Annotated in this window: 61 protein-coding genes and 1 pseudogene (1 of these 62 only partly in view); 27 read left to right on the top strand and 35 right to left on the bottom strand. The window is 60.7% G+C overall.

Going from position 1 to position 54249, the window contains the following annotated elements; all coding sequences use genetic code 11:
- Both AC07XZ_RS16215 and AC07XZ_RS16210 read right to left on the bottom strand, forming a co-directional pair.
- A protein-coding gene (locus AC07XZ_RS16215; RefSeq protein ID WP_085747457.1) for an MFS transporter crosses the window boundary here: on the bottom strand, window positions 1-541 show its start. The gene continues 1136 nt to the left of window position 1, outside the view; the window shows 541 of its 1677 coding nt (coding positions 1-541); the start codon lies at window positions 539-541; its stop codon lies off the left edge, out of view.
- A 231-nt stretch (window positions 542-772) separates the two neighbouring features.
- Window positions 773-1156 carry a DUF6124 family protein gene (locus AC07XZ_RS16210; protein WP_085747578.1) on the bottom strand — a complete coding sequence of 128 codons (384 nt, stop codon included), beginning with the start codon at window positions 1154-1156 and terminating at the stop codon, window positions 773-775.
- A gap of 464 nt (window positions 1157-1620) precedes the next feature.
- Here AC07XZ_RS16210 and AC07XZ_RS16205 point away from each other — a divergent pair, with 464 nt between their 5' ends.
- The 4 genes from AC07XZ_RS16205 (at window position 1621) to AC07XZ_RS16190 (ending at window position 5376) form a co-directional block, all read left to right on the top strand.
- Window positions 1621-2052: an HhH-GDP family DNA glycosylase gene (locus AC07XZ_RS16205; RefSeq protein ID WP_102686731.1), complete on the top strand. Its 432-nt coding sequence runs from the start codon at window positions 1621-1623 to the stop codon at window positions 2050-2052.
- Entirely contained in the window at window positions 2049-2780 is a 732-nt protein-coding gene (locus AC07XZ_RS16200; RefSeq protein WP_085747455.1) for a DUF72 domain-containing protein, read from the top strand. The genes AC07XZ_RS16205 and AC07XZ_RS16200 overlap by 4 nt, the downstream gene beginning before the upstream one ends.
- Window positions 2781-2881: 101 nt before the next feature.
- Window positions 2882-3262, top strand: a complete 381-nt coding sequence (locus AC07XZ_RS16195; protein ID WP_065261325.1) for a RidA family protein — start codon at window positions 2882-2884, stop codon at window positions 3260-3262.
- Window positions 3263-3387: 125 nt separating this feature from the next.
- The gene (locus tag AC07XZ_RS16190) at window positions 3388-5376 is read left to right on the top strand and encodes a peptidase U32 family protein (RefSeq protein WP_102686732.1); all 1989 of its coding nucleotides are present in this window, start codon (window positions 3388-3390) and stop codon (window positions 5374-5376) included.
- 60 nt (window positions 5377-5436) lie between these two features.
- Here the strand turns inward: AC07XZ_RS16190 and AC07XZ_RS16185 are convergent, their stop codons facing one another.
- Window positions 5437-6747 carry an MFS transporter gene (locus AC07XZ_RS16185; protein ID WP_085747453.1) on the bottom strand — a complete coding sequence of 437 codons (1311 nt, stop codon included), beginning with the start codon at window positions 6745-6747 and terminating at the stop codon, window positions 5437-5439.
- A gap of 496 nt (window positions 6748-7243) precedes the next feature.
- On the opposite strand from AC07XZ_RS16185, the gene AC07XZ_RS16180 reads away from it, so the two are divergent.
- Window positions 7244-8269, top strand: coding sequence for a GlxA family transcriptional regulator (locus AC07XZ_RS16180; protein ID WP_085747452.1), 1026 nt, complete (start codon window positions 7244-7246; stop codon window positions 8267-8269).
- Window positions 8270-8290: 21 nt separating this feature from the next.
- Here the strand turns inward: AC07XZ_RS16180 and AC07XZ_RS16175 are convergent, their stop codons facing one another.
- Window positions 8291-9355 (bottom strand): alpha/beta fold hydrolase, encoded by a 1065-nt coding sequence (locus AC07XZ_RS16175; protein WP_085747451.1) that lies wholly within the window; start codon window positions 9353-9355, stop codon window positions 8291-8293.
- Window positions 9356-9566: 211 nt separating this feature from the next.
- The gene (locus AC07XZ_RS16170) at window positions 9567-9761 is read right to left on the bottom strand and encodes a PLDc N-terminal domain-containing protein (protein WP_041475233.1); all 195 of its coding nucleotides are present in this window, start codon (window positions 9759-9761) and stop codon (window positions 9567-9569) included.
- 166 nt (window positions 9762-9927) lie between these two features.
- Here AC07XZ_RS16170 and AC07XZ_RS16165 point away from each other — a divergent pair, with 166 nt between their 5' ends.
- The 4 genes from AC07XZ_RS16165 (at window position 9928) to AC07XZ_RS16150 (ending at window position 12430) form a co-directional block, all read left to right on the top strand.
- Window positions 9928-10764, top strand: a complete 837-nt coding sequence (locus tag AC07XZ_RS16165; protein ID WP_085747450.1) for an AraC family transcriptional regulator — start codon at window positions 9928-9930, stop codon at window positions 10762-10764.
- Between the two features lie 51 nt (window positions 10765-10815).
- Window positions 10816-11412: a LysE family translocator gene (locus AC07XZ_RS16160; protein WP_085747449.1), complete on the top strand. Its 597-nt coding sequence runs from the start codon at window positions 10816-10818 to the stop codon at window positions 11410-11412.
- 105 nt (window positions 11413-11517) lie between these two features.
- The gene (locus AC07XZ_RS16155; RefSeq protein WP_102686733.1) at window positions 11518-12213 is read left to right on the top strand and encodes a tRNA (adenine(22)-N(1))-methyltransferase; all 696 of its coding nucleotides are present in this window, start codon (window positions 11518-11520) and stop codon (window positions 12211-12213) included.
- 52 nt (window positions 12214-12265) lie between these two features.
- On the top strand, window positions 12266-12430 hold the full coding sequence (locus AC07XZ_RS16150) for a DUF2986 domain-containing protein (protein ID WP_102686734.1): 165 nt from the start codon (window positions 12266-12268) through the stop codon (window positions 12428-12430).
- A gap of 41 nt (window positions 12431-12471) precedes the next feature.
- Here AC07XZ_RS16150 and AC07XZ_RS16145 read toward each other — a convergent pair whose 3' ends face one another.
- Window positions 12472-14856 carry a DUF3772 domain-containing protein gene (locus AC07XZ_RS16145; protein WP_102686735.1) on the bottom strand — a complete coding sequence of 795 codons (2385 nt, stop codon included), beginning with the start codon at window positions 14854-14856 and terminating at the stop codon, window positions 12472-12474.
- Between the two features lie 158 nt (window positions 14857-15014).
- Here AC07XZ_RS16145 and AC07XZ_RS16140 point away from each other — a divergent pair, with 158 nt between their 5' ends.
- From AC07XZ_RS16140 to AC07XZ_RS16125, 4 genes are all read left to right on the top strand, one after another.
- A complete protein-coding gene (locus AC07XZ_RS16140; RefSeq protein WP_102686736.1) occupies window positions 15015-15356 on the top strand; it encodes a hypothetical protein in 342 nt (113 codons plus the stop codon).
- A 99-nt stretch (window positions 15357-15455) separates the two neighbouring features.
- Window positions 15456-16712 (top strand): TolC family protein, encoded by a 1257-nt coding sequence (locus AC07XZ_RS16135; RefSeq protein WP_102686737.1) that lies wholly within the window; start codon window positions 15456-15458, stop codon window positions 16710-16712.
- Window positions 16709-17962: an efflux RND transporter periplasmic adaptor subunit gene (locus AC07XZ_RS16130; RefSeq protein WP_102686738.1), complete on the top strand. Its 1254-nt coding sequence runs from the start codon at window positions 16709-16711 to the stop codon at window positions 17960-17962. Before AC07XZ_RS16135 ends, AC07XZ_RS16130 begins: the two co-directional genes overlap by 4 nt.
- The gene (locus AC07XZ_RS16125; protein WP_102686739.1) at window positions 17959-21129 is read left to right on the top strand and encodes an efflux RND transporter permease subunit; all 3171 of its coding nucleotides are present in this window, start codon (window positions 17959-17961) and stop codon (window positions 21127-21129) included. The genes AC07XZ_RS16130 and AC07XZ_RS16125 overlap by 4 nt, the downstream gene beginning before the upstream one ends.
- Before the next feature lie 63 nt (window positions 21130-21192).
- Here AC07XZ_RS16125 and arsH read toward each other — a convergent pair whose 3' ends face one another.
- The 6 genes from arsH to AC07XZ_RS16095 form a co-directional block, all read right to left on the bottom strand.
- Window positions 21193-21882 (bottom strand): arsenical resistance protein ArsH, encoded by a 690-nt coding sequence (arsH, locus tag AC07XZ_RS16120; RefSeq protein WP_085604534.1) that lies wholly within the window; start codon window positions 21880-21882, stop codon window positions 21193-21195.
- An 11-nt stretch (window positions 21883-21893) separates the two neighbouring features.
- The gene (locus AC07XZ_RS16115) at window positions 21894-22364 is read right to left on the bottom strand and encodes an arsenate reductase ArsC (protein ID WP_085747442.1); all 471 of its coding nucleotides are present in this window, start codon (window positions 22362-22364) and stop codon (window positions 21894-21896) included.
- Between the two features lie 25 nt (window positions 22365-22389).
- The gene (locus AC07XZ_RS16110) at window positions 22390-23673 is read right to left on the bottom strand and encodes an arsenic transporter (protein ID WP_102686740.1); all 1284 of its coding nucleotides are present in this window, start codon (window positions 23671-23673) and stop codon (window positions 22390-22392) included.
- A 22-nt stretch (window positions 23674-23695) separates the two neighbouring features.
- The gene (locus AC07XZ_RS16105) at window positions 23696-24043 is read right to left on the bottom strand and encodes a metalloregulator ArsR/SmtB family transcription factor (protein ID WP_085747440.1); all 348 of its coding nucleotides are present in this window, start codon (window positions 24041-24043) and stop codon (window positions 23696-23698) included.
- Window positions 24044-24160: 117 nt separating this feature from the next.
- Window positions 24161-24781, bottom strand: a complete 621-nt coding sequence (locus AC07XZ_RS16100) for a LysE family translocator (RefSeq protein WP_102686741.1) — start codon at window positions 24779-24781, stop codon at window positions 24161-24163.
- Between the two features lie 42 nt (window positions 24782-24823).
- Window positions 24824-25291, bottom strand: a complete 468-nt coding sequence (locus AC07XZ_RS16095) for a metallophosphoesterase family protein (RefSeq protein ID WP_102686742.1) — start codon at window positions 25289-25291, stop codon at window positions 24824-24826.
- Between the two features lie 170 nt (window positions 25292-25461).
- On the opposite strand from AC07XZ_RS16095, the gene AC07XZ_RS16090 reads away from it, so the two are divergent.
- A complete protein-coding gene (locus AC07XZ_RS16090) occupies window positions 25462-25701 on the top strand; it encodes a hypothetical protein (RefSeq protein WP_085747577.1) in 240 nt (79 codons plus the stop codon).
- 286 nt (window positions 25702-25987) lie between these two features.
- A complete protein-coding gene (locus tag AC07XZ_RS16085) occupies window positions 25988-26464 on the top strand; it encodes a PA2171 family ribosome-binding persister protein (RefSeq protein ID WP_102686743.1) in 477 nt (158 codons plus the stop codon).
- 57 nt (window positions 26465-26521) lie between these two features.
- Here the strand turns inward: AC07XZ_RS16085 and AC07XZ_RS16080 are convergent, their stop codons facing one another.
- Window positions 26522-27331: a DUF1206 domain-containing protein gene (locus AC07XZ_RS16080; protein WP_085747437.1), complete on the bottom strand. Its 810-nt coding sequence runs from the start codon at window positions 27329-27331 to the stop codon at window positions 26522-26524.
- A gap of 206 nt (window positions 27332-27537) precedes the next feature.
- Between AC07XZ_RS16080 and AC07XZ_RS16075 the strand changes: the two genes are divergently transcribed.
- The 3 genes from AC07XZ_RS16075 (at window position 27538) to AC07XZ_RS16065 (ending at window position 29106) form a co-directional block, all read left to right on the top strand.
- A complete protein-coding gene (locus tag AC07XZ_RS16075) occupies window positions 27538-27768 on the top strand; it encodes a hypothetical protein (RefSeq protein ID WP_085747576.1) in 231 nt (76 codons plus the stop codon).
- A gap of 106 nt (window positions 27769-27874) precedes the next feature.
- Window positions 27875-28114, top strand: a complete 240-nt coding sequence (locus tag AC07XZ_RS16070; protein ID WP_102686744.1) for a hypothetical protein — start codon at window positions 27875-27877, stop codon at window positions 28112-28114.
- Window positions 28115-28254: 140 nt separating this feature from the next.
- A complete protein-coding gene (locus AC07XZ_RS16065; protein WP_102686745.1) occupies window positions 28255-29106 on the top strand; it encodes a LysR family transcriptional regulator in 852 nt (283 codons plus the stop codon).
- 5 nt (window positions 29107-29111) lie between these two features.
- Here the strand turns inward: AC07XZ_RS16065 and AC07XZ_RS16060 are convergent, their stop codons facing one another.
- Window positions 29112-30434, bottom strand: a complete 1323-nt coding sequence (locus tag AC07XZ_RS16060) for an MFS transporter (RefSeq protein WP_256590527.1) — start codon at window positions 30432-30434, stop codon at window positions 29112-29114.
- A gap of 360 nt (window positions 30435-30794) precedes the next feature.
- Here AC07XZ_RS16060 and AC07XZ_RS16055 point away from each other — a divergent pair, with 360 nt between their 5' ends.
- On the top strand, window positions 30795-31553 hold the full coding sequence (locus AC07XZ_RS16055) for an SDR family NAD(P)-dependent oxidoreductase (RefSeq protein ID WP_102686746.1): 759 nt from the start codon (window positions 30795-30797) through the stop codon (window positions 31551-31553).
- A 329-nt stretch (window positions 31554-31882) separates the two neighbouring features.
- Here the strand turns inward: AC07XZ_RS16055 and AC07XZ_RS16050 are convergent, their stop codons facing one another.
- From AC07XZ_RS16050 to AC07XZ_RS16035, 4 genes are all read right to left on the bottom strand, one after another.
- On the bottom strand, window positions 31883-32800 hold the full coding sequence (locus AC07XZ_RS16050) for an AraC family transcriptional regulator (protein ID WP_102686747.1): 918 nt from the start codon (window positions 32798-32800) through the stop codon (window positions 31883-31885).
- An 81-nt stretch (window positions 32801-32881) separates the two neighbouring features.
- Window positions 32882-33139: an Atu4866 domain-containing protein gene (locus AC07XZ_RS16045; RefSeq protein WP_039773158.1), complete on the bottom strand. Its 258-nt coding sequence runs from the start codon at window positions 33137-33139 to the stop codon at window positions 32882-32884.
- 19 nt (window positions 33140-33158) lie between these two features.
- On the bottom strand, window positions 33159-33533 hold the full coding sequence (locus tag AC07XZ_RS16040; RefSeq protein WP_085611829.1) for a hypothetical protein: 375 nt from the start codon (window positions 33531-33533) through the stop codon (window positions 33159-33161).
- A gap of 177 nt (window positions 33534-33710) precedes the next feature.
- Window positions 33711-34475 carry an SDR family NAD(P)-dependent oxidoreductase gene (locus AC07XZ_RS16035; RefSeq protein ID WP_011333890.1) on the bottom strand — a complete coding sequence of 255 codons (765 nt, stop codon included), beginning with the start codon at window positions 34473-34475 and terminating at the stop codon, window positions 33711-33713.
- Between the two features lie 286 nt (window positions 34476-34761).
- Between AC07XZ_RS16035 and AC07XZ_RS16030 the strand changes: the two genes are divergently transcribed.
- Together AC07XZ_RS16030 and AC07XZ_RS16025 are read left to right on the top strand one after the other, a co-directional pair.
- Entirely contained in the window at window positions 34762-35706 is a 945-nt protein-coding gene (locus AC07XZ_RS16030; protein WP_102686748.1) for a helix-turn-helix domain-containing protein, read from the top strand.
- Between the two features lie 180 nt (window positions 35707-35886).
- The gene (locus tag AC07XZ_RS16025) at window positions 35887-36621 is read left to right on the top strand and encodes an SDR family oxidoreductase (RefSeq protein WP_102686749.1); all 735 of its coding nucleotides are present in this window, start codon (window positions 35887-35889) and stop codon (window positions 36619-36621) included.
- Between the two features lie 69 nt (window positions 36622-36690).
- Here AC07XZ_RS16025 and AC07XZ_RS16020 read toward each other — a convergent pair whose 3' ends face one another.
- From AC07XZ_RS16020 to AC07XZ_RS15995, 6 genes are all read right to left on the bottom strand, one after another.
- A complete protein-coding gene (locus AC07XZ_RS16020) occupies window positions 36691-37608 on the bottom strand; it encodes a bifunctional helix-turn-helix transcriptional regulator/GNAT family N-acetyltransferase (protein WP_102686750.1) in 918 nt (305 codons plus the stop codon).
- Between the two features lie 71 nt (window positions 37609-37679).
- Window positions 37680-38357, bottom strand: coding sequence for a phytanoyl-CoA dioxygenase family protein (locus tag AC07XZ_RS16015; RefSeq protein ID WP_102686751.1), 678 nt, complete (start codon window positions 38355-38357; stop codon window positions 37680-37682).
- Between the two features lie 7 nt (window positions 38358-38364).
- Window positions 38365-38766 (bottom strand): hypothetical protein, encoded by a 402-nt coding sequence (locus tag AC07XZ_RS16010; RefSeq protein WP_085747425.1) that lies wholly within the window; start codon window positions 38764-38766, stop codon window positions 38365-38367.
- Between the two features lie 25 nt (window positions 38767-38791).
- Window positions 38792-39115, bottom strand: a complete 324-nt coding sequence (locus AC07XZ_RS16005; protein WP_102686752.1) for a gamma-glutamylcyclotransferase family protein — start codon at window positions 39113-39115, stop codon at window positions 38792-38794.
- Window positions 39116-39130: 15 nt separating this feature from the next.
- Window positions 39131-39370, bottom strand: coding sequence for a hypothetical protein (locus AC07XZ_RS16000; RefSeq protein ID WP_371921027.1), 240 nt, complete (start codon window positions 39368-39370; stop codon window positions 39131-39133).
- Between the two features lie 18 nt (window positions 39371-39388).
- Complete coding sequence (locus AC07XZ_RS15995) at window positions 39389-39820, bottom strand: bleomycin resistance protein (RefSeq protein WP_102686753.1); 432 nt, start codon at window positions 39818-39820, stop codon at window positions 39389-39391.
- Window positions 39821-40028: 208 nt separating this feature from the next.
- On the opposite strand from AC07XZ_RS15995, the gene AC07XZ_RS15990 reads away from it, so the two are divergent.
- The gene (locus AC07XZ_RS15990; protein WP_011333836.1) at window positions 40029-40475 is read left to right on the top strand and encodes an anti-virulence regulator CigR family protein; all 447 of its coding nucleotides are present in this window, start codon (window positions 40029-40031) and stop codon (window positions 40473-40475) included.
- Window positions 40476-40554: 79 nt separating this feature from the next.
- Here the strand turns inward: AC07XZ_RS15990 and AC07XZ_RS15985 are convergent, their stop codons facing one another.
- The gene (locus tag AC07XZ_RS15985) at window positions 40555-40860 is read right to left on the bottom strand and encodes a hypothetical protein (protein ID WP_102686754.1); all 306 of its coding nucleotides are present in this window, start codon (window positions 40858-40860) and stop codon (window positions 40555-40557) included.
- Window positions 40861-41100: 240 nt separating this feature from the next.
- Here AC07XZ_RS15985 and AC07XZ_RS15980 point away from each other — a divergent pair, with 240 nt between their 5' ends.
- Window positions 41101-41358 carry a DUF2790 domain-containing protein gene (locus AC07XZ_RS15980; RefSeq protein ID WP_102686755.1) on the top strand — a complete coding sequence of 86 codons (258 nt, stop codon included), beginning with the start codon at window positions 41101-41103 and terminating at the stop codon, window positions 41356-41358.
- 45 nt (window positions 41359-41403) lie between these two features.
- Here the strand turns inward: AC07XZ_RS15980 and AC07XZ_RS15975 are convergent, their stop codons facing one another.
- From AC07XZ_RS15975 to AC07XZ_RS15955, 5 genes are all read right to left on the bottom strand, one after another.
- The gene (locus AC07XZ_RS15975; protein WP_085604450.1) at window positions 41404-42339 is read right to left on the bottom strand and encodes a LysR family transcriptional regulator; all 936 of its coding nucleotides are present in this window, start codon (window positions 42337-42339) and stop codon (window positions 41404-41406) included.
- A 72-nt stretch (window positions 42340-42411) separates the two neighbouring features.
- The gene (locus AC07XZ_RS15970) at window positions 42412-43362 is read right to left on the bottom strand and encodes an aldo/keto reductase (RefSeq protein ID WP_102686756.1); all 951 of its coding nucleotides are present in this window, start codon (window positions 43360-43362) and stop codon (window positions 42412-42414) included.
- A gap of 22 nt (window positions 43363-43384) precedes the next feature.
- Window positions 43385-44803, bottom strand: a complete 1419-nt coding sequence (locus AC07XZ_RS15965; protein WP_085747418.1) for an efflux transporter outer membrane subunit — start codon at window positions 44801-44803, stop codon at window positions 43385-43387.
- 18 nt (window positions 44804-44821) lie between these two features.
- Window positions 44822-46288 carry a DHA2 family efflux MFS transporter permease subunit gene (locus AC07XZ_RS15960; protein WP_102686757.1) on the bottom strand — a complete coding sequence of 489 codons (1467 nt, stop codon included), beginning with the start codon at window positions 46286-46288 and terminating at the stop codon, window positions 44822-44824.
- Window positions 46288-47412, bottom strand: a complete 1125-nt coding sequence (locus AC07XZ_RS15955) for an HlyD family secretion protein (RefSeq protein ID WP_102686758.1) — start codon at window positions 47410-47412, stop codon at window positions 46288-46290. The genes AC07XZ_RS15960 and AC07XZ_RS15955 overlap by 1 nt, the downstream gene beginning before the upstream one ends.
- Window positions 47413-47635: 223 nt before the next feature.
- Here AC07XZ_RS15955 and AC07XZ_RS15950 point away from each other — a divergent pair, with 223 nt between their 5' ends.
- Both AC07XZ_RS15950 and mug read left to right on the top strand, forming a co-directional pair.
- A complete protein-coding gene (locus AC07XZ_RS15950) occupies window positions 47636-48259 on the top strand; it encodes a TetR/AcrR family transcriptional regulator (protein WP_085747415.1) in 624 nt (207 codons plus the stop codon).
- Complete coding sequence (gene mug / locus AC07XZ_RS15945; protein WP_102686759.1) at window positions 48256-48768, top strand: G/U mismatch-specific DNA glycosylase; 513 nt, start codon at window positions 48256-48258, stop codon at window positions 48766-48768. The genes AC07XZ_RS15950 and mug overlap by 4 nt, the downstream gene beginning before the upstream one ends.
- On the opposite strand, the gene AC07XZ_RS15940 is transcribed toward mug, so the two are convergent.
- Window positions 48741-49373 (bottom strand): TetR/AcrR family transcriptional regulator, encoded by a 633-nt coding sequence (locus AC07XZ_RS15940; protein WP_085747413.1) that lies wholly within the window; start codon window positions 49371-49373, stop codon window positions 48741-48743. The genes mug and AC07XZ_RS15940 overlap by 28 nt on opposite strands.
- Before the next feature lie 112 nt (window positions 49374-49485).
- On the opposite strand from AC07XZ_RS15940, the gene AC07XZ_RS15935 reads away from it, so the two are divergent.
- Both AC07XZ_RS15935 and AC07XZ_RS15930 read left to right on the top strand, forming a co-directional pair.
- Complete coding sequence (locus AC07XZ_RS15935; protein WP_102686760.1) at window positions 49486-50142, top strand: O-methyltransferase; 657 nt, start codon at window positions 49486-49488, stop codon at window positions 50140-50142.
- A 108-nt stretch (window positions 50143-50250) separates the two neighbouring features.
- Window positions 50251-50706, top strand: a complete 456-nt coding sequence (locus tag AC07XZ_RS15930) for a GNAT family N-acetyltransferase (protein ID WP_102686761.1) — start codon at window positions 50251-50253, stop codon at window positions 50704-50706.
- Window positions 50707-50918: 212 nt separating this feature from the next.
- Here AC07XZ_RS15930 and yfcF read toward each other — a convergent pair.
- The 4 genes and pseudogenes from yfcF to AC07XZ_RS15910 all read right to left on the bottom strand — a co-directional run.
- Window positions 50919-51550: pseudogene (gene yfcF, locus AC07XZ_RS15925) on the bottom strand (glutathione transferase).
- A 133-nt stretch (window positions 51551-51683) separates the two neighbouring features.
- Complete coding sequence (locus AC07XZ_RS15920; protein WP_102686762.1) at window positions 51684-52613, bottom strand: LysR family transcriptional regulator; 930 nt, start codon at window positions 52611-52613, stop codon at window positions 51684-51686.
- A gap of 36 nt (window positions 52614-52649) precedes the next feature.
- The gene (locus AC07XZ_RS15915; protein ID WP_102686763.1) at window positions 52650-53624 is read right to left on the bottom strand and encodes a quinone oxidoreductase family protein; all 975 of its coding nucleotides are present in this window, start codon (window positions 53622-53624) and stop codon (window positions 52650-52652) included.
- A gap of 310 nt (window positions 53625-53934) precedes the next feature.
- Window positions 53935-54249 (bottom strand): DUF6124 family protein (locus tag AC07XZ_RS15910; protein WP_102686764.1); only part of this gene is annotated, 315 nt, incomplete at its 5' end.

Here is a 54249-nt window from a genome sequence, read left to right as displayed (position 1 = left end):
TCACCAGCAACGACATAAACAGGCCCAGGGTCGCGGTGGTCTGAATCCATGACGTGAAATAACCGCGTTTGCCCTTCGGCGCATGCTCGGCCACATACGTCGCCGCGCCGCCGTATTCGCCGCCCAGCGCCAGGCCTTGCAGCAGGCGCAGGGTAATCAGAATGATCGGCGCCGCGACTCCGATGGTCGCGTAACCGGGCAGGAATCCGACAATCGCCGTCGATACACCCATGATCACGATCGTGATCAGAAACGTGTGCTTGCGCCCGATCATGTCACCCAGTCGCCCAAACACAATTGCCCCGAACGGGCGCACCGCAAAACCGGCGGCAAAGGCGAGCAGGGCGAAGATAAACGCCGTGGTCTCGTTCACCCCGGCAAAGAAGTGCTTGGCGATGATCGCCGCCAGGGAGCCGTAGAGGTAGAAGTCGTACCACTCGAACACCGTGCCGAGCGACGACGCAAAGATGACCTTGCGCTCCTCCCGGCTGACGCTGTGGTGCGGGGCACTGCCTGTGGACATGCTGTCGAGTACTGCCATGGGTGTTCTCCGTCGTGCTTGTTTTTGTAGGCCGGAGCACTTCATCAACGTCGCGTACCCAAGGCCTGTGGCGGATGCCGGTTCAGGTATTTCGTGGAGCGTGCACAGAATCACCGCCCCGCGCGGGAGGGCGGGGTTTCATTGAGCATAATTGGGATTGGGGGGATATCCAGTGGCGGGGATTGATCGACTGATGCAGGGGCGGCAGGGAGAGACCTGCCGCCAAGGGTTTTATTCCGTCGGCACAACGTTATCCAGTACCTGATTCACCGCCAGTTCCGCCAGCATCACGATTTGCGCGATGCCCTGCGCGGTTTTGCGGTGGGGGCTTTCGAGGAGGTCGACGAAGTTGTTGAGCATGACGTTGGCTGAGCCCAGGGTTTCGACGGCGTCGGCGAGCAGGGCTTCGTTGTTGCTGTCCGGGTTGGCCTGGTAGAGGCGGTTGGGGTAGTAGGGCGCGGCCATCATGTGGGCTGAGATCGGGCCGAGGTGGTAGTCGAGGGCGCGGTTGGCGGCTTCGTTGAATCTCTTGGAGTCAGGGCATTCGTAGGGGGACGTTGGGTCGGTGATGCTGGACGGTTCGGTGACCGGAGGATTTGGCGTGACTTTGAACATGTTCATTCTTTTCCTGTTTTGAAGCCGCCAGACCCGAGCTACTAAACAGGGGTGGTGGCAGCTGTGCGCAGGTTAGTAGACCGGGGAAAAGAAGAAAGCCGGCGTGCCCGGGGGCACCCTACGCACAGCCACCATCAAATACAGGTATGGGAATACCTGACTGACAGACACTTGTGCACTCTTCAAATACCAACGGGCTACTAAACCCGATCACTGCAAATCAGTGACCCGATCCAAGTTACCGGCCGACCCCAAGGCGCACAAGCCGGCGGATTCTGGCGCAGCGGTAGGCTCTGGCGCAAGGATTTGTAGGCATCCGGACGCATTCCGACATGTCTTTAAACGGCGTGATTCAAACCTGTTTATCGATCATCGCCCGACGAGGAGAAACCTGACGCTTTAAGCTCCAAAACCATTCGTCGCCAGCCCCGCACTCATCACGCCGCCCCTCGCTCAAAAGCTGCATGACCAAAACCATCAACGTCCAAGACTTGCACATCGACCTGCATCCGCTGAACGAATCAGCCTTGTTCAAATGGCTGCTCGCCAGTTTCCTGATGGGCAAACGAATCCAGGCCGAGATTGCCGCCGAAGCCTATCGAGTGATTGTTGAACGACACCAGCGCGATACGCCGCGCAAACTCGGCCATTGCACCCACCGCGAGCTGGTGCGGATGCTCGGCGAGGCGCATTACGTGCGTTACGACGAAACCACCGCCGAGCGCCTGCTCGCGCTGGCTGTCAAACTGAATGAAGAATATGCCGGGCGGGTAATGAACATGGTCGAGGCGAGCGCCGGCCGCCAGGACTTCGAAAAACATTTGCAAGCCTTCGACGGCATCGGCCCGAAAACCGTGGAAATTTTCATGCGTGAAGCAGGCAAGGTGCTGTTTTGAGTGCGTCGGCGATCTTCATCGGTAGCGCCGGTTGGAGCCTGCCCCGCGAATACTGGCCGTCATTCCCGGAGCAGGGCACTCACCTGCAACGCTATGCCGCACACCTCAATGGCGTGGAAATCAACAGCTCCTTCTACCGTCCGCACCAACGCCAAACCTACGCCCGTTGGGCCGAGTCGGTGCCGGACGGATTTCGCTTTTGCGTGAAAGTGCCCAAGTCGATCAGCCATGAGCGGCGTCTGCGGGACTGCGAACATGAGCTCGATGCATTTCTTGAACAGTGCTCGGGGCTGGGCGATCGCCTGGGTTGTCTGCTGCTGCAGTTGCCGCCGTCGCTGGCGTTCGACGAAGCGCTTGCTGAGGCCTTTTTGGTCGAGTTGCGCCAGCGTTATTCCGGGGCTGTGGTGCTTGAACCGCGTCACGAGTCCTGGGCCGCCGCCGAACTGCTGTTGATGGCATATCGCATCGCGCAAGCGGTGGTCGATCCCTCGCGAATCAGCACCGATGCGGGTCCGAGCGGCTGGCCCAACGTGCGTTATTGGCGCCTGCACGGTTCGCCGCGCATTTATTACAGCCCCTATGACTCGGCGTATCTGAAAACGCTCGCCGGTGATTTGCGGGTGGCGGCTGTCGATGGCGTCGAAACGTGGTGCATTTTCGACAACACCGCCAGCGGCGCGGCACTCGGCAATGCGCTGGAACTGCGGCGGATACTGGCGCAGGGCTGACACACCGCGTCGGGACTTCCAACCGGCGACCGGGTCTGTAAACTGGCCGCCCGAAACGGCGCGCGATGGCGCCGTCCTCACTGCCAGCGAAGGACTTTCCCATGGCCAACCAAGACATCACCTACACCCCGGACCCGGATGCAGACTCGATCTCTTCGGACGTGACCGAATTCAACGGCATCCTGATGTCGACCCAGATTCCGACCCGTGCCGATGGCAGCCTGGAACTGGGCGACGTCACCGCGCAAAGCGAATGCACATTGCAGGCGTTGAAAGTCGCGCTGGAAAAGGCCGGCAGCTCGATGGACCGCGTGCTGCACCTGACCATTTACCTGACCGACATGGCTGATCGTGCTGCGTTCAACGAGGTGTACAAGCGCTTCTTCGCCAAGCCTTGGCCTGTTCGCGCGGCGGTTGGCGTGGCGGCGCTGGCGGTTGAAGGGATGAAGGTGGAAGTGACTGCAATGGCCGCGAAGGCCTAAGTTTGCGGTTCGGTAGGGCAGCTCTGCACTGAGCAGGGCTGCCACCCGGCAGCACAGGCGTGCCGCCCACGCGTTTCGCGGCTACAATGCGCGCCTCGACCGTGACAGCCTGACTAAAAAAACATATGTCCTTGCCCAAACATCACCTGGAACTGCTCAGCCCCGCCCGCGACGTGGCCATCGCCCGCGAGGCCATCCTGCATGGCGCCGACGCGGTGTACATCGGCGGCCCGAGCTTCGGTGCGCGCCATAACGCCTGCAACGAGGTGAGCGAAATTGCCGAACTGGTGGAATTTGCCCGTCGCTATCACGCGCGCATCTTCACCACCATCAACACCATCCTGCACGACAACGAACTGGAGCCGGCGCGCAAGCTGATCCATCAGTTGTACGACGCCGGCGTCGATGCGCTGATCGTCCAGGACCTGGGCGTGATGGAACTGGACATTCCACCCATCGAGCTGCACGCCAGCACCCAGACCGACATCCGCACTCTTGAGCGGGCGAAGTTCCTCGATCAGGCCGGTTTTTCGCAACTGGTACTGGCCCGTGAACTGAACCTCAAGGAAATCCGCGCGATCGCCGATGAAACCGATGCCGCCATCGAGTTCTTCATTCACGGCGCGTTGTGCGTGGCGTTCTCCGGTCAGTGCAACATTTCCCACGCGCAGACCGGGCGCAGCGCCAACCGGGGCGACTGCTCCCAGGCCTGCCGTCTGCCGTACACCCTGAAAGACGAAAAGGGTGGCGTGATCGCCTACGAAAAACACCTGCTGTCGATGAAGGACAACAACCAGAGCGCCAACATCCGCGCACTGGTCGAGGCCGGTGTGCGTTCGTTCAAGATCGAAGGTCGCTACAAGGACATGGGCTATGTGAAGAACATCACCGCCTATTACCGCCAGCGCCTCGACGACGTGCTCAACGACCGTCCGGATCTGGCCCGCGCTTCCAGCGGCCGCACCGCGCATTTCTTCATGCCGGACCCGGAAAAGACCTTCCACCGTGGCAGCACCGACTACTTCGTCAGCGAGCGCAAGATCGACATCGGCGCGTTCGATTCGCCGACCTTCACCGGTCTGGCGGTGGGCACGGTCGAGAAAGTCGGCAAGCGTGACATGCAGGTCATCACCCACGAGCCGCTGTCGAACGGCGACGGCCTCAACGTGCTGGTCAAGCGCGAAGTGGTGGGGTTCCGCGCCAACATCGCCGAAGCCAAGGCCGAGTTCGAGGAAGAGGGCGAGAAGCGCTATCGCTACCGCGTCGAGCCGAACGAAATGCCGGAAGGCCTGTACAAGCTGCGCCCGAACCATCCGCTGAACCGCAACCTCGACCACAACTGGCAACAGGCATTGCTCAAGACTTCCGCCGAGCGTCGTATCGGCGTGAGCTGGCTGGCGAAGCTGCGTGAAGAGCGTCTGGAACTGACCGTGACCAGCGAAGAGGGCATCAGTGCCAGCGTCGCGCTGGAAGGCCCGTTCGGCGTCGCCAACAAACCGGAACAGGCGCTGGAAACCTTGCACGACCTGCTCGGCCAACTCGGCACCACCGAGTACCACGCGACCTCGATCAAACTGGATGCGCCGCAAGCGTTCTTCATCCCGAACTCGCAGCTCAAGTCGTTGCGCCGTGAAGTGATCGAAGCGCTGACCGCCGCCCGTGTTGCCGCCCACCCGCGCGGTTCGCGCAAGGCCGAGACCACGCCACCGCCGGTGTACCCGGAAGCGCATCTGTCGTTCCTGGCCAACGTCTACAACCAGAAGGCTCGCGACTTCTACCACCGTCACGGCGTGAAGCTGATCGACGCCGCGTACGAGGCCCACGAAGAGGCGGGCGAAGTGCCGGTGATGATCACCAAGCACTGCCTGCGGTTCTCCTTCAACCTGTGCCCGAAACAGGCCAAAGGCGTGACCGGCGTGAAAACCAAAGTCGCGCCGATGCAGCTGATTCACGGCGATGAAGTGCTGACCCTGAAGTTCGACTGCAAACCGTGCGAAATGCACGTGATCGGCAAGATGAAGGGCCACATCCTGAATCTGCCGCAGCCGGGCAGTGTGGTGGGGCATATCAGCCCTGAAGACCTGATGAAAACGATCCCGCGCGCGCCGCACTGATTAGCAGGCAATAAAAAACCGGTGACGAAAGTCACCGGTTTTTTTATGCCCGCCAGAAACTCAGCTGGCTTCGTAGCGCGATCCTGATTGCGGCGCCGCTTCGCCGCTCAACGCATCGACCATCGGCGGATGGTCCTGTGCTGCCTGACGCAAATCCTCGGTCACCCGCAGCTCGGCGCCGGTGGGCGAGAACGTCGCTGCCGCCGCAAACGGGGCCGGGTTGGCCGGCACCGGACGCTTGCCGCGACGCCAGAAGAAGAACGTCACCATGGCCAGGTTGACCAGCGCGAAGGCCCAGAACAGGCCGGTTTCGCCATGGGCGTTCATCGCCGGGGAGATCAGCAGCGGGCTCATCGCCGAGCCCAGCGAATTGATCAGCAGCATGCCCTGAATCATCGGCACCAACGTTTCGACCGGCGCACGGTCGGCCGCATGGCTGACCGCAACCGGGTACAGCGCGAACACGCCGCCACCCAACAGGAACAGCATCGCCGCGAGCATGGCCGAGGACAGCGGCACCAGCACGATCACCAGCGACAGCACGGTGCATGCGGCGCACAGCACCGTCAGCACTTGCAGGCGATCCTTGCGGTCGGACCAGCGCCCGACCGGGTATTGCAGCAGCATCGCGCCGAGGATCGTCCAGGCCATCATGCTGCCGACTTCGCCGACGTTCAGGCCGATGCGTTGCAGGTACAGCGGCAGCAGGGTGTAGATCGCCGCGATGGTCACGCCGGAGCCGAAGCAGCCGACCAGTCCGGTGGGCGATACGCCCAGCAAGGCCCGTGGTTTGAGCGGTTCGACCTGTTCCAGCAATGGCGACACACGCGGCAGGATCACGATCGGTAGCACCGACAAGGTCGCGAGCATGCCGGCGACCATGAACGGCGCGGTGTCGCCCAGCCCGGTGATTTTCCCCAAAAACGCCTGACCCAGCACGCCGGCGCCGTAGAGGACGATCATGTACAGCGCCAGCAGACGGCCGCGAATTTTCGCGTCACCGGCCAGCAGCAGCCAGCTCTCGATCACCAGAAACACACCGACCGTGGCCCAGCCGTTGATCAGGCGCAGCATGACCCAGCCCCAAGTGTCATAAAACAGCCCTTGCAGCAGGATGGTCGCGGCGATCAGCGAGGCGAAGCTGCTGTAGGCGCGGATGTGGCCGATGCGCAGGATCAGCCGGTCGTTGAAGATCGCGCCCAGGGTCAGGCCGATGAAATAGGCCGAGGACACGATGCCGATCATCGTCGCCGATTCGCCGGCAGCACCCAGGCGCAGGGTGGTCAAAGAAGACAGAAAGCCGTTGCCCAGGGCAACAATGAATAGCCCGAGCAGGGGCGCCAGCGCCATGGCCAGCAAACGCGGTGTCATAAAAACCTCAAGTGATCGAACAGCGGAACGTGCGCCTCTGCGCATGCGAGTGCCAAGCCGAAGTGTGTTGAAGACAAACGACCGCCGAACGGGCAGGACGATTGAGCCAGGCACGCTTCGTGGAAGTGGCCGGCTGTTCAAACCTGAGGGTTGTCATGGCTGCGGGCAGGCGCCGGTCGGGCGACTGCAAGAGGAGGCGCGATTTTAAGCCTTGTGCAGCGTTTGCCAAGGTGCCGGGCCTGCGACGTTGGGACGCAGGCTCGCTCGTTTCAGCACTGATCGCGCTGATCGTTCCTACGCTCTGCGTGGGAATGCAGCCCGGGACGCTCCGCGTCCCTCCCAACGCCGGACGCAGAGCGTCCATGGAGGCATTCCCACGCAGAGCGTGGGAACGATCAAGGTCAACGGCGTGGGAGCGATCTCTGGATGGGTACTTGCGTCGTTTGCGAGTAATTTGCTGCGGCGCCAGTTAGCATGGCGCCATAACAACGAAACGATGGACCCCACCTTGATCGAACGACGCCAATTCAGCGGTGGCATGAAGGGCAAGAACCTTCGCTACCTGAACGAGCCCGCCAGCGGGCCGGGACGCATGACCCGCACCGGGTTCGTGCTGCTGGAGCATTTTTCCCTGCCGGCCTTCACCCAGGCGCTGGACACCCTCGTCACCGCCAATCTGCTGCGCCCCGGTCTGTTTTCCACGCGCACTTTCGGCTTGAGCGACGGCGAAGTGATCAGCGATCTGGGGCTGGTGATTCGCCCGGACTTGCGTCTGGAAACCAGCGCGTTGCAGGAACTGGATCTGCTGGTGATCTGCGGCGGCTACCGCACGGAATTGAAGGCGAGCGACGAGTTCATCAACCTGCTGAAAATGGCCGCCGAGGCCGGAGTGATCCTGGCCGGGTTGTGGAACGGCGCGTGGTTCCTGGGTCGGGCAGGGGTGCTGGAAGGCTATCGCTGTGCGATTCACCCGGAGCATCGGCCGGCGCTGGCGGAAATTTCCAAGGCGACTCAGGTCAGCAGCGAACCCTACGTGATCGACCGCGACCGGTTGACCGCGTCCAGTCCGTCCGGCGCGTTCCACATGGCGCTGGACTGGATCAAGGGCCTGCACGACAAGGCGCTGGTCGAAGGCATCGAAGACATTCTGGCGTTCGAGGAATCGCGTTACCGGCGGATCAAGCCGACCGAGAACCTCTGCGTCAGCGCGCCGTTGCGTGAGGTGGTGAAGCTGATGGACGCCAATCTCGAAGAACCGCTGGAGCTGGAGCAACTGGCGGTGTATGCCGGGCGTTCCCGGCGTCAGCTGGAACGGCTGTTCAAAGAACAACTGGGCACCACGCCGCAGCGTTATTACATGGAGCTGCGCATCACCGAGGCCCGGCGTTTGTTGCAACACACGGAGTTGTCCCAGGTGGATGTGCTGGTGGCCTGCGGATTCGTCTCGCCGAGCCATTTCAGCAAGTGCTACAGCGCCTATTTCGGTTATCGCCCATCCAAAGAAAAACGGCTCGTCAAATGACGAGCCGTTTGGCGTGCCGCTTCAGAGGTGATCGGCGTCGATGATCGCCTGAGCGAAGGCTTTTGGATCTTCCTGCGGCAGGTTGTGCCCGATGCCACCGTTGATCAGGCGGAACTGGTACTTGCCGGTAAAACGTTTGGCGTAGTCCTCGGGCGCCGGGTGCGGCGCGCCGTTGGCATCGCCTTCCAGGGTGATGGTCGGCACGCTGATCGACGGTGCGGTGGCGAGTTTCTGTTCCAGTGCCTCGTACTGGCTTTCACCCTGCACCAGGCCCAGGCGCCAGCGGTAGTTGAACACGGTGATCGCGACGTGATCCGGGTTCTGCAATGCCTTGGCGCTGCGGTCGAACGTGGCGTCGTCGAAGGCCCATTTCGGTGACGCCAGTTGCCAGATCAGCTTGGCGAAATCATGGGTGTTCTTGGCGTAACCGGCCTCACCGCGGTCGGTGGCGAAGTAGAACTGATACCACCATTGCAGTTCGGCCTTGGGCGGCAGCGGGTTCTTGCCGGCGGCCTGATTGCCGATCAGGTAACCGCTGACCGAGACCAGCGCCTTGACCCGCTCCGGCCACAGCGCCGACACGATGTCCGCCGAACGCGCACCCCAGTCGTAGCCGCCGAGCACGGCTTGTTTGATTTTCAGGGCATCCATGAAATCGATCACGTCACTGGCCAGCGCCGCCGGCTGACCATTACGCACGGTCTTGTCGGACAGGAAATGCGTGTCGCCATAACCCCGAGCGTATGGCATCAACACCCGATAACCCTTGGCCGCCAGCAGCGGCGCGACGTCGTCGTAGCTGTGAATGTCATACGGCCAGCCGTGCAGCAGAATCACCACCGGGCCATTGGCCGGGCCGGTTTCGGCGTAGGCCACGTCGAGCAGGCCGGCCTTCACGTGTTTCAGCGGGCCGAAGGGCAGATCGGCCTTGACGCTGGCGGCTGCGGTCTTGACCGGCGCGGGGGCTGCGGTTTGTGCCTGGGCGAAGGCGCCGAATTGCAGCAGCGCGGTGGCTAGAATCGACAGGCCCAGCAGGCGGCGACGGTTTTTTCCAGTGTGGACGGCGGTGTGCAGTGCAGGCTTCATGGCAAGTCTCCTTGGTAATCGGTGAGGGCAGGGCGTTGGCTGAACCCTTCGAATCTGGAGCCCATTAAAGACTGGCCACGTATCTGCGCTGTTTCCGTTTTCGTTGGCTGATGCGCGGGCATGTATCCGGGAGGCGTTCGTACACACTGCGATACAAACCAGCGGCCAACAAAAAGCCCCGAATGTTCGGGGCTCCTGCTTGCCTTGGGCTTCAGGCCTGCGTGACGTGCTTGGGCCCGGCCAGCGCCCAGGCGATCAGCCCGAACAGCGGCACAAACACGATCAATACGATCCAGACACCTTTGTTGCTGGCTTTCCCCTCACTCTTGCGCACCCGGTTGATCGCCCACAATTCGATGAGCAAAAGAACGACGGCCAGTACGATCCACGTGGTTTCAATTTGCATGAGCTACCTCCTGATGGTCTCTGGCTTAGGCGGGCCGTGGCACTCAGGGTTCATTAAATTTGCTGGGTGGTCTGCCTGGTTCACGTGCACAAATGTTCTAAACCCATCGGCAAAGTCGCGGTAACGTAGACGTCCTCAACGACCAACACTGCCTTCGGAGCCTTGCGTGGACAAACGCAACTGGATCGAGCTGTCCCAGGATGCCGACACCGGGATCGAGTCGATTCGTGCCCACTTTCAGGGACATGCCTACGATCCGCACTGGCATGACAGCTTTCTGGTGGGCGTCACCGAGCAGGGCGTGCAGCAGTTTCATTGCCGGCGCGTGCGCCATCTGAGTACGCCGGGCAAGATTTTCATGCTGGAGCCGGGGGAGATCCACGACGGGCACGCGCCGACGGAGGAGGGCTTCACCTATTCCATGCTCTACCTCGACCCGCACTGGCTGGAGCGCGAATTGCGCGTGCTGTTCGAGCATGCGCCGGACAACAGCCAGCTCGGGTTCACCGATACCCTGAGCCAGGATTCGCGCCTGTCCACGGCCATCAATCTGGCCTTCAACGCCCTGCATCAAGGCGACTTGCGCATCGTGCGCCAGACCGCCATCGACACCTTGCTCGGTTCGCTGACGTCCCACCTCGACTGGCGCAAGCGTCAACCGTTCGATCCGCGCCTGCCACGTGTGGCGCAGGTGGCGCGGGATTATCTGCATGCGCATGCCTTCGAGGACATCGGGCTGGACGACGTGGCCCAGGTCTGCGGGGTAGATCGCTTTCGTCTGACCCGTGCGTTTAAGGCCGCTTTCGGGCTGGCGCCACACGCCTACCTGATTCAGTTGCGCCTGGCCCGCGCCCGGCAGTTGCTGGCGCGCGGCGAAACACCCGCCACCGTCGCCAGCGCCCTTGGTTTCGCCGATCAAAGCCATCTCGGGCGCTGGTTCCGCCGTGCCTATCACCTGACGCCGGCGGATTACCGCAAGCGCTGCTCAAACCTTCCAGACTGAACCCCGTACAACCGCGACCATGACTTCCTGTTTTGATTCGGGAGTCCTGTCATGGAATCGTTGCTGCCTTTTCTGCTGTTTTCCTTCGTCGCCTCGATCACCCCGGGGCCGACCAATATTCTGGTGATGAGCCACAGTTCGCGACGTGGCCTGACGGCAACAGTGCCGATCATCTTCGGTGCGTGTGTGTCGGCGGCGCTGGTGGTGTTGGTGGTCGGCCTCGGCGTGGGAGAAACCTTGCTGCGCTATCCCCGCGTGCAGCAGGCGATGGCCTGGGCTGGCGTGCTTTGGCTGAGCTGGCTGGCGTGGCAGATCTTTCGCAGCACGCCGCCGTCGCTGGACTCGGCAACAGCGGCTGATGACGGCTTCAACGTGTTCGGCGCCGTCGGCCTGCAATTGATTAATCCCAAGGTGTGGATGATGGCCGTGGCGGTGGTGAGCGTGTTTGGCGGCAACGGCGACGACAGCGCGCGGATGCTGCTGTTGTCGGCGGTTTTTCTAATGGTCTGCCTGCCGTGCATGACGGCGTGGGCGCTGCTGGGCGTGGGCAGTGCTCGGTTTTTTGGCGAGCCACTGGCATTGCGGCGCATGAATGCCGGGCTGGCGTTTTTGTTGTTGCTGTCGGCTTGGTTGACGGTGTTGGTCTAGGCATCGCGGTTGGTCACATAAATTTGAAATCCCCGCCGTTGCCCCCCAGAATCGCGCCCCGATCCGGCCACTAGCGCCGGGCGTTCAGAGTGAAAGGGGTTGCGGTTGAACGAACAGACATTGTCCATGCGCCTGGAGCGGGTGGCGGCGCACGTGCCCGCCGGTGCGCGGCTGGCCGATATCGGCTCGGATCACGGCTACCTGCCGGTGGCCCTGATGCGCCGTGGCGCGATCGCGGCGGCGGTGGCGGGCGAGATGGCCGAGACGCCGTTCCGTTCGGCGCAACGTACCGTGCGCGACAACGATCTTGAGCAGCAGATCACCGTGCGCTTGGCCAATGGCTTGATGGCCGTCGAACCGGAAGACGGGATTACGGCAATTACCGTGTGCGGCATGGGCGGCGAAACCATCCGCGACATCCTCGAAGCCGGCAAGGCGCGCCTGAGCGGCCGCGAGCGCCTGATCCTGCAACCCAACGGCGGCGAACAACCGCTGCGGCAATGGCTGATGGACAACGGGTACCGCATCCTTTGCGAAGAAATCCTGCGGGAGAACCGTTTCGACTACGAAATCATCGTGGCCGAGCGGGGCGAGCCGGTGAGGTATACCGCCGAGGAATTGTTCTTCGGGCCATTGCAATTGCAGGCGCGCAGTCCGGCGTTTGTCAGCAAGTGGCAGCACCGGCTGCGGCACAAGCAGCAGACGCTGGCTCACTTTGGACGGGCTCGGCATGCCGTTTGTGAACACAAGGTGCAGGAGCTGACGCAGCAGGTGCGCTGGATTACTGACGTGCTGGGGTGAAGCAGGCCCAACGCTGATATCATCCAACAACTTTCAAGCAGGCCAAAACACCATGAACCGTCAGAAAAAACTGCAACAGCTCTTCAAGGAAAAATCCAGAAAGGCCAACGCCAAACTGGCACCCAAGAGCAACAAACCGAAGTACATCAGCAAGGCGGATCGCTTGAAGCTGGAGGCTGAAGCGGCGCCGGAGTCGACTGACACCACTGAGGCCTGATCAGGCAGGCGCGCAGCAGTACAGACCCCATAGGTTTTTCATCAGGTACTCGGCGGCTTCGCCAGCTCAATCCCCGCCGCCCCCAGCCGCTTGAGAATCTCGAACAACAAATCACTCTTGGTCGTCCCGACAATCCTCGGGCTCGCCACATACCCGGTCACGGTCAACGTAATCCCGTCCGGCGTCAGCTTGCTGAAGCGCACGAACGGTGCCGGTTTTTCGAGGATGGTTTCGTGTTCCTTGTAGGTGTCGAACAGCAGGTTCTGCACCTGTTCGGGGTCGATATCCAGCGGGAACATCAGCTCCAGCGTCGCTACGCCCTGGGCGCTGCCGCCGAGGGTGACGTTGCGCAGGTTCTGCGAGATCAACTGCGAGTTGGGCACGATCACGATCGAGCGGTCACTGAGCTGGATTTCGGTGGCGCGCACGTTGATCCGGCGGATGTCGCCCTCGACGCCGCTGATGCTGATCAGGTCGCCGACCTTGACCGGGCGTTCTGTGAGCAGGATCAGCCCCGAGACGAAGTTCTTCACGATCTCCTGCAAGCCGAAGCCGATGCCCACCGACAGGGCGCTGACGATCCACGCCAGGTTGGTCCATTGCACGCCCAGCGATGACAGGGTCAGCAGGATCACCACCGCATAACCGATGTTGGAAAACAGCGTGCTGAGCGAGGCGCACATGCCCGGGTCCATGTCGGTCTTGGGCAGGAACTCGTTGTCGAGCCAGCGGCGCAGGGCGCGGATCAGGTAGATGCCGATCAGCAGCGCGAGCATCGCGTTGAGCAAATGGCCGGGGACGATGTTCAGTTTGCGCAGGCCGGCACCGCCGAGGATCGTGCCGATGTTGTTGGCCAGTTGGCCGAGTGTGGTGCCGATCCCGCCGACGAACAGAGTGATCACCGCCAGCAGCAACAGCGCAGCCCGACCGAAACCGGCCAGCAGGGTCGAGGCCTGTTCGAGGCGCCGGTCGCCGACCCCCAGCAGCTGTTTCAGCGCCTTGCCGCTGGAGTGGCGGGGCGAGAAGAAGTATTCGCAGCTGTCGCTGAGCAGTTGCATCAGCAGATAAAACCCGGAAAACACGATAAACGCCCACACCAGTTCGTAGGTGATGAACCGCGCGAGCGACACATAACCCGTCAGCAGGGCGCCGAACGACAGCACCATCGCCAGGGTGGCAACGGTGTAAACCACCCCGGCGAAGGTGTTGCCCGCCACTTGGGTGTCACCGGCTGCGGCCAGTGTTTTGCGCAACCTGCCGACGCGCATCAGCAGCGTGGTGACGATACCCAGCACCGCCAGCGCAATGATGCCTCTGCCTGCGAGCACGATCTGACTGCTCATGCCGGCGGCATTGCTGACTTGCACCGCCGTCACCAGCACCAGCAGCGTCGCGGCGAGGATCCGTGCGTAGGGATGCAGCGCGAGCGCCACCGGGTCAGCCACCGCCGGCAGTCGCCAGGACGGGTGCTCGGTCGAGAGCAACGCGCGGCTGAGTCCCGTGATCAGCACGCAGGCATAAACCACTTTCCCGAACTCCTCGGAAAATGTCGCCAGCATCGGCGGCAACGGCACATGGCGGGTGCAGGCGTAATAGAGCAGTTGCAGGGCGATGGCGGTGGTCGCTAGTGTCGCCAGCGCCGAGGCGAACGCCAGCGAACTGCGGCGCAGTCGACCCTCCGGCATGCGGTGAATGCACACCCACGCCAGCCAGCGGTCGGCCAGTCGCCGACCCAGCGTCCAGACGACGAAGGCCAGCACCACCAGCAGGGCGGTGTAAAGTCGCTGACCCGGTTGCCAGGCTTCGGCGCCGGTCTGTTGCACCTGATCGACGAAAGAGCGCAGACGCTGGCGGTCATCCGCCGACGGATTGACAAGGGGAGCCCAGAAGCCGGGATTCAGAATGCTGTGGGTGCTGAGCGTCAGCTCGCTTTCGAGCAACGTGCGGCGGATACCGGCGATCTGGGTGATCAGCTCCGTGGCGTTTTGCTTGAGGGTGGCGAGGTTCTTCAACGCCGTATCGACTTTGGTTTTCTGCTCGATCAACGTCGCCCGTTGCGCGGCGATATCGGCTTGTTCAGCGGCGACCGCTTCGGCCGGCGCGGCCCCGAGCACGCCCAGTTGCACGGTCAGTTGCGCCTGCTGCGGCAACAGCGAGGCCGATAGCCGATCGATGTCCAGAATGAACGTCTGCACCCGGTCCTGCGGGCCTTCGAGCTGGTTGTAATTGTTGGCGGACGAGATCTGCTGCTTGAGGCCGTCGAGGCGTAGTTGCAAGGCCTGCAGATCGCTTTGCGTGACGCCGGGGAGCGGGGCGCCGGTGCTGACATCCGGTGTGCCGGACACATCGGCGGCCGATACCGCCGCCAACCCCGAACCAAGCAGGATCAGAGCGATGAACATCAATGACTTCAATGCATTACGCATGGGACTGGGCGATTCCGGTTGATCACACAAGCATTGAGGTTAGGTGATAGGGCGCCTGCTGCATCATTTTTTGCTGCTAATCCTGGCTTAATGCGTGTCCGGTGAGATCGCTGGGCAGCCGATTGTAGGCGCCCGTTTTCACGACTAGACTCCCGGCCATGAAACGCTATCTGCGGTTTTGTCTCGTTTTCCTGATCAGCCTGGCGCTTCCCCTCAGCGGGATGGCGGGCGTGCAGGCACCGACAGAACCGTGCCCGATGCAAACAATGGGCATGGCGATGATGGACGGCATGAACATGGATTGCTGCAAGGACATGAAGAGTCCTGCCGACCATGGCTCCCCCTGCAAACCCGGCCAGGAGTGCAAGACCGGCGGCCTGCTGCAAGTCGCGATCCTCAAGCCGCCCGTTACCGTATTCAGCCCTGTCACGCATTCGTTCTTCACTGATTCCCTGCCGCTAGCGGCCCCGTCCGGGGTCTGGCGACCGCCCCGCACCTGATTCCTGTCTCCCCTTGAAGCTCATTCCGCCCAGGCGGAGTGATTTGGCTGTGCGCGTGTTTTTCGCCGCGCGCAGTGAACGATCACAGGAATCGTAAACATGACATTCAAGTGCAATTGCACGGGTTGGCCTCTGGTGGCCGGCCTTGCGGCAAGCGTGCTCGCGTGGCCGGGTTTCGCCGCCGCGCTGACACTCGATCAAGCGCTGCGGCTGGCCGAAAACAATGCGCCGTCGCTGACCGCACAAGATCAGAAAATCCAGGCCGCCAGCAGCGCGGCCATTCCGGCGGGTGAGTTGCCCGATCCCAAGTTGTTGCTCGGTTTGCAGAACTACCCCGTGGGCGGCCCGGATCGCTGGAGCGTCGATCAGGACTTCATGACCATGCAGATGGTCGGTTACCGGCAGGAGATGCCCAACGCAGACAAACGCAAGGCGCGCATCGAAGTTGCCGACGCCGCTATTGAGCGCGCGGCGGCCGAGCGCCGTGTCGAGCGTTTGAAGGTGCGTCAGGCGACGGCGCTGGCGTGGATCAGCGGCTATTCGGTCGAGCGCAAAGAAGCGTTGTTCCAGGACTTGTTCAAGGAAAACCGTCTGCTGAGCGAGACCGTCCGGGCGCAGATCGCCGGTGGCCGCGCGCAACCTGCCGACGCGGTAACGCCTAAGCAGGAGGCGGCCCGACTCGCCGAGCAACAGGACAACCTGACCCTCGAGCGCACCCAGGCCCGAGCCGCGCTCAAACGCTGGATCGGCACCGCCGCCAACGACAAGCCCGAGGGCGGTTTGCCCGTGTGGCCGGTCGATGCCTCGACCTTCAATCATCAACTGCAACACCATCCCGAACTGGCTGCTTTCGCGCCCATGACCCGCGAAGCCCAGGCCAGGGTGCAAGAGGCGGTGTCCGAGAAAAAATCCGACTGGAGCTGGGAGGTGGATTACCAGCATCGGGGCCGCGAGTTTGGCGACATGGTCAGCGTGCAGTTTTCCTGGGATCTGCCGCTGTTTCCCGAGACGCGGCAGAACCCGAAAATCGCCGCCAGACAGGCCGAGGTCAGCCAACTGCAAGCCGAGCGCGAGGCCCTGTCCCGCGAGCACACCGAACAACTGGAAAACCAGTTGGCCGATTACCAGCGCCTCGATCGGGCCGTACGCCGCACCGAAGAAAGCCTGGTGCCGCTGGCCAGAGAGAAAGTCGATCTGAGCCTGGCCAGTTATCGCGCCGGCCAGGGCGATTTGAACGCGGTGGTCAACGCCCGCCGCGAACTCATCGAGGCCCGCCTCAAACAGATCGACATGGAAGAACAACGCGCGCTGACCGCTGCGCGTCTGCATTTCGCTTATGGGGAGACCAGCCTGTGAACCGTAAACAATGGAACGGCGTGTGGCTGGCCGGCCTCGCGCTGGCGGTGGGCGTGGGTGGCGGTTACGGATTGGCTTATCAGCGAATGAAGGGCGTGCCGGCTTCAGCCCCAGCCCCAGCGCCGAGCACCGAGCCCAAGGCCTTGTATTGGTACGACCCGATGTACCCGCAGCAAAAGTTCGACAAACCGGGCAAGTCACCCTTCATGGACATGCAACTGGTGCCCCGATACGCCAGCGGCGGGGAGGGCAGTGCGACCGTCAGCATTGATCCGGGGCTGAGTCAGAACCTCGGTCTGCGTGTAGCGCCGGTCAGTCGCGGCGCCTTCACCTCAAACCTCGATGTGAGCGGTGTGCTGGGGTTCAACGAGCGCGATGTCGCGGTGATCCAGGCGCGCACCAATGGGTTTGTCGAGCGAGTCTACGCCCGAGCGCCGGGGGATGTGCTGACGGCTGGCGCGGCGTTGGCCGATATCCTCGTGCCGGAATGGACGGCGGCCCAGAGCGAGTTTCTGGCGCTCAGACGCAGCGGCGATGCCGACCTGATCGCGGCGGCGCGCCAGCGCTTGCGGCTGACCGGGATGCCGTCGAGCCTGATTGCTCAAGTGGAGCGCAGCGGCAAGGTGCAGTCCGAACTGACGGTCACCAGCCCTTTGGGCGGTGTGCTGCAAGCACTCGATGTGCGGGCGGGCATGACCGTGGCGAGCGGTGAAACCCTGGCGCGGGTCAACGGGCTGAACAGTGTCTGGCTCGCTGTGGCGGTGCCGGAATCGCAGACCGGTTCGGTTGCCGTGGGGCAGGCCGTCGAAGTGCGCCTGCCGGCCTTTCCCGGCAGAGTTTTCAACGGAGTGGTCAGCGTGATTCTGCCGGACACCAACGCAGACAGCCGCACCCTGCGCGTCCGGGTCGAGCTGGCCAATGCCGATGGCCACTTGCGGCCGGGGATGACGGCGCAAGTGCGGCTGAGTCGATCAACCGGGCAGAGTCAATTGTGGGTGCCGAGTGAAGCCGTCATCCGCACCGGCAAGCGGACTTTGGTCATGCTCGCCGAAGACGCGGGGCACTATCGCCCGGTGGAGGTTCGGCTCGGCCAGGAAAGCGCCGGCAGAACGGTGATCCTCGACGGCTTGGCAGAAGGGCAGAACGTCGTGACGTCCGGCCAGTTCCTGCTCGATTCCGAGGCCAGCCTCAAGGGCATCGTCGCCGAGCCGCTTGAAACGAGCGGGAACGTTTCGGGGAGTCAGCCATGATCGCCGCGCTGATTCGCTGGTCCGTCGCCAATCGTTTTCTGGTGCTGCTGACAACGCTGTTCGTCACGGGCTGGGGCGTGTGGTCGGTGCAGAGCACGCCGATCGATGCGCTGCCGGATCTGTCGGATGTGCAGGTGATCATCCGCACGCCGTATCCCGGACAGGCGCCGCAGATTGTCGAAAATCAGGTGACCTATCCGCTGACCACCACCATGCTCTCGGTGCCGGGGGCGAAAACCGTGCGCGGTTATTCGTTCTTCGGTGACAGCTTCGTGTACGTGCTGTTCGAGGACGGTACCGATCAATACTGGGCGCGCTCGCGGGTGCTGGAGTACCTGAGCCAGATCCAGAGTCGATTGCCGGTCAGCGCCAAACCGGCGCTGGGTCCGGATGCGACCGGCGTTGGCTGGATCTATCAGTACGCTCTGGTGGATCGCAGCGGCGGGCATGATCTGGCGCAGCTTCGGGCGTTGCAGGACTGGTTTCTCAAGTTCGAGCTCAAGACCCTGCCTAACGTCGCCGAGGTCGCCACCGTCGGCGGCATGGTCAAGCAGTATCAGGTGCAGCCCGATCCGGTGCGGCTGGCCAGCCTCGGCATCACCCTGGCGCAGGTGCGCGAAGCCATCGGCAAGGCCAATCAGGAAACCGGCGGCGCGGTGCTGGAAATGGCCGAAACCGAGTTCATCGTACGGGCATCGGGCTACCTGAGAACCCTTGATGACTTTCGGGCGATCCCGTTAAAACTCGGTGCTGGCGGGGTGCCGGTAACTCTCGGCGATGTCGCAACGGTTCAGACCGGGCCGGATATGCGCCGGGGCATCACCGAGCTGGACGGCCAGGGCGAAACCGTCGGCGGCGTGGTAATCCTGCGCAGCGGCAAGAACGCCCGCGAGACCATTGCGGCGGTCGCGGCCAAACTCGATGACATGAAAAGCAGCCTGCCGCCCGGCGTGGAGATCGTCACCACCTACGATCGCAGCAAGCTGATCGATCGCGCCGTGGAAAACCTCAGCCACAAACTGCTCGAAGAGTTCATCGTCGTCGCGCTGGTGTGCGGGATCTTCCTCTGGCATTTGCGCTCTTCGCTGGTGGCGATCATTTCGTTGCCGGTGGGCGTGCTGATCGCCTTCATCGTGATGCGTTATCAGGGCTTGAACGCCAACATCATGTCGTTGGGCGGGATCGCCATCGCCATTGGTGCGATGGTCGATGCGGCGGTGGTGATGATCGAGAACGCCCACAAGAAAATCGAAGCGTGGCACGCGGCCAATCCGGGGCAGGCGCTCAAGGGCGAGCGTCATTGGCAAGTGATGACCGACGCGGCGGTGGAGGTGGGGCCGGCGCTGTTTTTCTGTTTGCTGATCATCACGCTGTCGTTCATTCCGGTGTTTACCTTGCAGGCCCAGGAAGGGCGGCTGTTCGGTCCGCTGGCGTTCACCAAGACCTACGCCATGGCAGCAGCTGCGGGATTGTCGGTGACGCTGGTGCCGGTGCTGATGGGCTACTGGATTCGCGGGCGGATTCCGGATGAACGCCACAATCCGCTCAACCGCTGGTTAATCCGGATCTATCAGCCGGCGCTGGATGCGGTGTTGCGGCGGCCGAAACTCACTCTGCTGGTGGCATTGCTGGTATTCGTCAGCGCGGCCTGGCCGATTTCGCGGCTTGGTGGCGAATTCCTCCCACCGCTGGACGAGGGCGATCTGCTGTATATGCCTTCGGCCTTGCCGGGTTTGTCGGCGCAAAAAGCCGCGCAACTGTTGCAGCAGACCGACCGTCTGATCAAAACCGTGCCCGAAGTCGAGCACGTGTTCGGCAAGGCTGGCCGCGCGGAAACCGCCACCGACCCGGCACCGCTGGAAATGTTCGAAACCACGATCCAGTTCAAGCCCCACGATCAATGGCGCCCAGGCATGACCCCGGAAAAACTCGTGGAAGAACTGGATCGCGTGGTGCGCGTGCCGGGCCTGACCAACATCTGGATTCCACCGATCCGCAACCGCATCGACATGCTCGCCACCGGGATCAAAAGCCCGATCGGCGTGAAGGTCGCCGGCAACGACCTGGCCCAGATCGACGCCGCAACCCAGGCCGTCGAGCGGGTGGCCAAAAGTGTGCCCGGTGTCAGTTCGGCACTGGCCGAGCGCCTGACCGGTGGGCGCTACATCGACGTGGATATCGACCGCAACGCCGCCGGCCGCTACGGGCTGAACATCAGCGATGTGCAATCCATCGTTGCCGGTGCCATTGGCGGGGAAAACGTCGGGGAAACCATCGAAGGGCTGGCGCGGTTTCCGATCAACATCCGTTATCCACGAGAGTGGCGTGATTCGCCCGGCGCCCTGGAGCAATTGCCGATCTACACGCCTTCCGGCAGCCAGATCACCCTCGGCATGCTGGCGAAGATCAAGGTCACGGACGGCCCACCGATGCTCAAGAGCGAGAATGCCCGGCCGTCCGGTTGGGTGTACATCGACGTGCGCGGGCGGGACATCGCTTCGGTGGTGGCCGATCTGCGTCGCGCCGTCAATGAACAGGTGAAATTGCAGCCCGGTATGAGCCTGAGCTATTCGGGGCAGTTCGAGTTTCTGGAGCGGGCCAATGCGCGGCTGAAACTGGTAGTGCCTGCCACGCTGCTGATCATCTTCGTGCTGCTCTACCTGACGTTTGCTCGCTTCGATGAGGCGCTACTGATCATGGCCACATTGCCGTTCGCATTGAGCGGCGGTGCGTGGTTCCTGTATTTGCTGGGCTACAACTTGTCGGTCGCCACCGGTGTGGGCTTCATTGCGCTGGCCGGGGTTTCGGCCGAGTTCGGCGTGATCATGCTGCTCTACCTGAAAAACGCCTGGGCCGAGCGCGAAGGCCTCGGCGACCACTCTGAACGTGGACTGGTCGCGGCGATTCGCGAAGGCGCTGTGCAACGCGTGCGCCCCAAGGCGATGACCGTGGCCGTGATCATCGCCGGCCTGTTGCCGATTCTGCTGGGCAGCGGCACCGGCAGCGAAGTCATGAGCCGCATTGCCGCGCCCATGGTCGGCGGCATGGTCACGGCGCCGCTGTTGTCCCTGTTTGTCATACCGGCGGCGTATCGCCTGATGCGCCGTCGACGGTTGCCCGCTGAAAACAAGTCACCTCAAAGCGCCGATGCTTCCATCCAGCCGTAACCCGGCGACGAAAAAAAACCGGTGCGAACGTTCGCACCGGTTTTTTATTGTGAGGTCTGGTCATCAGATCGACCGCTGATTGACCCGCTGCATCAACTCTTCTGCCGACTCCTTGCGCTCGGAATAACGATCCACCAGGTCCGGGCGATCACGCAGCAACAGCGTGAACTTCACCAACTCTTCCATCACGTCTACCACCCGGTCGTACAGCGCCGAGGGTTTCATGCGGTTGCCTTCGTCGAATTCCAGATAGGCCTTGGGCACCGACGACTGATTGGGGATGGTGAACATGCGCATCCAGCGGCCCAGCACGCGCAGTTGATTGACCACGTTGAACGATTGCGAACCGCCGCAGACCTGCATTACCGCGAGGGTTTTACCCTGGGTCGGGCGGACCGCGCCGAGGGCCAGCGGCACCCAGTCGATCTGCGCCTTGAACACCGCCGACATCGCGCCGTGGCGTTCGGGCGAGCACCAGACCTGGCCTTCGGACCATTGCATCAGTTCGAGCAGTTCCTGGACTTTCGGGTGATCGCCGGGGGCATCATCCGGCAGTGGCAGGCCTGAAGGGTTGAAGATCCGCGTCTCGGCTCCGAAGTGCTCCAGCAGGCGGGCAGCTTCTTCTACCAGCAAGCGGCTGAAGGAGCGCGGGCGGGTCGAACCGTACAGCAAAAGGATGCGCGGCTTGTGGGCGCCTTCGTCATGCGTGGTTGTTTGAACCAGTGAAGGATCGAGGTTGGGCAGGTCGGTCATGTCGGCTCCGGTTACAGCGTGCTGACGCGGTCGAGCTCGCGCTTGAGGGCATCACGGTCAAGTTCGGCGAAGGGCAGGGCGAGGAAGGCTCGGCAGCGGGTTTCGATTCGGGCGAGAGTGGCGCGGAAAGCGGCGTCGATGGTTTCTTCATCACCGCGCACATCCGAAGGATCCTCCAGCCCCCAATGGGCTTTTAGGGCCGGGCCGAAGTACACCGGGCAGGCTTCACCGGCGGCCTTGTCGCACACGGTGATGACGATGTCCGGCGGGTTGTCCTCGAAGGCCTCGTTGCCCTTGCTGCTCAACCCGGCGATGGAAATGCCGGCCGCCTGCAACGTGGTCAGGCTGCGTGGCAGCACCTGGCCCTTGGGGAAGCTGCCGGCGCTGACTGCTTCGAAACCGGCCGGCGCCAAGTGATTGAACATCGCCTCCGAGAGAATGCTGCGGCAGCTGTTGGCGGTGCACATGAATAGAACGCGCATGATGATTCCTCTTTCCAGACAGGCGTTAAACGCTCAGGCGCAGGGCCAGGGCAGACAAGGTGATGAACAGAATCGGCAGGGTCAGCACCACGCCGGTCTTGAAGTAATAACCCCAGGTGATGCGGATTCCTTTGCGCTCCAGCACGTGCAGCCAGAGCAGCGTCGCCAGACTGCCGATGGGGGTGATTTTCGGGCCCAGGTCGGAGCCGATGACGTTGGCGTAGATCATCGCCTCGCGTATCACGCCGACGGCATCACTGGCCTGGATCGACAACGCGCCCACCAACACCGTTGGCATGTTATTCATCGCGGACGACAGCAGGGCGGTCAGAAATCCCGTACCCAGCGCCGCGCCCCAGAGCCCGGTGTTGGCCAGATAATTCAGTGCCATCGCCAGATAATCCGTCAGCCCGGCGTTCTTCAGTCCGTACACCACCAGGTACATGCCGAGCGAGAAAATCACGATCTGCCAAGGGGCTTCGCGCAGTACGCGCCGGGTCGAAATCACATGACCCCGCGCCGCCACCGCGAACAGCAGCGTGGCGCAAACTGCAGCAATTGCACTGATGGGAATGCCCAGCGGTTCCAGGGCGAACAGACCGATCAGGAGCAACCCCAACACGATCCAGCCGACCCGGAAAGTCAGCCCGTCGCGGGTGGCCAGTCGTGGATCCTGCAAGTCATCCAGTGAGTAATGTGTGGGTATGTCACGCCGGAAAAACCAGTACAGCACCCCCAGAGTGGAGGCCACGGCAACCACGTTGACCGGCACCATCACCGAGGCGTATTCGCTGAAGCCCAGGCCGAAATAATCGGCGGAAACGATGTTGACCAGGTTGGACACCACCAGCGGCAGGCTCGCGGTATCGGCGATGAAACCGGCCGCCATGACGAACGCCAAAGTGGAAGCAGCCGAGAAGCGCAGGGCGAGCAGTATCGAAATCACAATCGGCGTCAGGATCAGCGCCGCGCCATCGTTGGCAAACAGCGCAGAAACGGCCGCGCCCAGCAACACCGTAAAGGCGAACAGACGCCGGCCATCGCCCTTTGCCCAACGGGCGACGTGCAACGCGGACCACTGGAAAAAACCGGCTTCATCGAGCAACAGGCTAATGATGATGACGGCAATGAACGTCGCGGTCGCGTTCCAGACAATGCCCCACACCGTGGGAATATCGCCCAGGGTCACAACCCCGCTGAGCAGCGCCAGCACCGCGCCGAGCGTCGCACTCCAGCCGACACCCAGCCCCTTCGGCTGCCAGATGACCAGCACAATCGTGAACAGAAAAATGGCAAAAGCAAAAAACATGGGAATCCCGAAAGCCTGAGGCTTAGCAGCAAGCGGAGGTGTTGAGCGGGCGATCGCCCATGACCGCCAGCCGCGCGCTGTTTTCTTCCAGCCAGGCGGTGTTGGCGGCGAGCGTGGTTTCAAGCAGCGTGCGAATCCATGCCGGCAGATCAGGGTTGAGCCGGTAATAAACCCACTGGCCCTGACGACGATCCAGCAACAGACCGCAGGTGCGCAGTTGCGCGAGATGGCGGGAGATTTTCGGCTGACTGTCGTCCAGCGCGCAGACCAGTTCGCAGACACACAACTCACCTTCACGGGTGATCAGCAGCGTGGCCCGGGCGCGGGTTTCGTCGGCGAGGCATTTGAAAACGGAGGCGGGGTTGAGCATGACGATGCCTTCAGAACATATGGTTGTCCGAATATACGGATATCCATATGTGATGGGCAAGTCTTGAGTTTGATGAAGTGGCAGCTCTCGACCGAAGGTGTGTTTAGCGCAGGCGCCTCAACGCTTGCCGAACGCCAGCCGCGCGGCGAACAGCACGAAAATCATCCCGGTGGTGCGATCCATCCAGCGAATCACCTTTTCCCGCCGCAGAAAACCGGACAACGGCTGCGTCGCGCCAATCAACACCAGCGACCAGATCAGCCCGAGCACCACATGAATGCTCACCAGCCCGAATGTCCACGGCACCAGCGGCTGACCTTGCGGAATGAACTGCGGCAGAAACGACACGTAGAAAATCCCGATCTTCGGATTCAGCACATTCCCCAGCATGCCCTTGAAAAACCAGTTCGCCCCCGGCTTGCCGTCGGCCTCGGCCGGTGCCAGCGAACGGCGAGGGCGCAGCAGCATGTTCAACCCCAGCCACGCCAGATATGCCGCGCCGCAATACTTCAACAGGTTGTAGGCCAGCTCCGACACCGCAATCAACGCCCCCAACCCAAACGCCACCGCCGCACCCCACAACAGACAACCAGCATTGATCCCCAACGCCGCACGCAACGCCTGCTGCTTGCCTTCGACGGTGGCGGTGCGCAGCACCAGCGCGGTGTCGAGACCGGGCGTCAGGGTCAGTAGCGTGGCAGCGAAAGTGAAGGCGAGGAGGTTGTCGGCGATGGACATGGCGCGTGGGTTCCCTGTTCTGGATTGGGAACGGTAGCGGTTTCAGGCAGGGGGATCCAGCAGGGAAATCAGGCGCGGTTCGATGCGGTCGGGTTGTATCTCGAGGATCGCCAGCGTGACCGGCAACTTGAAACGCCGAGGGCCGGCGCTGCCGGGGTTCACGTAGAGACGATCACCGCGCCATTCGATGCGGGGTTTGTGGGAATGGCCGGTGATGATGAGCCTGATGCCCGGATCGAGATCAGCGGGGACATCGGCGATGTCGTGGACGAGGAGGGTAGACCAGCCATAGAGGGTGAAGGTCAAAAGGTCGGGGAGGTTTTCGGCCCATTGGCTGTTGAGGTCGTTGTTGCCGCGCACGGCGTGAACGGGGGCGATTTTGGCCAGTTGGGCGAGGATGTCCGGGTTGCCGATGTCGCCGGCGTGGATGATCTGGTCACAGCCCTGGAGCGCGGCGAGGGCTTCGGGGCGGAGAAGGTTGTGGGTGTCGGAGATCAGGGCGGTTTTCATGGATATCTCCGTTGACGTTTTGAAAGACGAATTGCTGGTTCGGTTATATATGAAGCCATTTAACGGTATCAAATAATTTGAACCGCTTCAGGACGCTCTCGCCTAATGATCAGCTTGTGGAAAAATTCATAGGCAATGTGCCAATACCGGCACTTCGAGAGGTGGTCGACGTGGCTAAAGAAGAGAAGAAAAATAAAGGTGAGTCCTCGAAAAATGCCAAGGAATTGAAAGACAAAAAATCGTCCCCGACGAAAAAGTCAGCGGCAGCCTCGGCGCTTGCCAAATCGTCCGAAAAGAAAGACAAGAAGAAAGATGCCGAACCAAAAAAATCTGACAAGAAAGCTGATGGTAAATCAACCAAAGCTAAGAAATCAGACAAAGCAGAAAAACCGGCGAACAAGAAAAAGTGATATCAGCTAGGGCTACTGGCCCTAGCGTCCTCCACCTGTATTTCCAATCATTATTACCTCTCGCAGCCGTTGCCGTGTATTGGTTCACTTCCGCTATTTGCAAGAACCTCAACCCCTGCTCATGCAGAGTGCATGCTTATATTTGGCCATCATATTGCGCAAGCCGTTGATGTTTAATGCCATTTAAAAGCTGAGGTGCTGGCACAAAATATGCGAGATCTATCTGGAATAACGCAAGAATTGCCGACCTGGATCGGCGAACAATAATCCGTGATAGAGGCCTCAAATGAACGCCATCGACCTTCTGAAAACTGACCACGAAAAAGTTAAAGGCATCCTGAATCAACTCAGTGAATCCACCGATCGCGCATTAAAAAAGCGGGCGGAGTTGCTGGACAAGCTTGAACTGGAAATTACCATTCATACCCAGCTCGAGGAGCAGATTCTGTATCCGGCTTTCAAGGAAGCAGGCGGTAAGGAACAGGATGAGATGTACTACGAGGCGAAAGAAGAACACCGCACGGTAGATTCATTGGTATTGCCAGACCTGAAGTCCACCGATCCTTCTACACCCGAGTTCGCCGGCCGCGTGAAGGTGGTCAAGGAGCTTCTGGAACACCATATCGAGGAAGAGGAAACCGAGATGTTTCCCCAAGCCAAAAAGCTGCTGGGCAATACCAAGCTCGAGGAGTTGGGCAAGGAAATGGAAGTGATGAAAGCTTCACTGAAGAAAAGCCTCAGCGGGTCGAATATGGCGGCCTGAACGAATAGATAGACGGACCTGCGGCGCGATCAAAAGCCCGGCGTAATGCCGGGCTTTTCATTTGGCTACGCCTGGCACATCCATGTTTATCTTGCGCCAACACGCTTCAGAGAAACTGTAGACCGAGAAGGCAATCAGCCCCAGAGCCATCACCATCAAGACAAGCCATCCAGCGGGTAGATTCTGGAGTGCGTCCAGCGCTTCCTTCATGCCGGGTGGGTCCATTGCTTGATAAGCGGAACCGCTCACTGCCAGCAGCAAAGCAGTTTCTATAAACACGACTCCGCGGGCGATCAGGCCGAATTGTGACACCGGACGGACGTAACGCATGACCTCGTCGTCGGCCTCAAAATACTTTTCGAACGAAGCCTTCCATCCCTTGATGATGTGAGCCACTCCAACGCCCAGTGGTATGAGCGCGATCAGATACAACAATAAATTCGAGTGCTCCCACGACAGAAGATGCGCCAGCCAATCCTTGGTTTGCTCTCCTGAATGGCTCGAGTTTCGGGTGCCGCTCACGAGCAGGCCCAATGCGAAGAACGCGAGAGCACCGTTGACCAAACCTCCTGCAAACAGGCCTGCACGAATCACCAGACCCTTGAATTGCGTGCCGTGATGATCGACATCGCGTACGGCTTGCAGGACACGCCATGCCGAAAATGCAAGCAGACCCGCCACCACAAGTCCCACCAGAAAATAGCCGAACGGTTGGCTCAGCAAGGCCTCCAGGCTTTTGTGACTGTCCTTCGGTTTTGTCGAGTCATGGGCTGCCATCAAGGCAAATATACCGATGATCAAATAGAGCATCCCGCGGGAGGCGTATCCACCCCGAGCGAGTATTACCAGGTTGCGCTGCGCGGACATTGGATTTACTTCCGAGAGGTCATAAAAGAGCAGACCCTCCTTTCTGGAGGGGGTTCTATTACAAGTCGTAGATGATCGCGCCAACTGTGGACCCAAGGGCGATGTGAGCTGTTGTTGCGGGCTGGACGATCCTGACCCATCATTTGGGTTTCAGCGGTTATCGCTGTCGTGTATTGGATGTCGAATTGAAGGTATTGGGTGGCGATGTGGAAGGCGTAGTGTTGGGCGAGAAGATTCAGCGTGAAGCAGATCGACTGCTGGCGCAGATTGTCCGGGCAGATTCGATGATCATTGCTGTCAAGGCAGGGGCGCGGGCGGATGGATTCGTGCTGGGACTGGAAACCGGCGGAGCTTTGCGTGCCGGCGATGCCGAACGGCTGTACATCATTTTTGAAGCCGCACTGGTCGAGCGTCTGAAGTCCTTGTCGCGAGGCTGATCAGATCACGTGACTGGATCGAAATTCATGAACAGTCATCTGCTTGAACTATAAGCTGACCACTCAGTCAGGATAGGTGCCGATTACCATTCTGAGGGTGTCATCCATGCGCAATTACACGATCACGTACCTGTTCAACGACCAGCCCCGTACCCATCAGCTCGAACTGAAGCAGCCTGGATTGCCCATTCAGGACGCGGCCATGCACTTGTTGCAGTTACATTTCGGGGATGGCGAGAACAGCCTGATCATGCCTGACGCAGACTCGACACCTGAGGAGATTATCGAGCAGGCGAGTCTGGTCGGAATCACTCGAATCGAAGTGGTGGATGCCCAAGGCGAGTAGGGTGATCCGCTCCGACTGAGCCAACGTTCATTTCAAAGCCACTGCTCTTGATAATGGTTTCGAAGCACGTGGTTCAGGGTATTGCTGCGGGACGGCCATTGTTGCAACCTCATCGTTCATTTTCAGTATGGGACGAGGGCATGGACTGGAGTGACATGCGGGTCTTCCTGGCGATTGCCCGCAGTGGCTCGCTCGGTGGTGCCGCCAGGCAGTTGGGGGTCAGTCACCCGACCGTCGGGCGGCGCCTGCAGGTGCTTGAACATACCAGCGGGCAAACCTTTTTCCTGCGGACGGCTCAAGGGCTGGTGCTCACGGATGTTGGTGAGAGGATTCTCAGTCTGGCGCAGGACATGGAACACAGCGCCTTGGCTATCGAGCGTCGTTTGGCAGGACATGGCGATCAGCCGGAAGGCCTGTTGCGCATATCCTCGGCCGACTGGTTCGCCTGCCATGTGTTGGCGCCGGTCCTGAGCGAACTGGTGCAACGGTATCCGTTGATCGTTCCTGAAGTCATCGCCGGGCATCGTCTGTTCGACCTCGCTCGCCGGGATGCCGACATCGCCTTCCGGATCGTGCCTTTCACCGAACCCGACATCGTCCACCGCAAGCTGACAACCCTGACTTACGGACTCTACGCCGCTTTGCATGCTCCGGCGCCGCAGCCGGACGGTGAAGGCCTGGGGCTGATCCTCATGAACGTTGCCCAGGCTCATTACCCCGACGTGCATTGGTTGCAGCAGCGGTATCCGCGGGCCCGCACAGTGTTCACCAGCAGCAGCCGTACAGTTCAGGCGCAAATGTGCGCGAAGGGGCTTGGCGTTGCCGTATTGCCCCGCGTCCTCGGCGACTCCATATCAGGACTGCGCCTGCTGGATGAGGATGAGCCGCCACCAGGGCGGGACATCTGGATGGGTTATCACCAGGACATGCGTCAGATGGACCGGCTGCGTGCGCTGGCCGACCTCGCTTCCAGCATGATCGGCGCGGGGTAGCCCCCTCAGGTCAAACGGACAGCCGATACCTCCGGTACATGCACTGGCTGGCGCGCTAACGTCAGGCTTATCGCTGCTCCCACGGCCAGACAGACGGCGATGCACAGTACCGCGATAGTGAACGCGTAAGCGATGCTGACTGCCGTAGCCGGTTCTCCCAGCAAGGTATAAAAGACACCGCCAATCAGCGCGACGCTCAGCGATGTGCTGATTTGCAGCGTTGCGCTGGTGATGCCTGCGATCATTCCGGCATACGCCGGCGCGACCCGCCCCGTGACCATGCGCATCAACGTCGGCAGGCCCAGGCCTTGTCCCAGACCGATCAGGAACAGGATGATCGTGAGTGATGTGAAGGGCGGGGCGAGGGTGGTCGGTGTCACTGACACGAGCCAGCCCAGCCATAGCAGTCCGAAAACCTCCAGTCCCATGCCTATGGGATTCACGTAGCCCCCGAGGATGCGTCTGAGTAGAGGGACCGACAGGGGGCCGAGCAGAAACCCAGCGCCGAACGGCAGGAAAATCAGCCCGGCATGCAGCGCGGTCATATGCAGCGCGCCTTGCAGGTAAATCGAAAACATCAGAAAAAACACACCGATTGAATAGAAGCAAAGCGCGACCAGTAGCGCTCGCCCCAGGCCCGGTGCTTTCAGTACGGCCGGTGCGAGGATGGGGGTCCCACCAGTTCGGTGCAAGCGGTTCTCGTAGCGCCAGAACAATACCGCCAGCACAGGGCTGGCGGCCAGTGAAAGCCATGCCCACAACGGCCATCCCGCCTCGCGACCTTCAATCAAAGGCACGACCAGAGCGGTCAGGGTCAGCATCGAAAATGCTGTGCCCACCAGATCCAGCTTGTTGGCATGCTGCGCACGGGTTTCTTTCAGCACAGGGATGCCGAACGCAATCACCAGCAATGCAATCGGTAGATTAACGAGAAAAATCGCCCGCCACCCCATGCCCAAAACGTCGATTTCAATCAAAAAGCCGCCCAGTGCCTGACCGATCACGGATGCCAGCCCAAACACGGCTCCGTACAGGCTCAATGCCAATGGTCTTTCCGACGCCGGAAAAATCGCCTGCACCGATGCGAGCGCCTGAGGAGCCATTACGGCGGCGGTCACCCCCTGCAAGGCTCGGCCGAGGATGAGGATCCACGGCGAACCTGCCACGCCACACATCAGTGACGCGGCGGCAAAACCCAGCAGGCCAAGGAAGAACATCCGCCCGCGACCGTACAGGTCGCCGAGTCGCCCGCCGGTAATCAGCGTCACGGCATAGAGCGTCGCGTAGGAAGAAATCACCAACTGCTCGGCAGAGGAACCTGTCCCCAAGTCGTCCTGTATCGAGGGCAGCGCGACGTTGACGATAAAAAATCCAGGGGCGGTAGAAACGCACCGACGAGCAAGATGGCAAACATCAACCAGCGCCGGGGTTCGGACACTTCGATTTCGATTCGAGACATGACAGGCATCCTGTAGGGAAACTCAGGTGTGACGACAAGTGAAAGGCAAGGCTTCGCGCCCGCTCGGACCAAGTCATGGGTTCCAATTTAGGGAATCACTCCTGCGTTTTCGCCTTACAAAACTGCACGATCAATGTTCATTCCTGTCAGTGCCGCTCTGCTCCGATGACGCTCACCATGAGCAAGGTCGTTTCAGACGACCCCTTTATCAACGACCGAGGAGTCAGACATGTCAGGAAAATTCAGCGATCAGGTTGCCGTAGTGACCGGCGGTTCCACGGGGATCGGATTTTCCATTGCGCAAGCCTTGATCGCCGAGGGCGCCAAACGCGTTTACATCACTGGACGGGCAGCGGTAATGCTGGAGGCGGCGGTTGCCAGACTCGGCGACAAAGCTTTCGCGGTGGTTTCCGACGTCTCGCGCCAAGCCGATCTCGACGCGCTCAAAGCGACAATCCAGGCGCGGGACGACCGGCTTGACGCGGTCTTCGCGAATGCCGGGATCTGTGAGAAAAATCCCCTCGGAGAGACCAGCGAGGCTGCTTACTACGCCATGTTCGACGTGAACGTGAAAGGCGTTTTTTTCAGCGTTCAAACACTTCTTCCCTTGATGAAAGACAATTCGTCCATCGTCTTGACCGCCTCGATCTGCTCCAGCAATGGTATGGAGGGATTGAGTCTGTACAACGCGTCGAAGGCGGCGGTGCGATCATTTGCACGCACGTGGGCCAACGAACTCAAGGACCGCAAAATCCGCGCAAATGTGTTGAGCCCTGGCTTCACACGCACGCCGCTGATGGACAACGGGCTGAAAATGAGCGAGAGCGACATCGCTGCACTACGCCAATACGTCGAGCAAATCACGCCACTGGGCTACATGGCACAACCTGAAGAAATCGCCAGCGCGGCACTGTTTTTGGCCTCGGTCGACGCCAGATATGTGAACGGTGTGGAGCTGATGGTCGACGGTGGCTTGTCGCAAATCTGAAGTCTCTGTCGCTGCGAACGGCCTGTTCCACGACATAAAAAGAGGGCGGACACTGGAGATTGGACCTGGTCACAATCGGCAACGTTTGCTCTGGCCGATAGCTGCCATCCACCATGGCAGCTTCGGTCAACACTCATTCCTCAGCCGGCGGACTCTGGCGTAGTCGTAGGCAATGACGCAAGGCGTTGTAGCCTTGAGGAAGTAACGCAGAGTGTCTTTAAACAGCGAAAGCCGAAACCCTTAAACAACCTCCGATGGTTCCTTCAATAACCGTCGTATTGGATCTTTCCCTGGCGTTCTGCTGCCCTGAACTGGCTCCGGCCAGGCGTTCACGCAGGATGCCGGACCCGGCTGGCATCTCTGGAGGGCGGGCACCCGAACTGGCGACTGTATTCCCGGCTGAATTGCGACGGGCTTTCGTAGCCCACTCGATAACAGGCGCTCGCCACATCCAGCCCTTCGCCGAGCAACAGCCGGCGGGCTTCCTGCAGGCGCAGTTGTTTCTGATACTGCAGCGGACTCATGGCTGTCACCGCCTTGAAGCGATGATGCAATGTGGAGTTGCCCAAGTTGGCGACCCGGGCGAGTTCTTCGATGCGCAAGGGTTGGGTGTAGTGATTGTTCAACCAGTCGATTGCTCGTGTTACTCGCCGTGTTTGCGAGTCGCCGAGGGCGAGCTCGTACAGACGACGGCCGTGCACACCCCGCAGGAGGCGGTAATACAACTCGCGAAGGGCGAGCGGTGCCAACATGCCGATGTCTTTCGGTGTTTCCAGCAGCCGGACCAGCCGCAGCATGGTTTCCAGCAGGGGTACATCGACTTTCTCAAGAAAAAGGCCAAGCTCCGGCTCGTCCGGGACGCCTGCCGGCGGAGCGTCGGCGATGACCTGAGCGATTTCCGTGGCCTCGAAATCAAACCGGATACACAGGTAGGGCGCCTCCGGGCTGGCCATCAGCACGCGCCCCGACACCGGAAGGGTGACCGAAACCACCAGGTAGCTGAGGGGGTCGTACAGGTAGTGGTCGTCACCCAAGCCGATTTCCTTTTGTCCTTGCACGATCAGGCAAAGTGCCGGTTTGTGCACGGTATGGATCAGCTCCGAAGGTGCATCGAAACGGATGACATGCAGGGGAGCTATGGCAGTCTCATAGATCCCGGGTGTGGTAAAGCGTTGCGTCAGCAGGCGAACCAGTTCGTCACGGTAGACGGCTGTGTTTTGAAGGATGAAAGCATCGCTCTGTTCCATTTCAAGGCTCTCACAAGTGTTCATGAGCGTCTGCCTGAAGCTTTTCAGGCAGACGATATTCACCCGACATCATCAAAGTACTCATTGCCGATAGAGGATCATTCCGGCGTGATACAGCACGTCGTCATGAAAGTGGCCGTCAGCGGTGAAGCCGGTGTCGTCCCAGTACTGGATGTAATCACCGACCAGTTCGTAACGGCCCTGATAGGCGCTCTTGTTTTTACCACGGGCCTCGTCGTAACGACCAGTCGTCAGAAGCTCATGACGGATGAATCCATCCGCGGTGACCCACATGCCTGCGTAACGATGGTCCTGAGTGGTTTTTTTGGCATCTTTCATCATTTTTCTCCTCGGGTTTTCAGACTGAGCCGATACGGCCCAAAGCCGTGCGATCAGAGCCGTTTTCGGCAACGCGAAAACCCGGAGTGCGATCACTGCCACCTTCAGTTACGCGCATGCCGGGGGTGCGGTCCGAACCATCAGCGGCAACGCGGAACCCTGGAGTGCGATCACTGCCACCTTCAGTGACGCGCATGCCTGGCGTGCGGTCCGAACCATCAGCGGCAACGCGGAACCCCGGAGTGCGGTCACTGCCACCTTCACTCACGCGCATGCCTGGAGTTCGATCAGCACCGTCAGCTGCCAGGTACAAGCTGGTCGAGGAAAGGTTGATCGCGCAGGCCACCATCGCGCCGATCACCAGTGAAAGGGAAAGCCGTTTTGCGTTTTTCATTGTTCAGTCCTCATTGACGTTGTTCATCTGAGCGGCCTGCCGTGGCCTGTGTCTGCATCCGTTGCGTGCTTTCAGATTACGTAGCCGAGCGCAGCGGTGTTAGGACGAAACTGCCGCAGATTTGCCTGATCCTCTCGGGTTGGTCGGGCATGTCCTGCGGCGCGTTTGTGCTGCGGCTCAGCCGGCCGTGACCGTCATGCCGCCGTCGGCCATGACCACCGAACCGACCATGAAGCTGGCCCGATCCGAAGCGATGAACGCGACCACTTCGGCGATTTCCTCCGGTTGGGCGGCGCGGCCGATCGGCGCCGCTTCGCCATGTTGGGCGAGAAAGGCAGGGCCGTCGTCGACCACATTGTTGAGGATGTTGGTCACCACATCGCCGACACCGACAGCATTGACGCGGATGCCGTGGCCAATGACCTCAAGCGCCAGGGTGCGCGTCAGTTGGGCCAGCGCGCCTTTGGAGGCGGTGTAGGCCGCAATGGTGGGGAAGGCGAAATAGGAGGCGTAGGACGCGATGTTGACGATCGATCCGGACTTGTTGGGCATCATCGCTTTGACCGCCTCCCGGCTATGCAAAAAGGCCGCCGTGGCGTTGACCGCCTGAATGCGTTCCCAGTCTTCGCGGGTCATGTCGATGACAAGTTTGTTGATGATGATGCCGGCGTTGTTGACCAGAATGTCCAGCCGCCCGAATTGCTCGACGGCCAGGGCGACCGCGCGTTCGGCTGCCCCGTCCTGAGTGATGTCGGCCACCAGGGGAACCAGGCCGGGGCGGGCCAGTGCTTCCACTTCAGGGTTTATATCTTCAGCAATGACCTGGGCGCCGCGGGCATGCAGCAGCAGTGCGATGGCCTTGCCGATGCCACTGGCCGCGCCAGTGACCAGCGCGACTTTACCGGCCACTTCGTTTGGGGTGCTGTTCTTGAAGTCGGTCATGATGTTCTCCAGCGTTTTTGATCGAGTAGGGATAAGCCGTGTTGGCGCCTGCGAGGCGCTGTCATCGGCGACGGGCCTACTGTCTCGCAGCGGAGTGAGGTCGGCTTTCGTGAGATTGCCCACGCTGTCGGGGTTTTGCGCTGAATGTCAGTGAGGGAGGTTCGGTGCTCGATTCAACCCACGGGAAAAGCCCGATATCATCGAGCCGGTCTGCGTGACACGGCGTGCGGGCAAGCATCCGAGACCTGTCTGGCTTCGCACAGCCGAATCTGAAAAGGACGAGTTCATGGCAAATACCGGGCGTACCTCCCAGGACGCGCTGTCGACATCCTCTCGAGACTTGCGCATCAACGGCGAGTCGATGGGTGAGTTCCTGCCAGGCGAACCGCAGGCGTTACCCTCGCGCCCGGAAATCACCGACGTGGTGATTCAGCTGTTTACCCATCGCAGCGTTACTGAGCCGATTCTCGTGCCAGCAGTGGTGGAACCGCTGCTCGTTCTGGTTCTGGCCGGGGCGGCGACGGTAGAGGAGCGCGCATTGGGTGGCGAGTGGGAAGCTGCAGATGTCAGTGCCGGCGATTTTTTCCTCACCAGTTCCGATGAGCCGTATGAAATGCGCTGGCAGACGCACGGAGGCGATACCTTCGAAGTCATGCATCTTTATCTGGGGCTGCCCTTGATCGAGCTAGCGTCTCGAGAGCTGTCGGGCCAGCACGCCGGGCCTGTGCGTTTGCGCGATGTTTCAGGGGCACGGGACGGGCGCGTCGCGTTTGTCATGGAGCAGTTGCGCACCGAATTGCTTCTGGAACGCACGCCCAGCGCGCTTTTCGCCCGCTCTCTGGCGCAGGCGCTGGCCGTGCATCTGGTGCGCAGCTATCTCGCTGAAAGCCAGCCCGGGCGTCGGGTCAACGCCCTGCAAGCCTACAAGCTGCGCAAAGTCACGGATGCCATGCGCGCGCAGCTGAGCGCTGAATTCAGCCTGGCAACACTGGCCAACCTTGCCGAGCTGAGCGAATACCACTTCAGCCGCCTGTTCAAACGTGCGACGGGGCTGTCGCCATCGCATTACTTCATCCGCTTGCGCATGGTTCGTGCGCGGCACCTGCTACTGGAAACCCGCCTTAGCATCATCGACGTCGGGCTGGAGGTCGGCTACTCAAGCCCCAGTCACTTCTCGCAGGTCTTTCGTCGTGAAGTGGGCGTAACGCCCAGCGAATTCCGTGGGGCCTGAGCGGCGCTTCATTACAAATTTGCAGGCGATGCACACAGACACGAATAGGCAAAAGTTGCGCAGGTTTCGGCACGCGTCGAACAGGTCTGCGCCCTTAATCTTTTCGACGTACCCCGCAGCAACGAACGCGTCTTCAGCGGTCGGTGCTGAACCTCAATGCAGACAGCAGGAGCTACGGATATGTCGAACATTCAAAACAAAGTCGTCCTGATTACCGGTGCAAGCAGCGGTATTGGCGAAGCAGCGGCCAGGTTGATCGCCGCCAAAGGCGCGCATGTGGTCCTCGGTGCCCGCCGTACCGAGCGTCTGGACAAACTGGTCAGCGAGATCCAGGCCGAAGGTGGCTCGGCAAGTGCCTGCGCACTGGACGTTACGGATCTGCAATCGATGCACGCCTTCGTGGCGTTCGCCAAGACGCAACATGGCAAGGTCGATGTGATCATCAATAACGCGGGCGTGATGCCGTTGTCTCCGCTGGCCTCGTTGAAGGTCGACGAGTGGAACCAGATGCTCGATGTCAACGTGCGTGGCGTATTGCACGGTATTGCCGCTGTCCTGCCGGACATGCAGGCGCAGGGTTTCGGTCAGGTCATCAATATCTCGTCGATTGGTGGCCTCGCGGTTTCTCCGACAGCTGCGGTGTACTGCGCGACCAAATTCGCGGTCAGGGCTATCTCGGATGGTCTGCGTCAGGAAACGGACAAGATCCGGGTCACCGTGGTGTGCCCGGGCGTCGTCGAGTCCGAATTGGCGGATACGATTTCGGATGATGTGGCCCGCGAGGAAATGAAAGCCTTCCGCCGTGTGGCGCTGAATGCAGACGCCATTGCGCGAGCGCTCGCCTATGCCATCGAACAGCCCGACGATGTCGATGTGAGTGAAATCGTGGTTCGTCCGACCGCCAGTCCGCACTGAGCCGTTCCGGGCGCAATCACCCGTGGTTTGTGCCCCGTTCTGTCTGGCTACAAAGACTGGGCATAAACCTCACAACGCAATCGCCCACGTCTGACTCACCAACTCCTTGCCGAAGCTGTGAATCGGCTCTTCCTCAACCAGCTCAAACCCCGCCCGTTGGTACAGCCGACGGGCATCCACCAGATTGCTGGTGGTCCACAGGATCATCTTTTTGTAGCCGACATCCCGGGCAAAACGCAGGCATTCCTCGACCAGCCTATTGCCGATCCCCAGGCCCCGCGCACTGGCATCCACGTAGAGCATGCGCAGTTTCGCGGTGGTTTCGTCGTGGCGGATGACGAACACCGAACCCACCACCTTGCCGTCCTTCTCCGCGATCCAGCAGCGCTCGCCGGTTGGGTCGAATTCGCGCAGGTATTTGGCGACAACCTCTGACACCAGCGCTTCGAACTCTGAATTCCAGCCGTATTCACGGCTGTAGATCGCGGTTTGCTGATGCACCACCAGACCCATGTCACCGGGCTGCGGATCGCGCAGCAGATAGGTCTTTTGCTGACCACCCTCGAGCAGCGTCTGGATCCGCTTCATCGACGCGATCAGTTGCAGTTGCTGCGGTTCGGACAGGCGTTCGAGCAGGGTGATGACTTCTTGTCGCGAGGCTTGCTCCAGCGGGGCGAGGATCTTGCGGCCGAGGTCGGTGATGTGCAACTGACTGGCGCGGGCGTCGGTCGTGGAGGGGACTTTCTGGATCAGGCCCTTTTTGTCGAAACCGCTGATGAGGCGACTCATATAGCCCGCGTCGAGGCCCAGCATCTGGCGTAGGTCGGTGCTGGTCAGATCGCCCTGGGACGCGAGCTCGTAGAGGATGCGCAGCTCGGTCAGCGAGTAGTCGCTTTGCAGCAGGTGTTCCTGCAACACGCCGATCTGATGGGTGTAGAAACGGTTGAACTGACGGACGATGTCGACGCGGTCGGTGATCGTGGACATGGCGTGATGCTCATATATTTGCTTAAGGCAACTATATAGTTGCCTGAGGCAATCAAGTCAAATGAATGGTTTCACGATCTGAACGAAAAATCAGCGGGTTCGAACCGCTCGGACGTGTCCATTTGTATGTTGCGCAGGCCCACTGTTTCCAAGTGTGTTGCATAGAGCGAGTCGGAAAAAAAGGTGATCAACAGGGCGCGACGGCGTGCGCCGCTGGAGTTCAGGCTGCCCGCGTGGATCAGGTCGGCATCGAAGATCAGAATGTCGCCCGCGTTGCCCGTCAGTTGCACGGATCGGGACTCGTCAGTGAAATCGAACGGGGGCTCGTTCTGTGCAGGGCGATGACTGCCGGGAACGATGCGGGTTGCACCGTTTTCGGGTCCGTAATCGTCGAGGTACACCAGCGCGTTGACGGTGTCGCCGGGGCGTTGCGCCGACAAGTCGCGGTGCAGTTGTTGGTGGCCGCCATTGATGAGCGGTTCGCGGCCCTCGACCTGCGAGAGGAAGAAGCGCTCGCCGATCAACTCGCCCACCACCGCCAGCAAGGGTGGCAATCGGCACACGGCTTGAACGGTCGGGTCAGTGTCGAGCTGCGAATGGCGCCAGTCGATGCCGCGGGGCACGGGCCATTCGTTTGAGGGTTTGATGTCGGTATCGAATGCGATGCGAAGGGCGGCCAGCCACATGGTCGGAACTGCTCCAAAGAGCAGTGTGTAGCCTTTGCTATGGAGTAGTTCGCGGCTCGTCATGGCTTCATCAGTCTCCCTTTTTACAATCAGGGCGAGTATTGCCGACCGTTATCAAGCCGACGCGAACCTCGGTATCGCTGCCGTAACCCCAAGACAATCGGTTCCCGTAACTCACCAGATCGTAGATTTCGCTTTCGCCAAGTAGCTGATCATCGCGATTGTCGTACAAACGGAAAAACGCGGGAGATTCCCAGCGGACGAACCATTGGGTTTCGAAGGCGTCGTCCGGTGGTGCCTGCGGGTGAAGGAAGTTGGGCAGTAACCAGAAAGGTCTGAAAGTTTGCACCCTGAAGCAGCCATCTGGGCTGATATGAGCTGCGTAATCAGGCTTCGCCAACGCCTTTTCCCACCACTCGGAAACACCCCATAGTCCAACACAAAACACTAGCCCGGCCAGGAGGGTTTTCATCCGTCGAGAAATGGCCGAAGGCCGACTATTTGAGCGCGTAGACATAGGCATCCATTGCCGTCCCGTCATCCAGTGTCACCTTGGTCAACACGCGCTGATACTCAGCCCCTTCAAACTCATCCAGCGCCGCCCAGTGCTCGTGGAAATTCTCGGAAGCGAACACGTAGCCTTCGATCACATCGCCATCCTCGGCAATCACCAGACCGGGAAAGCCCATCGCCGCACCCCATCCGGCCTGCGACAGGCGCCCCTTCAGCGAAGCGGCCTGCCACGTGCCGCCGATGTTCAGCATCACATGCTCATTTGGCCGGCCAGGGCCCAGGGTTCCATAAACGAAAAGACGTTCCACGATTGCTCCTGCCAGTCAAAAAGGGAGGGATCCTGACGGATGAACGATGCGCAGGCAAGACCGCGATCGGTTGTGCGTCGAGCGGGTCAGAAACCCGTCGATCAACGCCAACACCTGTTCCTGGATCACCTCACGGGAACGAGCGCCGCCGTCCGCACAGATGATGCCGTCGCCGGGCGAATACTCTTCGAGCAGGGGAATGGCCGGCGACTGCAATTCGCCCCTTCGAGGCCGTGCCAAATTGTCGTTTTTCATTGTTTTTATCGTCCTTGATCAAATCGTGCAAACAGGACGTTCGCCCAGACGTTCTACCAGTCTTACGAGATAACCGTCCGGATCCTGAACGAGAAATTCACGCTGGCCGACTTCGACATCGTCAGCGCGATACCAGGTGTCTTTGCAGGTTTTATAAAGTGGAATCTGGGCGGCGCCCAGTCTTTCGATGATGGGAGCAACCGCCTCAACGTCGATCTGCAGATTGACGCCTCTTCCGAAGGGCTTGCTCAGTTCCGCCGTCAGCCACTGGCCTGCATTCGGATCTACCTGCTCAAGCATGACTTGAGCGCCATTCAGGTCGAGGTAGGCGAAGCCATCTTCAGGGCGTTGATAAGCGATGGTGAAGCCCAGACAGGAGATCCAGAAAGCGAGGGTGGTCTGCAGATCCGTGACCATCAGTTCTGGAACCAGTTTGTTCCGTTCAAACATGAGTGAATTCCTTTTCGTTGAAGTCGGAGCGGCGGTGCCAGACTTCTTTCCCGCGATAATACGAGTCGGGCGCATGGTAAGCGCGAATCGGGGAGCACCGAAAGCTGCACGCATCGAGAATCGTCACAAACCGCGATGACAGGGCCATCTCTCCATGCCTGTAAAAAAACTGACTAGAATCCACATACACTCTTTCAAGGAACGACCCATGTCCGGTTTACGCACGTTGATTGCGACCACGACCTGTATTGCGCTGTTGAGCACTTCGGTGTCCGCGCTGGCCGATCCTGGCAACGGAAAGGGGCAGGGCAAAGGCAACCCGCATAACAGCCAGGATCATGGCAATCAGGGGAAAAAAGGCGGGGGCGGTTATCAGGGGCACGGCCCGAGTATCGATCGCGGCGGGGTGATCGGGATTGTGGACGGCTATCGTGGCTACTGGACCCCAGGCCCGGCGTTGCCGCCCGGCATCCAGAAGAACCTGGCGCGGGGCAAACCGCTGCCGCCCGGTATTGCGAAGAAGCTCGATGGTCGACTGGTCGGCAGACTGCCGCACTACGACGGCTACGAATGGCAGCAGGTCGGCACCGATCTGATCCTGGTCGCGCTGGCTACAGGGCTGATTTATGAAGTGCTGAATGGCGCCTTTGATTGAAAAATAGATCTGTCCCCATATGAAAAAGCCCGGCGGATAAGGCCGGGCTTTCGTCGGGTACTGCGGTAAAACCCGGCATTCAGGCGTTACGACTTTCGATCAGACGGTCAGAACCACCTTCGGCAACTGCATCACTGAACAGCGGATCGGTTTCAGTCGCGGCAACCGAATCACTGAACAGCGGATCAGTCTGGGTCGCAGCAGCAACCGCATCACTGAACAATGGATCGGTTTGAGTCGCAGAGGCAACAGCATCGCTGAACAGTGGGTCGGTTTGAGTCGCAGCGGCAACCGCATCGCTGAACAGTGGATCGGTTTCAGTCGCCGCAAAAGCATTCAGGGCGAAGAGCGAGAAGGCGATACCGAGGAGGGTTTGGCGTTTCATGGTTCTGTACTCCGTGTGCAGTGGGTTGGTATGGAGCAGACCCTACGCTTTCGATTTGATATGAGAACTTCATTGAATTAATGGTTGTTATTGATGCGGTCAATGATTGGAGTCGACCCTATTCATATGAAATCCAGCAACAGTGTTTGTCTATCCCGCCGATATTTCCCCGCCGCCGCAACACTTAGCATCGTCTCCAACCCGTGAACAAACACGGTCCTCAACGAGACGGTGAACATCATGAATCTCAAGAAAATCGCGCTGGTTTTAATGCTTGGCAGTTTCGGTGTGCACGCTTATGCCGATAACGCGGACGCGGCGAACATCCCGGTCGAGACCTACAGCTCTTCGACCAGTCTGGACATCGAACATGTCATCTCCATCACCGAACCGGCCAACGAATGCGCCCCGGTGCCGGTGCAGATGACCTACGAAGATTCCCATGGCGAGCGCCACGTTCTGCAATATCAAGTGATGGGCACTGGCTGTTCCAGTTGAGTCAGGTGCAGAAGATGGAGGGTCGACACTCCATGTCTGCTGTACTCAAACCGCTTTCTTTCCAACGATGTCTTCATCCGATGCCAGCAATTGCGGGATCGACTGTTTCAGAAACTCCACCCAGGTCTTGATCTTCGCATCGACGAACTTGCGCGACGGATAGATCGCGAACAGGTTCAACTCCTCCAGCCGGTATTCCGGCAACACCCGCACCAGGGTTCCCGCCCTCAAACCATCAACGGCCGAAGCAATCGGCTGAATGCCGATGCCCATGCCTTTTCTGATCGCGATGGTCATGCCGTCGGCGGTGTTGATGTGGAAGGGCGACACAGGAATGGTGATGGTTTCCATGCCTTCGGGCCCTTCGAATGTCCAGTTCTCCACCGGCATCACCGTGTTGACGATGCGCAGGCACTCGTGTTCGCAGAGTTCGCCGGGTGTTTGCGGCAGGCCGCGTTTGGCTACGTAGGCGGGCGAGGCGCAGAGGATGCTGTAGGTGATGCCCAGGCGTTGCGCGACGAAGCCGGAATCCGGCAGGTCGCGGGCCAGCACGATGGACATGTCGAAGCCTTCTTCTAGCAGATCCGGGACGCGGTTGGTCAGGGTCAGGTCGAACATCACCGTGGGGTGAATCTCGCGATAGCGCGCGATGGCATCGATCACGTAGTGGTTGCCGATGGCCGACATGGTGTGGATCTTCAAGCGGCCGACGGGCAGGGTCTGGGCGGTGCCGGCCTCTTCATCGGCTTCGCGCACGTCATCGAGGATCTTTTCGCAGCGCTCCAGATAGCGCACGCCGGCTTCGGTCAGGGCCAGGCGGCGGGTGGTGCGGTTGATCAGGCGTGTGTGCAGACGCGCTTCGAGGGCGGAGATGGCTTTGGAGACGTTGGTGGTGTTGGTGTCCAGCAGCTCGGCAGCGGCAGTGAAGCTGCCGCTTTGGGCGACGGCGATGAAGAAGCGCATGCTTTGGAAGACGTCCATCGGTGTCGTCTCAACAGTCAGGTGGAAAGATTATAGGGGCGACCTCACAGGAGGCCGCCCCTTTGCCATGTGTCACTTTTTACGGGGGATGAAACCGGGCACGCCGGTCTCGACCACGGAGTTGAAACGGATCCGCGTCGTGATCTCTTCCTTGATCTCGCGCATCGCTCGGTGCGGCAAAGTCGCGATATCAAAATTTTCCTGAATCCGGCTCGGGTTCGCCGAGGTCGTCAGGAACGCCGTGCCCCGCTGCACCGCCCAGGCCAGGGCCACTTGCGCCGGGGTTTTTTGTACGTGCCGGGCGATTCCGGTGAGTACGGAGTCCTCGAGCACATTCGGCTCCATGCCATGCCCCAGCGGGGCGAAGGCGAGCAGGATGATGCCGTGTTCCTTGCAGAATTCCAGCATCTCCCACTCCGGCAGGTACGGATGGGATTCGATCTGCACCACCGCCGGCTTGATCCGTGCGGCGGCGACGATGTCCTTCAGTGCATCGAGGGTGATGTCGGAAAGGCCGATGGACTTGCAGCGACCTTCATCCACCAGTGCTTCAAGCGCACGCCAAGTGTCGATCAGACGGGTTTCGCCATCGTAGATCACGTGCCCGAACGCATCCCGTGGGTCCTGATCGTCGCCGGGCTGGAAGGCGAACGGCGTGTGGATCAGATAGCAATCGAGATAGTCGACCTGCAACCGCTGGCAACTGGCTTCGAACGCCGGTTTCACCCGCTCGGGGCGATGGTTGGTGTTCCATAGTTTGGTGGTGACGAACACGTCTTCGCGACGGATCTGGCCCACCGCAAACACCTGCGCAAAGGCCTCGCCAATCTGCGCTTCATTGCGATAGCGCTCAGCGCAGTCGAAGTGGCGAAAGCCCACTTCCAGCGCGCACTTGACCGCATCGGTGGTGGTGCTCAAGTCGCGAAACAACGTGCCGAATCCCACGGCCGGCATCGAGCCTGCGCCGTTGTTCAGCGGTAGGCGGGTGTCGCGAAGTTCATCGTGAAAGGCTTCGTAGGTCATGTCGTGTCTCCGGTATCTGCCGTTAAAGAAGGGATGAGGTCTTGCGGGTGGCGAGCTTCTGGTCGAGCACACCCACCGAGTTGCCGCCGAGCGCCACGAACAGGCGCACCGAGTCGAGATAACGCGCGGTCTTCACCTGAATCTGCCCGAGCAGCGCCTGTTGGTAGGCGCGTTCGGCTTCCAGCACCTGCAACAGGCTGGTTTCACCCTGGGCGTAGGCCTGGCGATTGAGACGCAGGCTGGTGTCGGCTGCTTGCAAGGCATCGTCCTGCGCCACGTTTTGCTCGGCGCCGTGGTTGAGCGCCTGCAAGGTGTCCGCGACCTGGCCGAAGGACTGAATCACCGTCTGTTGATAGCGGGCGAGTGACGCGTTGTAGCCTTCGACGGCGCCTTCGCGTTCAGCCTTTAGCATGCCGCCATTGAAGATCGGCGCCGTCAGCCCGGCGGCAAATCCCCAGAGTGCGGCGCCGCCATTACCCGACGCGGCTTGCATCAGCGAGGCCGACAGCTCGACATGCGGGTACAGGTTGGCAGTCGCGACACCGACCGCCGCGCTGGCGATGTGCAGTTCGGATTCGGCTTGCAGGATGTCCGGCCGGGCGTGGGCCATGGCCGATGGCAGGCTGACCGGGATGTTCGATGGCAAGGCGAATTCGTCGAGGCTGAAGTCCGGCGCGATCCAGTCCGCCGGGCCTTTACCGGCCAGAATCGACAACGCATGACGCGCCGCATCACGCTGCTGGGCGAGGGGTGGCAGCAGCGTGCGATCCTGGGCGAGCCGGGTTTCGGCCAGCGAGACTTCGATTTGTGTGGTGCTGCCGCTCGCCTGGGCCCGGCGCACCAGATCGAGGTTTTTCGCGTCGTTGGCCAGCAGGGTTTCCACGGCCTGGATCTGCGCGTTGGCCGACGCCAGCAGCAAGGCCTGACTGGCAACGTCGCCGGTCAAGGTCAGCCAGGCTGCTTCGTAGCGATGCTTTTGCAGATCGGTCAGCGCTTGCTGCTGTTCGACCGCGCGTTTGTTGCCGCCAAACACATCCAGATCGAACGCGACCCGTGGCCCGATCCCGTAGAAATTGGAGACCACCGGTTGCGGGCCATTGTGGGTGCGCTGGCGCCCGGCAGAAGCACCGAAATCCACCTGCGGATAAAGCACACCTTCCGCCGCCGCGACTGAAGCGGCGGCCTGGCGAAGGGTGGCATCGGCCGCTGCCAGTTCGAGGTTGCCGTCGATGGCGCGACGCACGACCTGATCGAGTTTTGGCGAACGGAACGCCGACCACCAGTCGCCATTGATCCGCTGGCCCATCGCGAAATGCTGTTCGGCCGCCTGATCGTAATGCTGCGACGGGCTCTCGGCAGGCCTTTGAAAATCAGGGCCGACGGTGCAGGCGGACAACATCACCAGCATCGCCAGCGGGGTGAAGCGCATAGAAGCTTTCATGGTTCAGACTCCACATTATCAGTTGGCCGCGACCGGCTTGCGCAGGAACATCACCAGCGGACTCACCACGAGCATCGCCAGCATCAGAATCTTGAATTGGCCCATCACCGCGACGAACGCCGCCTGATGGGTGACCAGATGGTTGAGGCCTTCAAGCGCCGGCAACGACGTTGGCAGGGCCACGCGATAAGGCGTGAGCTGACTGACCAGCGCCGAGTGCATCGCCTGGGTGTTGTTGAAGAAAAAGATCTGCACCACGGCCACCCCGAGGGTGCTGCCGTAAACCCGCATCAGGTTGAAGAAACCGGTGGCTTCCGGGCGCAGTTTCGGGTCGATGGTGCTGAACGCGGTCTTGCTCAGCGCCGGCATCAGAATGCCCAGACCCACGCCCTGGATGAACCCGGTGACGGCCACGGGCGTCCAGTCCATCAGCGGCGAATAACCGAGCATCAGCCAGTTGGCGTACACCACCAGCGCGATGCCCGCGGCGACAAAAAACCGCGCATCGATCCACGCCGGGGCGCGGCCCATCAGCACAAATGCCCCCACCAGTCCGATGCCGCGCGGGACGGTCAGCAACCCGGTGGTGTCCGGCGGATAACCGAGGATTTCATCGAGCATCGGCGAGGTCAGGGCCATGGTCGACAGCAACACGAATCCCAAGGCAAAGAACATCATCGTCGACAACATGAAGTTGCGGTCGCCGAACAATCCCTTGCTGAGAAAGTGGGTCTTGCGGGTCAGCGCATGGACGACGAACAGGTACAGGCCGAGAGCGCTGGCCAGCGCTTCGATCCAGATTTCCGGCGAGTCGAACCAGTCCAGCCGTTCGCCGCGATCGAGCAGCATCTGCAGGCCGATCATGCCGACCGTGAAACTGGCGAAACCGAAGAAATCGAACGTCGGACGCGGGTCTGCTTTCTTCTCGGCGAGCAGCAATGTCACCACCATCAGGATGTACGCGGTCAGCGGCAGGCTGAGGTAGAACATCGGGCGCCAGTCGAAGTACTCACAGATCACGCCGCCGATGCTCGGGCCGCTGACGATGCCGAACAGCACCAGCGCCGTCCATTTCGGACCGAACGCGGGGCGCTTTTCTGCTGGCAACGTCTCCAGGGCGATGGCCATCGACAACGGTGCAATCACCCCGCTGGCCAGACCTTGCAGGAGGCGTGCGCCGATGAATTCCAGCGGTGTGCCGGCCAATGTGCCGAGCCACAGACCGAGGGCGAACAGCACCAGTGCCGTCTGGTAAACCCGCTTCAACCCAAAGCGTCCGGCGAGCCATTGCGCGACCGGCATCGTGATCGCGCTCGCGGCCAGATAAGAAGTGAAAATCCATCCGGCCTGATCGTCGGTCATCGACAGACTGCCCTGAATCAACCGCAGCGCGGCGTTCGGCAACGGCAGGTTGGCTGACTGCATATAGGTGGCGAGCAGGGCGACAAACCGCAGTGCCCGCGCATCGGATGTTGAGCTGTTCATCACGAATTACCCGCAGACAACAACGACTTGAGCGGATGCCACCACGGCGAGCGATGCCCGGTGTCGACTTTGACTGTGGCGCTGGTGCCGGAAAACAGCGGCAGGGCAGGGTCGGTATCGTCCAGTTCCAGACGCACTGGTACCCGCTGCACCACCTTCACCCAGTTGCCGGTGGCGTTTTCCGGCGGCAACAGCGCGAAGTCGGCACCGGCGCCGGGGCTCATGCTGATGACGTGCGCCTTGAACGGGCGATCCGGGTAGGTATCGAGGGTGACGGTCGCGGTCTGACCGGGGCGCATGTGGGTCAACTGGGTCTCGCGAAAGTTGGCCTCGACCCAGATTTCCCGGTCGGAAATCAGCGCAAACGCCGGCGCGCCGTTGTTGACGTAGTTGCCTACCTGCAAATCATCGACTTTGGCGACGATGCCGTCGTCCGGCGCCGTGACCGTAGCGTAAGACAAATAGAGCTGCGCTTCGTCGAGTTGAGCCTTGGCCTCGCGCACGGTCGGGTGATTGTCGAGGGCGATGTCCGGATTCCCGTTCAACGCAACGACGGTGCTGGCCATCTGTTGCTCGATGGACGCGATGCGTTGACGAGAGACTTTCAGGTCCGTTTCGGCGCGCTCGTAGAGAGCCTTCGACACGAACTCGGTGGCGATCAAGGCTTTCTTGCGACCGAACTCTTTCTGGTCGTAATCCGCCGAGGCCTTCGCCGATTGCAGCTCGGCCTGTTGCTGGCGGTAGCTGGCCTTGAGCCCGTCGATGCGCAGGCGTGCGTTGGCCAGTTGCGCTTCGGCCCGGTCGACGGCGATCTGCAATGGCTTGGGATCGATGCGAAACAGCACCTGGCCTTTGCGTACTGGCTGGTTGTCGTCCACGGCGATCTCGACCACTTGCCCGGAAATCCGCGCGTTGATCGAGGCCTTGGCCACGCGGGCATAGGCGTTATCGGTTGAGACGAAGGGCTCGTTGGCGACGTACTGGCCGTAGCCAATCGCGGCGAACAACGCGGGGACGCCCCACATGAAGACCGGGCGCAGCCTCTGCTTGAGCGGCATTTTCGGCGGCGCGTCGACGGGGTGCGCGCGGGCTTGTTCTGCGGTGAGATCTAATGGCTGATTCATGAACGGCTCTCTCCAAAGTGCTGGGCGGCGTTGAATACGGTGCGTCATCAAGTCAGTGCGCGGTGCAGGAGGGGTGCTCTGTTGCCGCTGTTTCGTCGTCGCCAGCCTCGGTTCGAGCGCTGTTACAACAAACCTGCCGATCAAGGAATTTCTGATTCCTTAATTTTGTGCGATGGTGTAAGAATATGAGCGACTTCATTTCCCCGCAAGGAATTTGTACGACATGGCACAAAATAAACCGACAGAAGGAAAAGGCCGTGGTCGTCCACGGGCCTATGACCCGCAAACCGCGCTGCAACAGGCGCTGGGCGTGTTCTGGAACACCGGCTATTCCGGCGCATCACTGGACAGCATCGCCAGCGCCGCCGGCATGAACCGCCCCAGTCTGTACGCCGCGTTCGGCGACAAACACGCGCTCTACATCAAGGCTCTCGACCAATACTGGGCCACCGCCCACGCCGCCATGCAGGCCGCGCTGAACGACAGCAGCCTGACCCTGGAACAGGCCCTTACCGGTTTTTACGAAGGGCAACTGGCGATCTATTTTTCCGGCGACGGCCAGCCACGCGGCTGCTTCGCCATCGGCACCGCGACCACCGAAGCGGTCGAGGACCCGGAAATCCGCAACGTGCTGTCCCAGCGCTTGAGCCAGCTCGATGCCGATCTCGAAGCTCGTCTGCAACGTGCGATCGAGTCCGGCGAACTGAACGGTGATGTGGACGCAGCCGCGCGGGCGATGCTCGCGTCATCGCTGCTGCACAGCATCTCGATCCGCGCCCGTGCCGGTAAATCCCGCGAAGAACTGGCCGGGCAGGCGCGCGATGCGGTGAAGGTGATCTGCGGTTGAACGGGCTTGAGGACATCCTCACGCAAGGCCTGTCCGTGGTGTTCTGCGGAATCAATCCGGGATTGGTGGCGGCAGAGCAGGGCCATCACTTCGCCGGGCGCAGCAACCGCTTCTGGCGCACGTTGCACCTGGCGGGCTTCACGCCCCACGAGTTACGCCCGGAAGACGACCGCTCGATCCTGCAATTCCACTGCGGCCTGACCGCCGTGGTCGAGCGTCCGACGGCGAGTGCGGATCAATTGTCGGCAGAGGAATTCACCGCAGCCGCCGCCAGCTTCGAACGCAAGATCGCTCGTTACGCGCCGCGCTTCGTGGCGTTCCTCGGTAAGGCGGCGTATGCCGGGTTATCCGGCAAAAAGTCGATTGAGTGGGGGCTGCAAGAGGAGACCTTCGGCGGCGCTAAAGTCTGGATCCTGCCCAACCCCAGCGGTCGCAATCTGGCGTTCAATCAAACGCAACTGGTGACGGCGTATCAGCAGCTTCAGCGGGCGTCGAGCGCCATCACATAAGCGCTGAACATGTCCGCCATCCCCTCGGCGCGGGCGGTGATTTCCGCGTCGGTGCGTGAGGTGAGTGAAAAATCCTTCCCCACCGAACTGAGCGTGGCCAGGATCAGATCGCAGGCCTGCATGCGAACGGCTTCGCTGGCCCTGGGCAGCAACTCCACCATGAACGTCGCGAAGATCCGCGTGCCCGCCGCCCGCACTTCATGGGCCTCCGGCGCATCACGATAAAGCGGTGCCGCATCACTCAACGCGCCGCGCATCTGCGCCTCCTCGCACTCCGAACGAATGAACGCATGCACCAGCGTGCGCAGGCGTTCAAGCGGTGGCTCTTCATAATTTTCCAGAATCCGCTGCAGCATTCCGGTGGTCTGCAACCACTCATCACTCTGCAAACGAAACAGAATCGCCGCCTTGTTCGGGAAGTATTGATACAGCGAGCCGACACTCACGCCAGCCTTCTCCGCGACCCGCGCCGTGGTGAAACGCGCCGCGCCTTCCTTGGCCAAAACCTGAATAGCCGCCTGCAGAATCGCCGCCACCAGCTCGGCGGAGCGTGCCTGCTGCGGCTGTTTGCGTGAGGAAATACGGGCGGTCTGGCGATCGGTCATGGGCAGCTCGGGCGTCGGGGCGGAATGCGAATAGCGAACAGAGCCATTCGCTCGCATCATTTAAATGCGACGAATCATTCGCATATTAGCTCTCAACCCACGGAAAACCATCATGACAACCCTGACCACCGAACCGCTGGCGACCCTGATCGAACGCCTCTACACCCAGGCCAGCGCCGCCACCAGCCCGGCGCTGAACAACGTGTCCGGCGAAGAACGCGAACGCCTGATGCACAGCAAAACCGAATACCGCGAACTCTACGCCATGCTCAAAGACCTGTGGCTGCCCGTCTCCCGCGACACCGGCAAACTGCTTTACATGCTGGCGCGCAGCACCCGCGCCAAAGCCATCGTCGAATTTGGCACCTCGTTTGGTCTGTCCACTTTGCATCTGGCAGCAGCGCTGCGGGACAACGGTGGCGGTGTGCTGATCGGCAGCGAGTTTGAACCGTCGAAGATTGAACTGGCTCGGCGTCATTTTGTTGAGGGCGGGGTGAGTGATCTGATTGAAATTCGCGAAGGGGATGCGCTCGTAACGCTGGCTCGCGATCTGCCATCGACTGTTGATCTGCTTCTGCTCGATGGTGCGAAAGCGCTGTATGGCGACGTGCTGAAACTCGTGGAGAGACACCTGCGTCCAGGCGCGCTGGTGGTGGCGGATAACACCGATTACTGCCCGGAGTATCTGGCGCATGTACGCTCGCCGGGGAATGGTTACGTGAGCGTGCCGTTTGCGGATGATATTGAGGTGTCGATGCGGTTGGGGTGAAAGCCGTTGCTGTCCACGTTTTAAAAGAAGGTGACTGATCCACGGATTAATGGATCAGTCCCCATTTTTCGCTACGATCAAGTGATGACGCGCAAGGAGCGGCCCTTGATGGATTACCTGATTCGAAACGCTACGAATGCAGATGCGCCAGCGATCAGTCGAACGATCCTCAATGCTTTGCGCGAGTCCAACGTTAAGGACTACTCCGCCGAAATCATCGAGCAAGTGGCGCAAAGTTTTTCTCCCCCGGCGATCCTTCATCTGTTGGCTGAGCGTCAAGTCCTCGTAGCTACAACCGGCAGCCATATCGTTGCAACCGCGAGTCTGGATAACGACATTGTCCGAAGTGTGTTTGTCGATCCGTGCCATCAAGGAAAGGGCGTCGGAAGACGCCTGATGGAGAGGATTCAATCACTTGCCATCAATGCAGGTCTGAACCAGCTGCGTGTGCCTTCTTCAGTCACTGCAGAAGGCTTCTATGCTTCGCTTGGGTTTGAAAAGGTTCGAGACGAGTTTCACGGGGCGGAGCGCACGGTCATCATGGCGAAGGCATTGGAGCTGTAGGCCTCCGTTGTTTAAAACAAAAACGCCCAAGGGTTTGGCACGTCCTGGATGATTAGGACGGCTTACTGCTTTGGGCGGGATGTGGGTGACGGGAAAAGGATACGGCTTGAGGGGCGAGCCCTGAAAGCCGGCGCTTTCTGGTGAATTTGTAGGCACTTGCTCAAGGGGGTGTAGGCTCGAGTAGCAACAGAAAAGCAAAGAAAATGCTGCCGTTACAGTCGAGGTCGTTCCAGCTTGATCCACTCTTGTACTGTCTTGCGCTGCCATTGGCGTTGAGCGTAATCCTCCAGTTGAGCCGGCACAGCGTCTCCGTTGAGTATCAATCGGTTCAGCATCAACGCGAGATCAACATCGGCGATCGACCATTCACCAAAAAGGTAATCCGGATTGTCGGTCAGCAGCCATTGAGCGACCTCAACCAACTTTTGCCTGGCAGCCTCGGCCGACGCTGACAACGGTCCGTATTTCCGTCCATAGAACACGACAAGAGTAGAGCGCTCCTGTCGGATCGGGAGCAGATCACTGCGTAGCCACGCTTGAACTTGCCTCGCTGCCGCGCGTTTTTGTGGATGCTGTGGGTAAACAGGGGGCTGGGGAACACATCTTCCAGGTATTCGGTGATCGCCGAAGATTCCGACAACGCAAAGTCGCCCTGCACGAGGGTGGGCACTCTTTGAGTCAGGGAAAGACGGGCGTAATCGCTGGCCTGGTTCTCCAGTTTGTCCAGGTCCAAGGTACTCATTTCGAACTCGATTCCCTTTTCTCGAAGGGCCACAAAGCAGGACATTGCGTAGGGACTGGTGAATTGAGCATCGACGTAAAGGCGCAGGCTTGAGTCATTCATAGCGTCATCTCCATATGCGGAATGGCCACGCTAAAAGATTGATCGCTTTAAATAAAATTCATGTTTTTTATGGGGGCATTCCCATCAGGAATGGGCAAAAAGACCGACACGATTTCCCATCACGGTTTGCAAATCAGCGGGCCAGCGTCACCCAAGGCGCACCTTCAGCAAACGCCCCCTCGATCCAGTCCTTGAACGCCGTAGTCGTCGCCGTGTTGAACCGCGCCGAAGGCCGCACCAGATAAACCCCCGTGTCCGCATCCAGTTGCCACTCGGGAAGCACCCGCACCAGACGCCCCTCGTGCAGGTCTTTGGTCATCAGCCAGTCGCCGCCGGCCAAAATCCCCACGCCCATGCGCGCGGCACACAGCTGCGCTTCGTTGTCGTTGCTGACCAGTCGGCTGCGGATTTTCAGAGTGTGTTTCTCGTCGCCACGGGTCAGTCGCCATTCGGGATACGAATGCAACCCGGTAAATCCCAGGCAATGATGATCGGCAAGATCCGCCGGCGTTTTCGGCTCGCCGTGCTGTTGAAGATAGGAGGGCGCGGCACACAGGATTCGGCGGTGATCGCAGAGCTTTTTCGCCACTAGCCGATTGTCCGCCAGCTCGCCAATGCGGATCGCCGCGTCGAAACCCTCAGCGACGATATCGACAAAGCGCTCGGCATACTCAACTTCCAACGCCACGTTCGGATGGGCCAGGGCAAATGCCGAAACGATATCCCCCAGCCACAGCCGACCCATGGCGGCCGGCAGGGCGATGCGCAAACGCCCGCGAACTTCGGCGGCACCCTCGCGCGCATCCTGCTCCGCTTCGGCGATCAGGCTGACCGCATGCCCGAACCGCGCCACCAGCCGTTGCCCCTCATCGGTGAAACGCAATTGCCGGGTGGTGCGCTCGATCAGCCGCACCCCCAGCCGCGACTCCAGCGCGCTGAGCCGTTTCGACAGCACCGAGGGATGGCGCTGCAACGTCCGACCCGCCGCCGCAAACGAGCCGTGCTCGGCCAGCGCCAGCAGGGTGGCGACTTCATCGGCCTGACGGCTATCGAACAGATCCATGCAACGACAACCCTCGTGGATGACCCGAAAAAAGACTCAAGGCACCAGCACAACCGCCCCCGGCAAACCGCCTCGGTGCAGATCGGCATGGGCCCGGGCGGCGTCCGCCAGCGGATAACGACGCCCGACATTGGGCTGGATGATACCGGCGTCAATCGCTTGCAACACGTCCTTTGCACGCTGCTGGTATTCCTCCGGCGTGGCAGTGTGGGCGGCGAGGGACGGTCGGGTCAGGAACAACGAACCCTTGGCATTCAAGGTGCTGATCTCGACCGGCGCCGGCGCCCCCGACGCCATGCCGAACGACACCAGCAACCCGCGCGGGCGCAGGCAATTCAACGACGCCTCGAAAGACACCCGGCCAATCGGGTCGTACACCACATCCACTTTCTTGCCCTGGGTGAGGTCGACCACCACGTCGGCCAGCGTCGCCGCATCGAACACCAACACCTCATCACAACCCGCCAACCGGGCCCGCTCGACACTCTCGGCGCTGGACACCACACCAATCACCAACGCCCCCAAATGCTTCGCCCACGGCACCATGATCTGCCCCAACGCCCCGGCCGCGCCGTAGATCAGCACCGTCGAACCCGGCTCGACCGGGTAAGTGGACTTGAGCAAGTACTGCGCGGTGATGCCCTTGAACAGCACAGCCGCCGCGTCCTCGAAACTCAGGCTGTCGGGGATTTTCACCAGCCGATTGGCCGGGTAGAGGCGGGCGCTGGCATAGGCGCCGATGGGGCCCGTGGCATAGGCGACGCGGTCGCCGACCGCCACGTTCGTCACATCGGCCCCTACCGCCACAACCCGCCCGGCGCCCTCAAGCCCCAGCCCGGAAGGCAACGCCAACGGCGCGGCACCGGAACGTTGGCTCAAATCGAGCGGGTTGACGCCAATGGCGAACTGCTCAAGCCAGACCTCGCCGGGGCCGGGTGTTTGCGCGGTGGATTGCTCCAGCTGAATGACTTGAGGCTCACCGGTTTGATGGATGACGGCGGTGGTGACCATGTTGAACGCTCCCTTACGTTGATCGTGGGGAGAGTCTAAAGGTGTGCGTGGCGAGCACTAGTCGGGTTGAATGCAGTTCATATGTGCATTCGATGCAGTAATTGGGTCAACGCACCATGGTTCGGATTCAAAGCCTTTTACTGAAACGCAAACAGCCCGGGCCGACGCCCTTCGTAGTTAACGAGGGTGTCGGCCCGGGCTGTTTTGCATTCCATTACCTCCTGAGTCGCGCTTTTTCCTGCAGCAGCGGGAGACTCAACGAATCGCGCTATAGAAGCCGCCGCGAACGGCTCCTACAGCCATCGCCTGGTTACGCAACCTCGACGTGATCCAGCGCCTGATTCACCGCCAGCTCGGCAATCATCACCAACTGCGCAATACCGATCGCCGTCTTGCGACGCGACGGATCGAGCGTGGCTGCGAAATTGCTGAGCATCTCACTGGCCGCTCCGAGGTTTTCGCTGGCATTGGCCAACAAGCATTCGGTGTTGAATTTCGGATTGGCCAGGTACATCCGCTCGGGCTCGTTCAAGGTCGACATGATTCCGGCGGCGGGGAAGAGGTAGTGATCCAGCGCACGCTCGGCGGCGTCGTGGAGTTTTTTGGAGTTGGGGGATTCGTAGGG

Source organism: Pseudomonas sp. GW458-11-26-14-LB4 (assembly GCF_059423925.1).
Note: the sequence above shows the minus strand (reverse complement) of the source record. Positions and strands in the feature narration are given on the sequence as shown.

Excerpts from the sequence above, each read along its gene's own strand:
- AC07XZ_RS16105 (WP_085747440.1), bottom strand. The coding sequence starts at position 24,043 with ATGCTCAACCCCGCCTCCGTTTTCAAATGCCTCGCCGACGAAACCCGC.
- AC07XZ_RS16070 (WP_102686744.1), top strand. The coding sequence starts at position 27,875 with ATGCGCAATTACACGATCACGTACCTGTTCAACGACCAGCCCCGTACC.
- AC07XZ_RS16040 (WP_085611829.1), bottom strand. The coding sequence starts at position 33,533 with ATGAAAAACGCAAAACGGCTTTCCCTTTCACTGGTGATCGGCGCGATG.
- AC07XZ_RS16190 (WP_102686732.1), top strand. The coding sequence starts at position 3,388 with ATGTCCTTGCCCAAACATCACCTGGAACTGCTCAGCCCCGCCCGCGAC.
- AC07XZ_RS16030 (WP_102686748.1), top strand. The coding sequence starts at position 34,762 with ATGGCAAATACCGGGCGTACCTCCCAGGACGCGCTGTCGACATCCTCT.
- AC07XZ_RS15985 (WP_102686754.1), bottom strand. The coding sequence starts at position 40,860 with ATGAAACGCCAAACCCTCCTCGGTATCGCCTTCTCGCTCTTCGCCCTG.
- AC07XZ_RS16010 (WP_085747425.1), bottom strand. The coding sequence starts at position 38,766 with ATGAAAACCCTCCTGGCCGGGCTAGTGTTTTGTGTTGGACTATGGGGT.
- AC07XZ_RS16095 (WP_102686742.1), bottom strand. The coding sequence starts at position 25,291 with ATGAAAACCGCCCTGATCTCCGACACCCACAACCTTCTCCGCCCCGAA.
- AC07XZ_RS16115 (WP_085747442.1), bottom strand. The coding sequence starts at position 22,364 with ATGCGCGTTCTATTCATGTGCACCGCCAACAGCTGCCGCAGCATTCTC.
- AC07XZ_RS16160 (WP_085747449.1), top strand. The coding sequence starts at position 10,816 with ATGGAATCGTTGCTGCCTTTTCTGCTGTTTTCCTTCGTCGCCTCGATC.
- AC07XZ_RS16175 (WP_085747451.1), bottom strand. The coding sequence starts at position 9,355 with ATGAAGCCTGCACTGCACACCGCCGTCCACACTGGAAAAAACCGTCGC.
- AC07XZ_RS16085 (WP_102686743.1), top strand. The coding sequence starts at position 25,988 with ATGAACGCCATCGACCTTCTGAAAACTGACCACGAAAAAGTTAAAGGC.
- AC07XZ_RS15950 (WP_085747415.1), top strand. The coding sequence starts at position 47,636 with ATGGCACAAAATAAACCGACAGAAGGAAAAGGCCGTGGTCGTCCACGG.
- AC07XZ_RS16055 (WP_102686746.1), top strand. The coding sequence starts at position 30,795 with ATGTCAGGAAAATTCAGCGATCAGGTTGCCGTAGTGACCGGCGGTTCC.
- AC07XZ_RS15920 (WP_102686762.1), bottom strand. The coding sequence starts at position 52,613 with ATGGATCTGTTCGATAGCCGTCAGGCCGATGAAGTCGCCACCCTGCTG.
- AC07XZ_RS16000 (WP_371921027.1), bottom strand. The coding sequence starts at position 39,370 with ATGAAAAACGACAATTTGGCACGGCCTCGAAGGGGCGAATTGCAGTCG.
- AC07XZ_RS15935 (WP_102686760.1), top strand. The coding sequence starts at position 49,486 with ATGACAACCCTGACCACCGAACCGCTGGCGACCCTGATCGAACGCCTC.
- AC07XZ_RS16035 (WP_011333890.1), bottom strand. The coding sequence starts at position 34,475 with ATGACCGACTTCAAGAACAGCACCCCAAACGAAGTGGCCGGTAAAGTC.
- AC07XZ_RS15980 (WP_102686755.1), top strand. The coding sequence starts at position 41,101 with ATGAATCTCAAGAAAATCGCGCTGGTTTTAATGCTTGGCAGTTTCGGT.
- AC07XZ_RS15975 (WP_085604450.1), bottom strand. The coding sequence starts at position 42,339 with ATGGACGTCTTCCAAAGCATGCGCTTCTTCATCGCCGTCGCCCAAAGC.
- AC07XZ_RS15995 (WP_102686753.1), bottom strand. The coding sequence starts at position 39,820 with ATGTTTGAACGGAACAAACTGGTTCCAGAACTGATGGTCACGGATCTG.
- AC07XZ_RS15965 (WP_085747418.1), bottom strand. The coding sequence starts at position 44,803 with ATGAAAGCTTCTATGCGCTTCACCCCGCTGGCGATGCTGGTGATGTTG.
- AC07XZ_RS16110 (WP_102686740.1), bottom strand. The coding sequence starts at position 23,673 with ATGTTTTTTGCTTTTGCCATTTTTCTGTTCACGATTGTGCTGGTCATC.
- AC07XZ_RS15955 (WP_102686758.1), bottom strand. The coding sequence starts at position 47,412 with ATGAATCAGCCATTAGATCTCACCGCAGAACAAGCCCGCGCGCACCCC.
- AC07XZ_RS15915 (WP_102686763.1), bottom strand. The coding sequence starts at position 53,624 with ATGGTCACCACCGCCGTCATCCATCAAACCGGTGAGCCTCAAGTCATT.
- AC07XZ_RS15930 (WP_102686761.1), top strand. The coding sequence starts at position 50,251 with ATGGATTACCTGATTCGAAACGCTACGAATGCAGATGCGCCAGCGATC.
- AC07XZ_RS16170 (WP_041475233.1), bottom strand. The coding sequence starts at position 9,761 with ATGCAAATTGAAACCACGTGGATCGTACTGGCCGTCGTTCTTTTGCTC.
- AC07XZ_RS15970 (WP_102686756.1), bottom strand. The coding sequence starts at position 43,362 with ATGACCTACGAAGCCTTTCACGATGAACTTCGCGACACCCGCCTACCG.
- AC07XZ_RS16135 (WP_102686737.1), top strand. The coding sequence starts at position 15,456 with ATGACATTCAAGTGCAATTGCACGGGTTGGCCTCTGGTGGCCGGCCTT.
- AC07XZ_RS16020 (WP_102686750.1), bottom strand. The coding sequence starts at position 37,608 with ATGTCCACGATCACCGACCGCGTCGACATCGTCCGTCAGTTCAACCGT.
- AC07XZ_RS16205 (WP_102686731.1), top strand. The coding sequence starts at position 1,621 with ATGACCAAAACCATCAACGTCCAAGACTTGCACATCGACCTGCATCCG.
- AC07XZ_RS16080 (WP_085747437.1), bottom strand. The coding sequence starts at position 27,331 with ATGTCCGCGCAGCGCAACCTGGTAATACTCGCTCGGGGTGGATACGCC.
- AC07XZ_RS16050 (WP_102686747.1), bottom strand. The coding sequence starts at position 32,800 with ATGGAACAGAGCGATGCTTTCATCCTTCAAAACACAGCCGTCTACCGT.
- AC07XZ_RS16100 (WP_102686741.1), bottom strand. The coding sequence starts at position 24,781 with ATGTCCATCGCCGACAACCTCCTCGCCTTCACTTTCGCTGCCACGCTA.
- AC07XZ_RS16150 (WP_102686734.1), top strand. The coding sequence starts at position 12,266 with ATGAACCGTCAGAAAAAACTGCAACAGCTCTTCAAGGAAAAATCCAGA.
- arsH (WP_085604534.1), bottom strand. The coding sequence starts at position 21,882 with ATGACCGACCTGCCCAACCTCGATCCTTCACTGGTTCAAACAACCACG.
- AC07XZ_RS16185 (WP_085747453.1), bottom strand. The coding sequence starts at position 6,747 with ATGACACCGCGTTTGCTGGCCATGGCGCTGGCGCCCCTGCTCGGGCTA.
- AC07XZ_RS15940 (WP_085747413.1), bottom strand. The coding sequence starts at position 49,373 with ATGACCGATCGCCAGACCGCCCGTATTTCCTCACGCAAACAGCCGCAG.
- AC07XZ_RS16195 (WP_065261325.1), top strand. The coding sequence starts at position 2,882 with ATGGCCAACCAAGACATCACCTACACCCCGGACCCGGATGCAGACTCG.
- AC07XZ_RS16065 (WP_102686745.1), top strand. The coding sequence starts at position 28,255 with ATGGACTGGAGTGACATGCGGGTCTTCCTGGCGATTGCCCGCAGTGGC.
- AC07XZ_RS16140 (WP_102686736.1), top strand. The coding sequence starts at position 15,015 with ATGAAACGCTATCTGCGGTTTTGTCTCGTTTTCCTGATCAGCCTGGCG.
- AC07XZ_RS16015 (WP_102686751.1), bottom strand. The coding sequence starts at position 38,357 with ATGACGAGCCGCGAACTACTCCATAGCAAAGGCTACACACTGCTCTTT.
- AC07XZ_RS16025 (WP_102686749.1), top strand. The coding sequence starts at position 35,887 with ATGTCGAACATTCAAAACAAAGTCGTCCTGATTACCGGTGCAAGCAGC.
- AC07XZ_RS15990 (WP_011333836.1), top strand. The coding sequence starts at position 40,029 with ATGTCCGGTTTACGCACGTTGATTGCGACCACGACCTGTATTGCGCTG.
- AC07XZ_RS16125 (WP_102686739.1), top strand. The coding sequence starts at position 17,959 with ATGATCGCCGCGCTGATTCGCTGGTCCGTCGCCAATCGTTTTCTGGTG.
- AC07XZ_RS15960 (WP_102686757.1), bottom strand. The coding sequence starts at position 46,288 with ATGAACAGCTCAACATCCGATGCGCGGGCACTGCGGTTTGTCGCCCTG.
- AC07XZ_RS16210 (WP_085747578.1), bottom strand. The coding sequence starts at position 1,156 with ATGTTCAAAGTCACGCCAAATCCTCCGGTCACCGAACCGTCCAGCATC.
- AC07XZ_RS16180 (WP_085747452.1), top strand. The coding sequence starts at position 7,244 with ATGGACCCCACCTTGATCGAACGACGCCAATTCAGCGGTGGCATGAAG.
- AC07XZ_RS16045 (WP_039773158.1), bottom strand. The coding sequence starts at position 33,139 with ATGAAAGATGCCAAAAAAACCACTCAGGACCATCGTTACGCAGGCATG.
- AC07XZ_RS16145 (WP_102686735.1), bottom strand. The coding sequence starts at position 14,856 with ATGCGTAATGCATTGAAGTCATTGATGTTCATCGCTCTGATCCTGCTT.